This is a genomic window from Aeromonas sp. 102P, from assembly GCF_051920345.1.
GTDB lineage: Bacteria > Pseudomonadota > Gammaproteobacteria > Enterobacterales > Aeromonadaceae > Aeromonas > Aeromonas veronii.
The window spans coordinates 1,554,882-1,611,568 of record NZ_JBQBCZ010000001.1 but is presented as its reverse complement, the minus strand read 5'-3'; the positions used below and the strand labels follow the sequence as shown (position 1 = coordinate 1,611,568).

Below are 56,687 nucleotides of genomic sequence, written 5' to 3'. Positions count from 1 at the left end.
CATCAATACCCAAAAATCCCTGATGTATGTCTATATGGTCTCTTCGATCCTGTGCTGGGTGGCAGCCCTGATCATGATGGCCAAGTTTAACTCTGCCAAAGCAGGCTATGGCGAATCATACCTGCTAGTCGCCATCCTTGCCTCCGTACTGGGGGGGATCAATCCAGATGGGGGATTTGGTCGCATTATCGGCATCTGCCTGGCCTTGGCTGTATTACAGACTCTCGAGAGTGGTCTCAACCTGCTTGGGGTGTCCAGTTATCTGACCATGGCACTGTGGGGGGGCATCCTCATTCTTTTCATCGCCCTGCAAAAATACAAAGCATAGGAACCAATTATGAGCAGTTTTTTTATCGGTGTGGACGTCGGTAGCGGCAGTGCTCGGGCTGGAGTATTTGATATTTATGGCCGTAAGGTGGGTGAGGCTAAACGCAATATTCAGATCTTCAAACCCAAGGCTAATTTCGTTGAACAGTCGTCCGATGATATTTGGCAATGTGTCTGTATGGCAGTGCGTGACGCAGTCTCCCAAGCCAACATTGAACCTATTCAGGTCAAAGGAGTTGGTTTCGATGCCACTTGCTCCCTGGTAGTCCTGGACCAGCAAGGCCATCCACTGACAGTAAGTCCTACTGGTCGTCGCGAACAGAACATCATTATGTGGATGGATCATCGTGCCATCGCTCAAGCTGACCGAATCAACGCCGGTAAGCACTCGGTACTTGCCTTCGTCGGGAATACCATCTCCCCCGAAATGCAGACACCAAAGTTGTTGTGGCTGAAAGAAAATATGTCATCCACTTGGTCAAAGGCTGGCTATTTCTTCGATCTGCCCGATTTTCTCACTTGGAAGGCCACTGGCGATAATAGTCGCTCCTTATGCTCAACAGTATGCAAATGGACCTACAGAGGGCATGAAGGAAAATGGGATAAAGGATTCTTTGAATCTATCGGCCTAGCGGATTTGCTACAACATGACGCCCGTTCCATTGGCTCTGACATTCTTCCTATGGGACAGCCCGTGGGTAACGGCCTGACACGACAGGCGGCCCAAGAGTTGGGGCTGGTGATCGGCACCCGGGTTGGCACCTCCATCATTGATGCTCATGCTGGTGGTATCGGCGTTTTGGGGGCTGCTGGAATGACTGGGGAGGCTGCTGACTTTAATAAACGTCTGGCATTGATCGGGGGCACCTCTTCTTGCCACATGGCAGTATCTAAAACGGCACGTTTTATCGACGGTATTTGGGGTGCCTATTACAGTGCAATGATCCCGGGTTATTGGCTCAATGAGGGCGGTCAGTCTGCTACCGGTGCGCTCATCGACCACATGATTACCGCTCATCCCTATCATGAGCAGGCCCTCACACAAGCCGAAGCCGCAGGCCTAACTATCTATGAACTGTTGAATGACCAACTGCTTAGTCTTGCTGGCAACAAGGAGGACATTGCCTTCCTGACCAAGGACCGCCATGTCTTGCCCTATTTCCATGGAAACCGCTCACCCCGAGCTAACCCGCATCTGACGGGGTCCATGACGGGGTTAACTATGAACCGGACTCTCGAGGATATGGCACTGCAATATCTGGCCACCATTCAAGCCATTGCCTTAGGTACACGACACATCATTGAAGTCAAAAATGCAGCTGGGTACGAGATCGATACCATCATGGGTTGCGGTGGTGGCACCAAAAACCCGGTATTCATCCAAGAGCACGCAAATGCGACTGGCTGTGCCATGTTGCTACCTGAAGAAAGTGAAGCTGTATTGTTGGGCTCAGCCATGTTGGGGGCTGTTGCGGCAGGCTTTTATACCGATATCCTCAGAGATCCCCTCATTTTTAGAGACTCAAATAATTCCAAGTGTGCGGGTATATAAGCGGTGTTGCTTCAGGTAGTAGATAAATTTATCCATCAACAAGACCGCATTGGCTTCTTTCATTTTAGGTAGCAACTGGTAATAGATGACCCCTTGCCGAAAGAACGAATAGGTTCGGCTCTTGCTGGTATTGACCTTGATCGTTCTCTCTAGACCGACACTGTCTCCAGCCTTACCCAGCAGCGTCAGCAAGACGATGGCCAGGGCACTGAATAAAAACAGTCGGTCGCGCCGGACCGGATTACTGATGTGCACATCTCCCATACCCATGCCGAATTTGTAATCTTTGATATCACGAAAACTGGTCTCGATACCCCAGCGCTGGCCGTATAGTTGCAACGCCTTGGCGGCGCTCAGGTCGGTCCGGTTACTGGCCAGAAACCACGCGTCTTTCATGCCACTCTTATGACAACAATAGACCCGTTCGACAGGCTGTCGCTGCCCAGTTAGCTCCACCGCTTTGAGGGTTCGGGTGCGCCCGGTCGGCGTTAGCCAGTCCCGAGCTGGAACCTGCTCTACACCAGGGTAACCAACCAAAACATTTCCTTTAAATCTAATGAGATAAGCAAAGCCTAGCTCTTGCTCCAGGCGTTCGAACAGCTCCATGTAACCAAAGCCGCGGTCAGCTACTACCGTCACGAAGATACCCTCTGGCAACGTCTGCTTGAGCTTGGTGAGCAGCTCTTTCTCATGGGCATTGCGTTGCCCTTTGAGCAACGATTTCCGATGGGTTTTCCACAGCAGCGGAGTACTGCGACCGTGGTTGGTTTGCAGGCTGATAACCAAGGTACTGTGATCATCGGCATCGAATTCGGTCCAGTCCATGGAGACTACGATCTCGGTACGTTCACCGACCACATAGGGCACCCAATCGTCAAAGAGGCTCCAGACATTGAGCTTGGTGTTAGTGAGCAGGCGATCCACCTGTTTAACCGCATGTTTACGTTCGAGACCGTTGGCCAAGGAGAGGCCACTACCGATGGCGTGGATGGCCAGTGAACCTGACTCGATAACCCCGAGGGTAGCATTGGCGAGGGAAAGAACACGCTTAGCATGCATGTCCTGTCCAAATATATCGTCGATGTGGTTGAGGATTAGTTCGTGGTTAAACATGGGGATAGTCTGTTGGGTATTAGCTGGTCAAGGATGGCGATCATACCTCAGAAGCCGCGCCACGCCTCGCTCATATGAGGGGATGGTTAAGACCGATATCCCTGACGCTATGAATGGAATGAGCCGTATCGGCAAGACCGTTACGCCGCAGGCTACCAAGATCAAGCGTTATTACGATGCCAAGTACAGCGTGTTCCAGCAGATGTATGAAGATGATCGTCACTATAAATCGATGATGGCCGACTTCTGAGGAACACCCACGTAAAGCTAAGCAGCAAAGCGGTATCTGCCACTTTGCTGCTTTTATACTTTTATGCTGACAACCCTGTCATCTACAGTAGTTTTTACCACTTGCTATCTATATCGCCTTTACAACTGCGGGCATTAATGGATGCACGGCATCCGTAGCCGAGAGAGGCAACGATGAACCATTCTTGGTCAAATACAGTTTCGCAACCACATATTCAATGTAATAAACACGATATAGCTCACACTAATCAACTTTGGAATTTCATATTATTATTTATATTCAAAAACTTAATATAGCTTAATTTTTATTTATTTGGACAGGCCGTAGCCAAATTTTTAACTTGTAAAATGGTGTGCTTATGTATGCAAAATATGTCGAAAAACCGCTTTATTTGTTAATTGCCGATTGGATGATGGCTGAGAAACGCTGGATCACGGCAAAGGAGATTTCCCGTCATTTTGATATGGAGCACTGCAAAGCGATTAATACACTCTCCTATATTCTGTCAGAAGTGGGAGAAATTGTTTGTGAGGTTAAGATGATCCCCAATCAGATTGCAGGTCGGGGCTGTCAGTGCCAGCGGCTGGTGAAAGTTGTTAGTATTGATTCTCATTTATACAGCCGCTTGAATCATAAGTCTCAGGAACAAAAAGTAAATGTGGCAAAAACGCCACGACTATCTGCCGTCCCCCCAACAGAGCTAAACCGTGAGCAGAAATGGCAAATGATGCTCTCCAAGAGCATGCGACGATAACGTTGATTTGCCGGATAAGCGTAAGCGCCATCCGGCATAAATCACTATGCTGATTTTGGCTTTACGTCCGTCGTGCCTTTCTGACGCGGGCGATTTTCTTCGACCTGCGTTAAGGGCTGCGTTTCGTGTAGACCTGTCCGGCATCGGATTGCAAGCCCCTGATACTCTTTAGTGTTTAACCGTTTCCAGTGCAGTTCCAAGTCCGTGACTTCACGCAGTACGCGAGCTGGTGAGCCAACCAGCAACTGCCTTGCCTCTCCCTGAAATGCAGCTTTGACAAAGCTCATGGCGGCGACAATGCTCTCTTCGCCAATCACTGCACCATCCATAATGACGCTATTCATGCCAACCAGCGCATCCCTGCCAACCACGCAACCATGTAGGATTGCGCCATGCCCGATGTGTCCATTTTCGTGTACGATGGTGTCAGTATCGCAGTAGCCGTGCATTATACAGCCATCCTGCAGATTTGAACCCGCTTCCAGGATCAGGCGACCATAGTCACCGCGCAATGACGCGTGCGGACCAATATAAACACCGGCCCCCACAATGACATCGCCAATCAGCACGGCACTGGGATGGACATAGGCATCCGGATGTACCACCGGAATCAGGCCTTCAAAGGCGTAATAGCTCATGAGATATCAGCGTCCTTTCCACACTGGATCGCGTTTTTCGGCAAACGCCTGCGGACCTTCAAGCGCATCTTCCGAGTGCAGCACTGCCGGGTAATGTTTCAGCGCGCCGCTCCGGATGAAACGGTAACCTTCTTCTACCGGCATTTCGCTGGTTGCACGGTAAATCTCTTTCAGCGCAGCGATAGCCAGCGGGGCGCTATTCACCAACTGCTGCGCCAGTTCGTGGGCGCTGTCCATCAGTTCAGACTGGCTGACGACACGGTTCACAATCCCCCAGCGCAGCGCTTCTTCGGCGCTCATCCGTCTGCCGGTCATCACCATTTCGTTGACGATAGCAGGCGGCAACAGTTTGGGCAGGCGCAGTACGCCGCCGCTGTCTGGCACGATACCGAGTTTCGCTTCCGGTAACGCAAAGCTGGCGTTTTCCGCGCAGACGATAAAGTCTGCCGCCAGTGCCAGCTCGAATCCGCCGCCGAAAGCATAGCCGTTTACTGCCGCAATGACCGGCTTGTCGAGGTCGAAAATCTCGGTTAAACCGGCAAAGCCGCCGGGACCAAAGTCGGCATCCGGCGCTTCACCTTCTGCCGCCGCTTTTAAGTCCCAGCCTGCGGAAAAGAATTTCTCACCGCTGCCGGTGATGATCGCTACGCGCAAGTCCGGATCGTCACGAAAATTAAGAAAAGCCTCGCCCATGGCAAAACTGGTTTTGGCGTCAATGGCATTCGCTTTTGGGCGATCTAATGTAATTTCCAGAATCGGGCCGTTGCGGGTCAGATGTAATGATTCACTCATAGTTCATCTCCAAAAAAAAAATAGGTTTACCGGCAGGAGTAATTCCTGCAAGTGAGTTTATTTCAGATTTTTTTTGATTATTTTCCCTGAACAATTACGCGGCAGATCGGCTCTTATCTCCATAAAAGAGGGAACCTTAAATTTCGCCATATTGCATTCGCAGAAACTGAAGAATTCCATCTCGCTTAATGTTTCACCTTCATTCAGGACGATGAATGCTTTAATTGCTTCATCGCGGATAGCGTCTTTAATACCGACAATGACAATGTCCTGAATTTTAGGATGAGCAGAGATAATATTTTCCAGTTCGACACAGGAAACATTTTCCCCACCGCGTTTAATCATGTTGCAGCGGCGGTCGACAAAATAGAAAAAGCCCTCTTCATCTTGGTAACCGGAATCACCGGTATGTAACCACCCCTCAGGTTCCAGCGCTTTGGCGGTGGCTTGCGGCTGTGCGTAGTACTCTTTAAAAATCGTTTTTCCAGGTACACCTTTAATACAGATTTCGCCAATTTCTCCTGCAGGCAAAGGACGGTTTTGATCGTCGCGGATTTCGGCTTCATAGCTAAAGCCCACGCGACCAATGGAGGGCCAGCGCCGCTTGTCCCCTGGGCGATCGCCAATAATACCCACGATGGTTTCGGTCATACCGTAGGAGGTCAGCAGCCTGACGCCAAAGCGTGCGATAAAGTCGTCTTTTTCCTGTTCCGATAAATTGAGATAGAACATCACTTCGCGCAGATTGTGCTGTTTGTCCGTTGGGCTTGCGGGTTGCACCATCAGCGTGCGGATCATCATCGGAATGCACTCCGTCACCGTCGCCTGATATTTGCGCACCTGATCCCAAAATGCCCTGGCGCTGTACTTCTCTAACAGCACAAAAGTGCAGCCAGCGGAGAATGCGGGCATTGCAGCCGTACACTGACAGTCGATATGAAAAGCAGGCATCACCGTCATGTATACGTCATCATCACGCAGTGCGATTTGCCAAGCAGAGTAGTAGCCCGCAAAACGCAGGTTGTAGTGGGTAATAACCACCCCTTTAGGCCGTGAGGTAGTGCCCGAAGTAAACAGAATTTCCGCCGTATCGTCAGTGGATAACGCTGGCGTATAGCACAGCGTGGCCGACTGGCGAGCTTGCTGTTGGGTAAAGTGACTCACTCCGTCATCAACCGGAAGCTGCTCGCCAATCAGACAGATGTGATTAAGAGGTGTGGTATTTTCCTGTTTTATCTGGCGGTACATAGGATAAAACTGGGCGCTGGTAACCAGCAAGCTGACCTGACTGTTTTGCAAGATCCAGGCGCTTTCTTCCCCCAGCAAGCGGGCATTAATCGGTACCATCACGGCGCCAATTTTTGCCAGTCCAAACCAGCAAAAAATGAATTCTGGGCAGTTATCCAGATGCAATGCAACCTTATCGGCTTTGCATATACCCAATGAATGGAAAAGATTTGCCGTGCGGTTAATCTCTTCATTAAGTGAGGCATAGCTAAACTGTCGAACGTTTCCTTCGCAGGATTCGAAAATAAGCGCCGTTTTATCTCCGTACACCCCTGCCAAGTCGTCCCACATCTGACGTAAGTTTTGTCCGCCAACGATATCCATTTTATCTTATCCGCTTAAATCAGGCGTGAGCGCCAACCAGCAAAGCCGATCAGCGCATCGCGTTTATTCCTCAACTCTGGCCAGGCCTTTGCCGACCAGCTCATTTATGTCTGCTTCGCTATAACCAATATTTTTCAGAATGGCGGCGGTATCCATGCCGTGTGATGGCATGCCACGCCAGATTTTCCCCGGGTTGTTTTTAAATTTCGGCATGATGTTTGGCCCTTTGCAGGTGCGACCGTCCATCGTTTGCCACTGAGTGATAGATTCACGGGCAACGTACTGCGGGTTGCCTTCCAGTTCTGGAATCGTCAGAACTTTCGCGCAGGCGATATTCAACTCCGCAAAGCGCGCCTGGACTTCGACGATGGTGTGCGTTGCCAGCCAGGCATCCAGTTTCTCTTCGACTAACGGACCGTATGGACATTCAACGCGATGGATAAGCTGCGTGCCTTCCGGGACTTCAGGCGTACCGAGGATGTGCGCCAGACCAATATCCTTGAAGCATTCGTTGATTTGCGTAATACCGACCAACTCCATCACGATGTAACCGTCAGCGCATTTATACAGACCGCAACCGGCGTAGTAGGGGTCTTTGCCTTTGGTCATACGTGGGCAAATTTCACCGCCGTTGAAGTAATCCATCATGAAGTACTGGCCCATACGCAGCATCACTTCGTACATGGCAATATCAATACTTTCACCTTTACCTGTTTCGCGCACTTTATACAGTGCAGCCAGGGCCGAGGTGGTAGCGGTCATGCCTGAGAAGTAATCGGCGGTGTACGGGAAGGCTGGCATCGGCTGGTCAACGTCACCGTTTTGAATCAGATAGCCGCTGAACGCCTGGGCGATGGTGTTGTACGCCGGAAGATTGGTGTACTCCTCGGTACCAAACTGGCCGAAGCCGGAAAGGTGGGCGATAACCAATTTCGGATTATGTTCCCATAGTACTTCATCGGTGATACCTCGGCGGGCAAAGGCCGGGCCCTTACTTGCTTCAATAAAAATATCGGTGGTTTCCATTAGCTTCAGAAACGCTTCCCGGCCTTCATCTTTGAAAATATTGAGCGACAGGGCGTGCAGGTTGCGGCGTGAGAGCTGCGGGTAGTTGGGCTGCACGCGGATGGTATCGGCCCAGGCGACGTTTTCAATCCAGATAACCTCAGCGCCCCATTCGGCAAACATCTGCCCGGCGAACGGTCCGGCGATTTCGATCCCTGAAAAGACAACCCGAACCCCGGCAAGTGGCCCAAACGCAGGCATAGGTAAATGGTCCATAATTTAGCTCCTGGCAGTTAGTTGTAGGCCGGATAAGCGAAGCGTTATCCGGCATCCCACTTAGCGGTATTGCTTGAGTACCGCACGACCCAACGTCAGGATCTGCATTTCGTCAGAGCCACCGGAAACACGGTCAACGCGCAGGTCACGCCAGAAGCGCGTGATGCGATGATTGCCCGCGATGCCCACACCGCCTAGTACCTGCATGGCGGTGTCTACCACCTCAAACGCGGCATTAGCGCAGAAATATTTGCACATGGCCGCATCACCCGAGGTAATGGTGCCCTTATCTGCTTTCCACGCGGCTTCCAGCAGCATGTTTTTCATGGAGTTCAGTTTGATCGCCATATGCGCAAACTTCTCCTGAATCAACTGGAAACGGCCGATAGTTTCGCCAAACTGGACGCGCTGATTAGCGTAGCGCGCGGCGTCTTCAAAAGCGCACATTGCGGTACCGTAGTTGGTCAGAGCGACGAGGAAGCGTTCGTGGTCAAACTCTTCTTTCACGCGGTTGAAACCATTCCCTTCCCGACCGAACATGTCTTTTTCATCCAGCTCAACGTCATCAAAGGTGATTTCACAGCAGCTATCCATGCGCAGACCGAGTTTCTCCAGCTTATTGACCTTGATACCGGCCTTACTCATGTCAACAAACCACTCGGTATAAACAGGTTTATCCGGCGATGCACCATCTCGTGCCATGACCACGATATACGGGGTGTAGGCACTACTGGTGATAAAACACTTACTGCCATTAAGATAAACCTTACCATCTTTGCGTATATAAGTAGTTTTCAGACTGCCAACATCCGATCCTGCTCCCGGTTCGGTAATTGCGGAGTTCCACATCTGCTTACCGGTTCCCTGGAACGCCATGATTTTATCAATTTGTTCCTGGGTGCCTTCACGCAGGAAAGTGTTAAAACCGCCCGGTAACTGGTACAGCACATAAGTTGGGGCGCCCAGGCGACCTAACTCCATCCAGACGGCGGCAACGGTGACAAATCCCGCTTCCAGACCACCGTGTTCTTCCGGGATCAGCAGGCTATCGATACCCATATCCGCCAGCGCTTTCACAAAACGTTCTGGGTAGACGCTGTCACGATCGCACTCGGCAAAATAAGCTTCCCAGTTCTCACTGGCCATCAGTTCACGAATACCGGCGACAAACAGTTCCTGCTCGTCATTTAAGTTGAAATCCATCTTTCAGCCTCTTGATCAATTGAGTTAATGAGAATTACTTGTCCTTCCAGTGCACTTTGGCGTCTTTAATAAAGGACAGCGTGACCATGATGTTGACGAAGAACAGCGGGCATCCTCCGGCAATAATCGCCGTCTGGATGGGCTTCAACCCGCCCAGTGCCAGCAGAACAATACCGATGACGCCCACCAGTACCGACCAGCCGATACGTACCAGCAGCGGCGGTTCTTCACCGTCGCGAACTTCGCGGCAAGTGGACATCGCCAGGGTGTATGAACAGGCGTTAATCAGTGTGACGGTGGCAATAAAGCAGAGGATAAAGAATCCCCACATGGTGGCGGTGCTGAATGGCAAGGCGGCCCAGGTTTCGATAATGGCGCGCGCCACGCCGTGCTGCTCAATCAGTTGCGGGATGTTGAGAATATTTTTGTCCATCAACAGCAGCGTGTTGCTGCCAAGGACAGTCCAAAGGATCCAGGTAGAAGCCGTAAGGCCCAGCACCATACCGAAGCACAGTTCACGTACGGTACGACCGCGAGAAATACGGGCGAGGAAGATACTCATCTGGATGGCGTAAATTACCCACCATGCCCAGTAGAAGACGGTCCAGCCCTGCGGGAAGCCGCCTTTGCCGATAGCATCGGTATAGAACAGCATGCGCGGCAAATACATCATCAGCATCCCGACGGAGTCGGTGAAGTAGTTCATGATGAAGCTGGCGCCACTGACGATAAATACCCAGCCCAGCATCAGGAAGCTCAGGTAGCTACGAATGTCGCTGGCGATCTTCACCCCTTTTTGCAGACCGCAGGCTACGCATATGGCATTAAGAATGATCCAGCAGGTAATGATGATGGCATCTAATTGCAGCGTGTGCGGAATGCCGAACAGGTACTGGATACACTCGGTGACCAGAGGTGTAGCCAGACCGAGGCTGGTACCCATCGCGAAGATCAGCGCAACCAGGTAGAAGTTATCAACGATCGTACCAAATAACCCTTTTGCGTGTTTCTCGCCAACCAACGGCACCAGCGTGGAGCTGGGACGGATGACCTCCATCTTGCGTACAAAGAAGAAGTAGGCGAAGGCAACAGAAAGGAAACTATAGGTTGCCCACGGCAGCGGTCCCCAGTGGAAAAGGCTGTACGCCAGACCTAGCTCCTTCGCGCCTGTAGAGTTAGGGGCGAGAGCAAACGGCGGGGTAGAGATATAGTAGTAAATCTCGATAGAACCCCAGAAAAGCACGGCAGCCGATGTACAAGAGGCGAACATCATAAAAATCCAGCTGGCGGTGCTAAACTCCGGTTTTTCGTCACCTAATTTCTTTTTGGCGTACGGACCAAAGACCAGCCAGAACCAGCCGCCTAGCATGATGACCATGTACCATTCAAATGCCCAACCCCAGACATTGGTGACGTAACTGAATACCGCATTAATAACCACGTTAGCGGCATCAAGATCTCTTACTGTTAACCAGCAGAGTATTCCTACAATTATTAACGGAGGAAAAAAACCTTCGGTTCAATTCCTGATTTTCTCTTTTCATTTTTCATAAGTGAATTCCAGTGTAAAAATGAAATATATTTGTCACGTAGTGCGCACATTTTATTTTGTTAGTGATTTGTTGATAAAGCTCAACCTCTAGAAGCTCCTCAATTAGTAACTAATAATGGGTATTCACTTCCGATGATTCCGTTATCTAAGTCACACTTTCCAATGCTGAGCGCCCTAGCCAAAAAGAATAAAAATACCATTCATAATCAAACACTTAAAGCAAAACACCCCACTACCAGCGGTGACTAACGTTCAATATTGCTTGCTAGCTCAACAATATTGAAAAATCCCTTTTTTGACATATTTATTTCAGTATTGGTGACATGCGTAACATTATTGAAAGTTAAGGATATCTATGTGTGACATTTTCAACATTGGTGATTATTGTTTTATTTACTAATTAAAGTGCGTGTTATCTGTATTTAACACAGCCGACATAAATACGTTTCCTTCATGACTTCTGGAGATGCAATGAAGATAATTACTTGCTACAAATTCGTACCTGATGAACAGGATATTACGATTAATAAGGCTGATGGTTCCCTAGATTTCAGCAAAGCGGATGGAAAAATCAGCCAGTACGATCTGAATGCGATCGAGACTGCTTGTCAGTTAAAGCAGCTGTCAGGAGAGGCTCAGGTTGTCGCCATGAGTGTTGGCGGCAAAGCGCTGACTAATGCAAAAGGGCGCAAAGATGTACTCTCCCGTGGCCCTGATGCACTGATTGTTGTTATAGACGATCAATTTGAGCAGGCGTTGCCGCAACAGACTGCCGCCGCACTGACTGCCGCCGCGCAAAAATCAGGTTTCGATCTGCTTATCTGTGGTGACGGCTCTTCCGATCTTTATGCTCAGCAGGTTGGTCTGCTAGTGGGCGAAGCGCTTAACGTTCCAGCGATTAACGGCGTGAGCAAGATCCTCTCTCTTACTGACAGCACTCTGACGGTAGAACGTGAACTGGAAGATGAAGTCGAAACCCTTAGCATCCCGCTTCCGGCTGTGATCGCGGTCTCAACCGATATCAACACCCCACAAATACCTTCCATGAAAGCCATTCTTGGCGCAGCGAAAAAACCGGTTCAGGTCTGGTCACCTGCAGACATTGGGCTGAACAGCACGCCGGTGTATTCCGAACAACAGATTGCAGCACCGAAGCAGCGCGAACGTCAGCGCGTTGTTATTGAAGGTGATGGTGATGATCAGATTGCTGCATTTGTCGAGAATCTTCGCAAAATCATTTAATTATCAGGGGATGTTATGAACAAATTTTCCAGTATCTGGGTATTCAGCGATACCCCTTCTCGTCTGCCGGAACTGATGAATGGTGCGCAGGCTTTGGGTGAAAAAGTTAACACGTTTGTGCTGAGCGAAACGGACAGCGTGGCGGCATCTCATCTGGGGGCAGATCATGTCTGGTTGCTCAGCGGTAAACCAGAAGATCGTATGGTCGAAGACTACGCCGATGTGATGGCCGAGACCATTCGTCAGCACAGCGAGGGCGGCGCGGTGCTGCTGCCGAATACACGTCGGGGCAAATTGTTGGCTGCAAAGCTGGGCTTTCGCTTGTCGGCTGCGATCTCAAACGACGCTAGCGCAGTAGCGCTGCAGGACGAAAAAGCGGCGGTCAAACATATGGTCTACGGCGGCCTGGCGATGGGGGTAGAAACCATCGTTTCGCCGTTTGCCGTGATCACGCTCAGCTGCGGGACGTTTGATGCGCAACAACCGGATACCGCCCGCAGCGGCGAGATGCACACCGTGCAGTGGCAGGCTTCGGCCGTTGCCGTAACCCGTACGACAACTCAGGCACGCCAGAGCAATAGCATCAACCTTGACAAAGCCCGTCTGGTGGTCAGCGTGGGACGCGGTATCGGTAGCAAAGAAAATATCTCGCTGGCCGAAGCGCTGTGCCAGACGATTGGAGCCGAGCTGGCTTGCTCCCGTCCGGTGGCGGAAAACGAGAAGTGGATGGAGCACGAGCGCTACGTCGGCATCTCCAATCTGATGCTCAAGCCTGAACTGTATCTGGCCGTGGGGATCTCCGGGCAGATCCAACATATGGTCGGAGCCAATGGCGCTCAGACAATTTTCGCCATAAACAAAGATAAAAATGCTCCGATCTTCCAGTATGCGGATTTTGGCATCGTTGGCGATGCACTGAAGATCCTGCCGGCGCTGACAGCTGCCTTAGCTCGTTAAACCATTCCGGGCAGGATGCGAAGGTATCCTGCCGCTCACAGGAGTACGTATGTCCGAAGATATCTTTGATGCCATCATCGTGGGTGCAGGTCTGGCTGGTTCGGTTGCGGCACTGGTGCTGGCTCGGGAAGGAGCACAGGTGCTGGTTATTGAGCGAGGCAACTCTGCTGGCGCGAAGAATGTCACCGGTGGGCGCATGTATGCTCATAGCCTGGAGCGCCTTATTCCAGGTTTTGCTAAGCTGGCCCCCATTGAACGCATGATCACCCACGAAAAACTCGCCTTTATGACCGATACAGGGGCGATGACCATTGACTATTGCAATGGTGAAGACACTGCATCGTCGCAGGTTTCTTATTCCGTCTTACGCAGTAAATTTGACGCCTGGCTGATGGAGCAGGCGGAAGAGGCGGGAGCTCAGCTCATCACCGGTATTCGCGTGGATAACGTTGTGCAGCGCGATGGCAAAGTTGTGGGCGTGGAAGCCGATGGCGATATTCTGGAAGCCAAAGTGGTGATCCTCGCTGACGGGGTGAATTCTCTGTTAGCTGAAAAACTGGGCATGGCAAAGCGCATTGAGGCATCGCATGTTGCCGTCGGCGTGAAAGAGCTAATCGAATTGCCGAAATCGGTGATTGAAGATCGTTTCCAGTTACAGGGGAACGAAGGTGCTGCCTGTCTGTTTGCCGGTTCACCAACAGATGGTTTGATGGGCGGAGGCTTTCTCTATACGAATGAAACAACCCTTTCTCTAGGACTGGTCTGCGGTCTTCATCATTTGAAGGACGCTAAAAAGTCGATCCCGCAAATGCTGGAAGATTTCAAACAGCATCCGGCGGTAGCCCCGCTGATCGCCGGTGGCAAGCTGGTAGAATATGCCGCGCACGTCGTACCGGAAGCTGGTATCAACATGCAGCCAGAACTGGTGGGTAACGGCGTACTGGTTGCCGGTGACGCTGCCGGAATGTGTATGAACCTCGGCTTTACCATCCGTGGTATGGATCTCGCAATATCCGCAGGCGAAGCGGCGGCGAAAACGGTACTTTCCGCGATGAAGCGCGACGACTTTAGCAAGCTGTCGCTAGGTGAATACCGTCAGCATCTGGACGACGGTCCGATGCGCGATATGCGCATGTATCAGAAGTTACCTGCTTTTCTTGATAACCCACGCATGTTTACCGCCTATCCCGAAATGGCGGTCAGTATCGCGCGCGACCTGTTCACCGTGGATGGTTCCGCTCCAGTGCCAATGCGCAAAAAAATCCTGCGCCATGCGAAAAAAGTGGGCTTCATCAACCTGATGAAAGATGGCCTGAAAGGAGTGACCGTATTATGACATCTCCCGTCAATGTGGACGTCAAACTGGGCGTCAATAAGTTCAATGTGGATGAAGACTGCCCGCATATTATTCTCAAAACCGCTCCTGATAAACAGGCGCTAGCGATACTGATTAAAGCCTGCCCAGCTGGACTTTATAAAAAGCAGGATGACGGTAGCGTGCGTTTTGATTACGCCGGATGCCTTGAGTGCGGAACGTGCCGAATTCTCGGACTCGATACGGCGCTGGAAAAATGGGAATACCCGCGTGGGACGTTTGGTGTGGAGTTCCGCTACGGATAATAAGTACAAATTTGTGCACCCGTAGGCCGAGTAAGATGCTGTAGCGTCGCCATCCGGCAATCATGTGGCACCAATGCCGGATGACAGCATAAACGCCTTATCCGGCCTACATATGACGCTTTGCCCGTGTTGAAACAGGAAGTCGCTATGCAGCAGCCCAGGAACTTTGACGACATCAAATTTACCTCTATTCACCGCCGGATAATGCTGTGGGGAAGCGGTGGGCCGTTTCTGGATGGTTATGTGCTGGTGATGATTGGCGTGGCGCTGGAACAGCTCACGCCAGCGTTGAAACTGGATGCGGAGTGGATTGGTCTGCTGGGAGCCGGTACGCTCGCCGGTCTATTTGTAGGAACGTCGCTGTTTGGCTACATTTCCGATAAGGTCGGACGACGTAAAATGTTTATCGTCGATATTATCGCTATTGGCGTGATATCGGCGGTAACCATGTTTGTCTCCTCGCCCGTTGAGCTGTTGGTGATGCGCGTGCTGATCGGCATTGTGATTGGTGCCGATTACCCCATCGCTACCTCGATGATTACCGAGTTCTCCAATACCCGCCAGCGCGCTTTCTCCATCGGTTTTATCGCCGCTATGTGGTATGTCGGCGCCACCTGTGCCGATCTGGTCGGTTACTGGTTGTATGATGTTGAGGGCGGATGGCGCTGGATGTTGGGCAGCGCGGTGATCCCCTGCATTTTGATCCTGATTGGGCGTTTTGATCTTCCTGAATCACCGCGCTGGCTACTGCGTAAAGGCCGGGTGAAAGAGTGTGAAGCGATGATGATTAAACTGTTTGGCGAACCGGTGGTATTCGACGAAGAAGCGCCGCAGGAGACGCATTTCCTTCAGCTATTTAATCGCCGCCATTTCCCGTTTGTACTGTTTGTCGCCGCTATCTGGACCTGTCAGGTGATCCCGATGTTCGCTATTTATACCTTTGGTCCGCAGATTGTTGGGCTACTGGGGCTCGGTGCCGGAAAAAGCGCCGCGTTAGGCAACGTGGTAATAAGCTTGTGCTTTATGCTGGGGTGTATTCCTCCCATGTTCTGGCTCAATAGCGCGGGCCGGCGGCCGTTGTTGATTGGCAGCTTTACTATGATGACGCTGACACTGGCCGTGTTGGGGTTAATCCCTGATATGGGCGCGTGGCTGGTGGTGCTGGCCTTTGCTGTATACGCATTTTTCTCTGGTGGGCCAGGAAACCTGCAGTGGCTATACCCTAACGAACTGTTCCCCACCGATATTCGTGCGTCTGCCGTCGGGGTGATTATGTCGTTAAGCCGCATCGGCACCATTGTTTCAACCTGGGCACTGCCAGTGTTCATCACTAAATACGGGATCAGCAATGTGATGCTGATGGGGGCGGGAATTTCGCTAATTGGCCTGCTCGTGTCCATCGCTTTCGCACCGGAAACACGAGGACTAGCGCTGGCACAAACCAGTCAAATGACGATCAGCGTTAATACTTGCTGGACCAGCTAGATTGGCCCCTTGAAGATCCAGACACTTCGCCCCTCTTAACTTAAGAGGTAGTCTTGGAACTATGTTCAGTACTAGTCGCAACGAGAAGATGGTCGAAGTGTTAACAGGGGCTGAGCGCCGTCGACGCCGGACTCCGCAGGAAAAGATCTCCATCGTGCAGCAGACCTTTGAGCCCGGAATGACCGTCTCTCATGTCGCTCGCTTGCACGACGTCAACGCCAACCAGCTTTTCAAATGGCGTAAGCAATTCCAGGAAGGGTCTCTCACGGCGATCACCGCCGGTGAGGATGTTGTTCCAGCCTCCGAGTTGGCTGCTGCCATCAAGCAGATCCGAGAGCTCCAGCGTCTGCTCGGGAAGAAGACCATGGAGAACGAGATCCTCAAAGAAGCCGTGGAGTATGGTCGAGCAAAAAAATGGATTGCGCATGCGCCCTTGTTGCCGGGGGACGACGATTAAGTGCTGTGAGCCAGGCCCTTAATGTATCGCGTGCGCAGCTATCCGTTCGTGTTCATCGAAAACCAGGTTGGCAAGATGGTCGTCATCATCGCCAGCATGATGATGCTGCCTTACTTGGCCGGATCATGGAAGCGATGGCTGAGCTTCCCTCCTATGGGTATCGCCGAGTCTGGGCGCTGTTACGGCGTCAGTCAGAGGCAACACGACAGCCTGTGGTAAACGCCAAACGGGTATATCGCGTTATGCGCGATCATGGCCTGCTGCTGGAAAGAAAACCGGCGGCACCATTGGCCCAGCAGGCACATAAGGGGCGTGTTGCCGTCAAAGAGAGCAATCGACGTTGGTGCTCAGATGGCTTCGAGTTTCGCTGCGATAACGGTGAAAAACTACGAGTCACGTTCGCCATGGACTGCTGTGACAGGGAAACCTTGGACTGGGCTGCCAGTACCGGGGGTTACGACAGTGACACAGTGCAAGATGTCATGCTGAGGTCTGTCGAACGACGCTTCGGGGATGCGTTGCCGGCATCACCGGTGGAGTGGCTGACTGATAATGGCTCGGCGTATCGCGCCCATGAGACCCGCGCGTTTGCACGAGAAATCGGGTTGGAGCCCAGAACGACTGCGGTGAGAAGCCCACAGAGCAACGGTATAGCGGAGAGCTTCGTCAAGACGATGAAGCGAGACTATATCGAGATGATGCCGAAACCAGATAGCCGAACAGCGGTAGGCAACTTGGCCATCGCGTTTGAGCATTATAACGAACACCACCCGCACAGCGCCTTGGGATACCGTTCACCTCGGGAATTTCTGCGCAGTCGGGTATCACAACCCTAAGCGGGAAAAAGTGTCTGGATCTATGGGGTCAAATCCACCAGCAACCTCCGATTCCGATAATGGAGGCGTGGGCTCAATTTGCATCTGGCAATTTGCCAGCTGCATAAGAAGGGGGCGGCCTTGTTTGCCCAGACCTGTATCCACCTCCCACTCAACTTCGCTCACCGCAATCGCGATCCCCTATCACACTGTTACAGCACTCGCAGAAAAGTCCAGCAGGTGGTGAGGTAGTCTTGAGCTAGTCAGAAGCAGATCTGAACGGTTAAGCATCAGGATTCAATACCTCCCAACGCCCACTCTTGCGCGGCCCCACGAAGCGTAATCGTCCTTCTTTAACGAGAGCAGATGCGGAACGTTCTACCGTGCGTGCAGATTTACCTATGCGCTCGGCGACTTCCGCTAACGTTAGATGGGGCTCAAGCCTCTACACATTCACGATCAGCTCAGGCGTTTTCAACCGACATTTTTGCCGACACATTTACCGACATTCTTGTTTCGACATCTGGCTGGTCGCTAATGGCTTGCGCAAGAGCATCGCGCAGTGCTTCCAGTAGAAAGAGAATGAACTCGGTACAATCACTACGACTATCAGCCTGACTTAGCTGCTGATAGTAGTGCTCTTGCAGAGCCTTGATCACCGTCTGCCACAAACGTCCCATCCGACCATTTCCATCCACAAAGGGATGAATAAACTCCAACTCATAATGCAAAGCTCAGGACGCGATCAGCGAATGAGCCTCGGTCTCAGCCAGCCAAGTCAATAGTTGCCCCATCTGACGAGGGACCTAGCTCACAGAGCGGGATCCATATGCACCAACCGCTCACCTCGATAGATACCTACACCACTGCTACACCAGTGACCCGCATCATCACAGAGTCCACGTATCAGGAGTCCATGAGCACCGAGTAGATCATCAGCTGAAGCAGGATCCCAATCAGGCATTGCCTCATAAGCAGCAAACACATTACGGACCTCCTGGATCTAACGAGGAAGCCCAAGTACCGTCTTCCCCTCAATCACAGCAGGTGACTGCTGTTGTGTTCAATAGCAAGCGAAGCTTGGATGGTGCGGATCCGATTCTCTCGACGCAGCATCGGCACCTGGGAGCTCTAAGCAAACCGCTACTGCCCCACCAACTCGGCGATTTCCGCCACCCGGCTCAACAGGGCATGGGTCAAGGTGAAGGGAGGGGAATAGGCTGCCATGAATTACTCCAGCTGATGCAATAACAAATGAGGGATTAGCTTAACAGATCCGGGAGTAGAAACTCCCGATTTGAATTTGAATGGCCGAGCGTCCCCGCTAGGGCCAGTGAATTAAGTGTGAACATTACCTTATCAGTTGACTACGCCCGTAATTACGTTCACCTCGTACTTTTGAGCGTAACTTAAATAAATATGCTGTCCTCTCCAAGAATTTATAAAATTTCTCATTATGCAGGTCAGCATCTCGGCGATCAAATCGATACTCTGCATCATCAGGGAAATGCACCAAAGACGCATAATCAGGGTATGCGAGCCTCAATGCACTACACCAAGCTTTACGGATACGCGTAGCCATGTTATCTCCATCGAAATTAGAGTAATCCCCAAGATGACCGTAATCATCTCGGTTAAATAGTAGCACCACGTGATAATGAGGGTGCTGGCTCGTTACTTGCTCCTTCACCCAGATAAATCCAAAGAAGAATGGTTTACCCGTCTTACCCTTACGGTGACGTGCCGCCTGTATTTGGCTTTTTAGTGAAGCTATAAAGCGCTTAATAACCTTTTCCTCCTCTACCTCCGGTGGAAAACTTGTCGGCATGTCCGGATCATCCATAACTGGTATCTGGGGAAAGCGTAGGTCAACACGCACTGCAAACACTCGTGGGTGTTTATTCAAGAAGTTAGCGATTACCTCCACGGATGTTTTCAACTGTTCAAAAGATATTGAACCATACTTAGCCTCAGCCACAACTCGTAAGTTTTCTAGCTCGTCGGCTATTAAATGATACCCGACTTTTGATTTCATATAAGTTCCTATAGCACGCATGGAATACCTATACCCGTTGGTTAGATACTCAGGTGACTTCACTTATCGTAATTAATGAGGATTGCTACGTAAAACTTTACGGACAACTGATACTGTTCTCTCTTATCAAACCACTAGGTTGATATACCAACCTGCATTTAGCACTCTGTGCATTACATATACTTTGCTATGCAGATCTATAGAGCTAATGGCTTATATCTGATGTACAAGCCTGATGTGCATCTGATTGGTATACACGATGTGTATATATCACATGTTCTCGTTCACATACCCTTTGATACACTCTGATGGTGTATCACTCTCACCCTCGATATATCTCCTACCCCCTCTACCTTGTTATACACCTTGTGTGTATAGTAATACTATTACCGAACTGAGCGATATTCTAAATCGCCTAGAAAATCGTGGTTATTTTCTATAGGTTCTCGATAATATCGAGCATTAAGACAAAGAAGTTACTCTGAACTTAGCTCGATACCTCCTATCTAGCGGATACCCTCGAATCAATCCATTCTATTACGTCACTCTGCTTCCAAGCGACTGCACGAGCCCCTAAAGGAACGGCACTAGGAAATGCCCCCTTGCTCATCAAGCGATAAATTGTCGCTTTGGATAAGGTAGTCATTTCGATGACTTCTTTCAGCTTAATCAACTTCATGTTATCTCTCCGTTATGGCTTCATAACGAAGGACCTCATGTGAAAAATTACCATCCGAAGAAAACCACTATCTAACCGACCTAATCTCAACCTCATTAATTCACACAGTTAATTTACTCCCTCCCACAACTGAATAATGAAACCCAGCCTCCACTGAATTTTGCGATAAACTCATGAAGAAAAAAACTTTACTGACACACAGTAATTCATAGCACACCAAACAAGATCTGGAGCCAAACCACCAGATACATCGGGAGCTTAAAGCCAGACACCCCAGACACTGATTGACCCAGCCCGCACCAGGCCAAACATAAAAAACACGTGAAATGCATCACAAAATCCCACAAAAAAACACTCATAAAACACACAATAAAAACTACAATGTAGTTTTAAGTTATTGGGGTGAAAATATGGCGGTCTGGGCGGATGGAAAAGTTATCAGAACACAGTTACTCGACAGATACTTCGTTGATTACCTTTGGTATAGAACATGTGAAATAAATGCGTATTCAGTATACATAATTCCTACAACTGAGAATCTTGAAAACGAACTATCAAGAGCCAGCTTAGAACCTAACGCCCAAAAATTCATGTCTGAAAATAATATTAGAGACGATTCACCACTTAACCTCGACCGATTTATAGAAATACTCCACAAAGAATATTCCCAAAATTGCATTTCCAATAATGACCTCTCTTGGATAGATGATAAAAACACTCGATTGCTTTGTTACATTTGGCGAACCTTAAGTCATTTAATACTCGAAAGCACTCCTAATGGAATATTTAACTATAATTTAAAAATTAACCTGGGTAAAACTGTACAGCAAAATAATATTCAAAGAGTTGTGAGAGTAAACGAAATCACAAACAAAAATATAAGTGTATTTTTAATCGCCTGCTGTATAAATAGACTTAAAGTTGACAAGGTTAATAAATTGCAGATATTAGAAAACATAAAAGAATCGTCTTCATATGCTATAGATAATCAAGAAGTTACGCATTGGCTAAAAAAAGATGAAAAGCAAAAAATCCCTTGGATGTATGATTACTTGCGTGGTACTAGGTCAGATTATATTCCGCTAGTACCTCGTGGCTCAATTGGAGTTCGAGATGATATTATTTCATTTTTTGATGTGACGCGCACATTCAATGAGGATAGCTCAAAACTTATTGCGCTCACCATGAAAAAAACATGGAGCCAGAGAAAATACCGAGATAAAAACAAAGATAAGAAACAATACAGTATAAACATGAGCCAAGATATTGGCGATATTCTTGATAAACTTAGCTTAGCTAGAAATGAAAATAAAAATAAAATCGTTGAGGCGCTGATCAGGGCTGAGTACGAGAAAATTGCGAGAACTTGAATTCCACAATTGAATAGATATAAAAATTGAATTATCCACCAGTTTTTATTTAATTTAAACCATTGAGGGCAATTTAGAGATTATTAATGTTAATTCAGTGTAAATAAAATCAATATGGACTAAACTATTAAATAGTTTAGTCCATCACTCAGCATTATCATAGCCACTTATTTTCTATTAAAACTCACTTTCACAACGTTCTTGAATTCTGCTTCAGCAGCAGGATCTTGCATCACCTCATCGGCTACCAGTCGGCCCCAATTAATCCATACAAGGCGGGTTTTCTCGGTATGCCGTGAACGATGGTAAGTTCTAATCAGTTTATTAATAGGAGTGTGATTCAAGCAAAGCTCAATCACTCTTTCCTCAATATCTAGTCTTTCCGCCCAGTTAGTAGCCGCACTACGCCGTAAATCATGGACAGTAAATGGTTCCATATCAGCTAAACATCTGGCAATGAATCGTCTTAGCGCTCGTGTAATTGAGTCGACTAAAATTGGCTCTATTTCATCATTTTTTGGACGATCAGATTCGAATACGAAATCACCATTGGCATACTGCCCCTGTTCCTCAATTACTGATCTTGCTTGAGGAGAAATAAAGACTGTATGAGCTCTACCATTTTTTGTTTCTGGTATGGTCCATATATCATCCTTGATCTGTGAAAAACGCATATTGGCGACTTCACTACGCCGACATCCGGTCAGTATCAATAGCTTGATCGCATTCGCTGCAGGCAGAGAAATAGTGGCATGGCGAGAAACGCCCCGTCCCCCAGCAGCCAGGCTGCCGCCGCTCCCCAAGTCCTCATCAATGGCCTTCCATAACCTGCGCAATTCGGGGACAGTCAGCCAACGCTCTCTTGGAGCCCCTGCGCTGGCGCCAAAATCTTTTGGCCGTAATAGCCTTGCCGGGTTAGCTTCAATCAGGCAGTGAACCACCGCATAATCCAACATCTGATTCAACGTTCCCAACCCCTTACGGGTTTCGTCTTTTGTTGCGCGCCTAGTTATCTCTAACGCTTGTGCCAAGTGGGCACGAGTCAGATCGATTAAGCGAATATTGCCCAGGGTCTTCTTGAGATGACGATTCCAACGATCCTGATGACATTGGAGGGTTTTGGGTTTGACGACCTGAGCAACACGTTGCGCATCGAGCCATCGTCCGAGTAACTCATCCATCGTCAGAGCCGTTTCATTTTTAGCCTTTTCTTGTGCCGCAAACTTGGTGGGGTCAATGCCCCGCTTCACAAGCTGCACGGCTTTCCCATGCTCCTCTCTAGCTTTAGCCAGAGTCAGGGCAGGATAACTCCCCAGCAACAATTCGCCTTCACTACCACCAATCTTGAAGCGATATACAAAACGCTTGAGGCCACTTTCACGGATTTCTATCTTGAGCCCACCACCATGCTTCGATTGAATCGCATAGCGCTTAACTTTAACACCTTCAACTGGCTTGAGTGACGAGACCTCCAAGTCTTTACTTATCGCCATCCGTACCCCTCCTCGTACCCCTCCAACGCAGTGCATTGGAGTGAGACTTCATGAAACCACTGGATACAAACATATTAAGTAACATGCTGTTTTTAATCAAAATATAATCTCAGATAAAACCAACTGATTCTATATGAAACTAATAACATCTAGACTCCTAAGGGACAGGCCACTGGTTCGACTCCAGTCGGGAGCGCCATACAAAACAAGGGGTTGGCATCATCACGATGCCAACCCCTTGGTCGTTTTTGGCGACAATGAATCCGACCATCCAACCGTAATGACCCTCTCCTTTCTGCGTTCAGAGCATGCGCTCTCTGATAGACTGCTTCTCTTCGGCTTGTCTTTGAGGCCAAGCCCTGTTTCATCTTGCAAAGGAGTGTTGGATGTCCGGATGTTCCTGGTGGGATAGATCCACCGGTTTTGCACTGCTGACCATTGTGCTGTGGGCCTCGCTGGCGGCGCTGACGTCACGGGTCACCAGCGTGTCACCACTGGTGCTGGTCGGGCTGGTGCTGTTTTTCTGCGGGGTCGGGGCCTTGCCGTTCTGGCGCCAGTGGCGTGCTCGCCCTATTACCTGGCTGGTGACGGTTACGGCATTGCTGCTCTACCATCTGCTGCTCTTTATGAGCTTTCGCCATGCCCCGGTGCTGGAGGCCAACCTCATCAACTACCTCTGGCCGCTCTGCATCATTCTGTTCACCCCGCTGTTGTTGCCCGGCCATCCACTCCATGCCCGTCACCTGCTGGCTGGCGCCTTTGGTCTGGCGGGTTCCATGCTGGTGATGGTCAACGGCGAGCTACAACTGCAGCAGGCCTATCTGCCGGGATACCTGTTGGCGCTCGGTGCCGCTGTCGTCTGGGGGGCCTATTCAGTGCTGTCACGCCGTCTGCCACCGGCACCTGCAGTGGTCACTGCGGCAGCCTGTCTGCCCGCAGGTTTGCTGGCGCTGCTGCTTGCCCGTCTGCTGGAGGGGCCCCTGCCACTCGCGCAGATCCCCACCAGTGACTGGAGCCTCATCATCGGGCTGGCGCTGGGCCCGATGGGGGCGGCCTTTGTGACCTGGTATCTGGCACTGCGAGACGGCGATCCACGCCGGATCGGTGCCCTTGCCTACCTGACACCGCTGCTGAGTACTTTGCTGTTAGTGGCATTGAACGGAGAAGAGCTGACCTCGCGCCATCTGCTGGCCGGTGCACTTATCATGGGCGGCGCCCTGCTCGGTATGCTGGGCCAACGCAACAGAGCACTGGCATCCCCAGCCAGTTAAGTCGGTAAAATAGGGCCACCTGACCATGCTGTCATAAAAACGCCATCATCCCTGTTTAGGCTCGGGCCACGCTCCCCCATGGTCTGTGCTGACAGGAATTACCCCGTGAAAATCGCCCATTACGCCACCCTCTCCTCCCTTGTTTTGTTACTGGTCGCGGGAGGACAGACGCTGGCCCTCTACCACGGCTGGCAGCAGCTTGCCCGTACCAATCAGGCCCAGCATCAGCACGAGACGCTGCAACAACTGGTGACAGTGACCCTGCAAAACAGCCTGCGTGACTACCTCAACAGCGGCGATCCGCAACAACTGACAGCTGCGGAGAAGATCCGCCAGCAAGCGCTTTCCTCGCTGACCGCTCAGGATGATGCCGTGGCGGCCCCGCTCAGGCAGCAACTCGAGCAGATGGCGCAGCGCATCGCGCACGACTATCAGGCCGCAGGCAAGCTCTCGGGCAACAGCCAGCTGCTACTGCAAAATGCGGAGAGTGAGCTGGGCAGCCAGGCCATGGCGCTGATCCGCTATGGGGAGCAAGGCGCCAGCACGGAACAATCTGCCGCAGCACAGCAATATCGCCGCGGTGCAACCGAGATCCTGGCGAGCCTGCCGCGCCTCGCCCATTTGCGCCAAAGCTATATGGAGCAGGGCAATGAAAAGCTGCTCGAAGGGATCCGCTTCGAGCTGGAGGCACTGCAAAAACAGGCGCAAGCGCTGCAAGCCTTGCCGCTGCTCGGCCTGTATGAAGAGGCGCCCGCCGATGAATTCACGCTGGGGGAGCCGGTACGCAAGGAGCTGGGAGATCAACCGCGCAGCGAATTACGCTCGCTGCTGGGTCGCTATCCGCAGGAATTGGCCAACAGCCGCACGGCGCTTCAGCAACAACAGGCTGGCCGCCAGACCGTGCAGCAAGACATCATGGCGATGTTGCAAGCGACCAGACAGATGGGGGAACAACTTGCCCACGAACGGCAAGCCGTCAATCAGGAGCTGGCCACCATCCTCGGCACGCTGGCGCTCTGTCTGGTGATAGTCGCCCTGCTGTTTGCGCTGGTGCAACGACGCTGGCTGCTCGCCCCCTTGTTGCGACTGCGCGGAGCCTTTCTGCAGCTCGATCAGACAGGGCAGGCCGAGCCGTTGCCTACCGGGCGCGATCGCAACGAGCTGGCCGATATTGTTGCCAGCTACAATCGGCTGATCGGTCGTCTGCAACTGGACCAACAACAAAAAGAGGGGCAGCTATCAGCGGTATCCCTCAGTCTGCAAGGGATGGTCAGTCAGGTTGACGAGATCCACCACAGCACCCGCACCACCGAACAGGTGGTCGACGAGAGCGGCCAGATGATGGATGAGCTGAACCAGCTGGCCGGAGAGGTCCATCAGGTCGCCGCCAACATCGCCCAGCATGCCCACCATAACGAACAGGCGATGAGCCAGAGCGAAGATCTGGTGGGGAGCATGCTGCACGCCACTCATCAGACCGGACTGGCGATTGACGAGAGCGATGAGGCGCTGCAAGCCCTCACCCGCTCGGTTGCTGATGTGACGGCCATTGTCGATGTGATCGGTCATATCGCTCAGCAGACCAACTTGCTGGCCCTCAACGCCGCCATCGAAGCGGCCCGCGCAGGGGAACAGGGACGCGGTTTTGCGGTGGTCGCCGATGAAGTGCGCCACCTCTCGGCCAATACCCAGCAATCCCTCAACCAGATCACCGATATTCTGGGGCGCCTGACCCAATCCGGCGAACAACTTGGCACTGTACTGAACCGGATCACCAGCGAATCAAGCCGCCAGCGAGCGCAGGCGGAACAACTGCGCCAGACCACCCAGGCAGTGAGGGAGATCGCCCGCAACACCGCAGTGATCGCCCTGCAGGGGGCCGACAACGCCAAAAGTCAGGAACACAAGCTGGCCAGTTTTGCCGATCTGATCGCCCGTATCCATCAGCATGCCCGTCAGGTGAGTCAGCTCTCGGTGCAGGTCTCGTCCCATATCCACCATCAGGCGCAGCAGATCCCCCGCATCCTCGGCCAGCAAGGCTGACCCCTATTCGCCCCACATCTTTGCCAGATCACTTTCCCTCAACCAGAGGGAAAGTTTTTTTGTAGCACAAAATTATCTGTTATCGGCAGGTTAACTGACACCTCTTCCCCCGTACCGGATGAAAACCCGCACTGGCGCTGGCCGCAGCCTCAAGAAAACGCTCTCATCACCGTGATACCTGCCATGAGGCTGTTTACGACCTTGCCCATGATTATTTGCACTCGGTCATACTTTTGAAACGTTGAGGGAACTTTTCATTGATATTTCGCACCGCGAACGTACTCTTGGGGTTGTCCGATAGCCAAGAATCGGAACATAAAAAAACAACATGTGATGATCAGGACTGCCAACTACAGATGTGCCAAGACATCCGGGTTGCAGGTAGCCAAGACAAGATTTTTTGCCCTTCGGGGTGTTGATTGCAATACCGATAATCGAGCGGAAGGCACACAGCCAACTGCCGAAAAAAAAAGCTAAGTCCATAAAATCAGGAGCTATCTTATGTTCAATAAATCCGCACTGGCTGTTGTCATTGCTTCAGCTTTCGCACTGCCTGCTCATGCAGATATCAAGAATGTCGACATCTATGGCCAGATCGCAATCTCTGCCTGGACTGGTGCTGACTGGGCAACCGTTGATGCCAATGGCGGATACGAGAACCCCATCAAGATCGAAAATGAATCTCGCATCGGTTTCCGTGGCAGCAAGGATTTTGCCAACGGCCCCAAGTTTATCTGGCAAATCGAATCCGGCAACGTCGGTGAGTCTGGCGGTGACGGCAAGCTGGGGGTGCGCGATACCTTCGGTGGTTTCGAGTGGGAAGGGATAGGTAAAGTTCGCGCAGGCCGTATGCTAACACCGCTCTATGAAGTGCTTGACTGGCCGTACAGCAGTATCTCTACCGGTAAAGTGATGGACTGGCGCGGCGACATCATCGGTGGTGGTAACTACGATCGTCAATCCAACATGATCCGCTTTGACTCCGCCAACCATAGCGGCTTCAGCTACAACCTGGCGCTGGGCCGTGGTAACAATACCAATGATGCGAGCTCCAACTTCTATGGCTTGGGCGCCCACTACAATACCGGTCCGCTGACTCTGCACGCGACCTATGAAAAAGGTACTGACCGCAAAATCGGAGAGGGCGCGTTTCATGGAACGCAGAAGCTCGCTAAGATCGATGAAAATAATGAGAATACAGCTAATGCACTCCTGACGCATACTAGCGGAACAGGCGACTCAAATGCCTATCTGCTGGGCTTCGAGCTCAACTTTGACAATGGCCTCGGTTTCTACGGTGCCTATAAGCGCCTGACCGCCGATTATTCCGACATGGACCTGAATGTTATCGGTGTAGGCACCACGACGCTGAACGGTATGTCACAAGATAGCTACACCCTGGCCACTGTATACAATACCGGTCTGTGGCAGTTCAAACTCGCCTATGCCGCCAACCTGAAGCCTGAATTTGAAACAGCGGCTGGCGACTTTAAGGCGAGCGAGTTCAGCGACTCCATCATCTCCGGTCAAGCCATGTACTTCCTGGATGACTCGGCCGTTGCCTATGTTCGTCCTTACTATCTGCAGCGCCGTGGTCTGTCAGTGGTACAAGATGGTGATAAAGAGTTTGGTCTAGGCATGGGCGTAGAATACTACTTCTAAACCCTGGCTTGTGTTCCCTGTATTTAATGCCTACTTGGCGGGCCCTTACAGGGCCCGCCTTTTTAGTTGTGATGAAGACAAGAGGTAAACCAGAAATGAAAAAGACCATTATGGCAGCATTAATCGCCACACTACCCTCTGTCAGTCAGGCTGCAGTCAATCTGGAAATAGGCAGAGGGGTAGAACTCGTTGCGGTCAATGGTATTCCGGTTGACTCCCCGCTGTTTATTGGCAAGGTAGACAATCAATCTTTGCCCGACGGAGACAATCAAATTGCGATTAAAATCTCTCAATTAGTCAAAGATAAAAACAATACAAAAAAATATAACTCTCATGTACATGTATTGACATTTAATGCTGCAAACCAAGAGATATCGGTAGAAGCACCGAGGTTGCAAACATGGGAGCGAGGAGAGGCGTTTGACAAACAACCACAATGGAAACTCTCGTCATCCGGCAACACCGTTTCATACAAACTTGGTGAGCTGGTCTCTATGACCAATATGTCCGTGCTTCGTAATTTTGGCGAAGAGCTTGACGCATTTAACCGTAGCAACCAACCAGCAGCGCTACCTCAACTGGCAGGAGCAATGCAGGGTAATGTGAAAAACGTATATGACTTGCCGACACAAGGCAGCAACGTGATTCCTGCAGCAGTAGCCACAAAACCCATTCAGCCTTCCGATATCAGTGGCTCAGCTTCCCAACAAGCGCGATTCTGGTTTGACAAAATGACCCCAACCGAGAAACGCGATTTTATCTCTTGGGCAGCGCAAAACCTGTAAGAAGTACTGTTTATCACACTTAGCCCGCTTTTATGCGGGCTTTTGTTTCATGTATCCTCAAGCGATACATCGTATAGAGATTTCCCATCATGCCCCGTTTTGTTCTGATCACCGGTTGTTCCAGCGGTATTGGCCTCGCCGCCGCACAGGCGCTCGGGCAGCACGGTTTTACCGTGATCGCTTCGGCACGCAAGGCGGAAGATGTGGCCCGTCTGCAGCAACAGGGATTGCTGGCAGTACAACTGGATCTGGCGGACCCTGCTTCCATCGAACTGGGCGCCAGTGCGGCGCTCCATCTGGCAGGCGGGCGCCTCTATGGCTTGTTCAACAATGGCGCTTATGGCCAACCCGGGGCGCTGGAAGATCTGCCCACCGAGGCGCTCAGGGAACAGTTCAATACCAACCTGTTTGGCTGGCACCATCTGATCCGTCAGGTGCTGCCGCCGATGCTGGAGGCCAAAGAGGGGCGGATAGTGCAGAACAGCTCGGTTCTGGGGCTGGTTGCCATGAAGTATCGCGGCGCCTACAACGCCAGCAAGTTTGCGCTGGAAGGTTATAGCGACACTCTGCGCCTTGAACTGGCGGGTAGCGGGGTACATATCAGCCTGATTGAACCGGGCCCCATCGATACCCGTTTTCGTGCCAATGCCCGCAGCGCCTTCTTGCGGCACATCGATCCGGCCCAAAGCCGTCATCAGTCGGCCTACCGCCAGACCCTGACGCGGCTGGAAAAAGAGGGGGCCACCAGCGGCTTTACCCTCCCAAGCGAAGCCTGCATCCCGCCGCTGCTCCATGCGCTGACCCACGCCCATCCCAAGGCGCGCTATCCGGTGACCACTCCAACCCGGCTGTTTGCCTTCCTGCGACGGGTATTGCCCACTCGCTGGCTCGATAAACTGCTGGCCAAATCGGCCTGATCCCGTGATGGGCGACAAGCATCCTGCCGCCCAAGTGGCGTTAGCCGGGTAGCGGCGTCACCCGACCCGCCAACCTGGTTTGTCCCCCTCTTCAATAGTGCTCACCGTTGCTGTAGTAGGCGCTCTTGGCCAGAGGGATCACCTGCACCACCACATAGGTCTGCTCCCCCAGCACCCGTTTCAAATGGCGCGTGATAAGGCGCGCGGCAGCGTCCTGCATCTCCTGCGGCCGCTCGAACCAGTGCAGCTCAACAAACGGAAAACCCGTCTCTGGCTCGCCGTTGCGTATCCAGCAGCTATCAATCCGCTCCATGGTGACAAACTCCGGCTTGCCGCCGGTCAGCTCGCAAAGCTCGGCCAGCAGCGGGCCGCTCACCTGTTGCAGGGTCTCGAGCGCCACGGCGCGAAAACGAAGATGGGGCATGGCAAACCTCTTGGTTATCTGAAATGAGGACTTATCATAGGAGTTATTGTCAGCAAGAGAAGTCACCCGGCGCATATTAAGGATCCCCATGAGATTTCATCGCACCCTCTTTGCCTTCCTGCTCTGCCTGCTGCTACCGCTGCACGCCTTTGCCGATCCCGCCTTCTATCGGGTGAGCAAGGGCAACCAGCAACACTGGCTGCTGGGCTCCATCCATGCGGGCAAGCTTTCCCTATATCCTCTGCCCGAGCCGGTGGAACGGGCCTGGCTGCAGAGTCGCGCACTGGTGATGGAGGTGGACATGAACAGCATCACGCCGGATCAGTGGCAACAGACCGCCTCCCTCACCCGACTGGTGGATGGCAAACCGCTCAAGGATCATCTGCCTGCCGAGCTCTATCAGCGCACCCTGATGGCGGGGTCCCGCTATGGCATCGACGAGGCGACCCTCGCCACCCTGCGCCCCTGGTTTGCCGCCATTACCCTGACCCAGGCCGCCATGGCCCGTTCCGACTTCAAGAGTAAACTCGGGATAGACCAGCACTTTGCCACCCGGGCCGCCAAAGAGGGCAAACCGGTGGTGGGCTTTGAAACCCTGCTGGAACAGCTCGGTTATCTGGCCAGCGTGGGTGACAACCAGACCCTGATGCTCGCCAGCACCTTGGATGAGCTACCGATGCTGGAGAGTGGTTTCGCCGCCGTAATGAAGGCGTGGCAGCAGGGGGATGAGGCGACGCTGATCAATCTGCTCAAGGAGGAGATGGCCCCGCCCGCGCTACAGAGCTGGATGGAGCAGACCCTGCTGGCCGAGCGCAACCACAACTGGCTGAAGAAATGGTCCACCCTGCCCAACGAGAGCTTTATCGTGGTAGGCGCCCTGCACCTTTACGGCGAACAGGGGTTGCTGGCGTTGCTGGAGCAGCAGGGGTGGCGCATTACCCCGCTCACCACACCGGGCCCTGTGCAGGCTCGGTAGCAAGGAGTCCAGTGAGAACGATCACAGAACGCACTGGTTATTAAACAACCTGCAAGGGAGTTGATCGGGATCATCCCGGACGGGGCAAAGAGGTATTTATCATGCCTGTCATCAACCGGGTGACAGGAGCAATAAAATGGACTTTTGGCTGGACCTGATGTTTGGCAACAGCGTGGGATTGATGTCGATGCTGGTGATTATCGGCACCTTCTTGCTCATCAGCTCTTACGCGGCCTACTTCATCTACAAGGTGATGCACTCGCAACCGCCTCATTCACAGCAACCCCATTCTCAACAGCCCAAAGAGGGCAAGTAATCCTCTGACCACAGGCGGCAGCTCACACTGACCGCCTGTGCTGTTTTATGGTTCGCGACTGTGATTCCCGGGCCTGGCTGCACCAGTGTCCATGCCGGGAGCCCCTTATCCCCTCCCCCTTTCCCCGTTTTCTGTGCCGGTTACGACCGTTATAATGGCCCCCACTTTTTCTTATGGGGAGCCTGCCGTGTCTCATAACGACGAACTCTCGCTATTTATGAATGAAGTGGCCGACGTGCGGCCCATTCGCAGCGACAACATCCATCCCCATGCGGCCAAATCCGCCCCGACCGAGGCGCAGCTCGCTCGCCGTCAGGCTGCCACCGCCGAGCAACTCGCCCTCGACCACCTCACCATGGAGGCCATCGAGATGCGCGATCCGCACGAAATCATCGGCTTCAAGCGCGATGGGGTGCAGGAGGGGGTCTACAAGAAGCTGCGGCTCGGCAAATACGAGCTGCAGGCGAGCCTGGATTTGCACCAGAAAACCCTCAACGAAGCGCGCCAGACGCTGGTGCAGTTCATTGCGGATTGTGAAGTCCGGGATATCCGCTGCCTGCTGATCCTGCACGGCAAGGGGGAGCGCAGCACCCCGCGTGCCCTGCTGAAAAGCTATGTGAGCGCCTGGTTGCCGCAACTGCCCGCCGTCATGGCGATCCACAGTGCCGAGCGTCGCCACGGCGGCAGCGGTGCCCTCTATGTGCTGCTGCGCAAAAGCGAACGCAAAAAAGCGGAAAACCGCGAACGGCACCAGAAGCGGCTCGGCTAATCCGCGTTTCGCCCCCACGCCTTTGGCCCGCCTGCGTGAAGGTGGTCAACTATACAGCGGCGGTGTTAGCATCGATCGGCCCCGATCATGCCAGGTACGGGGCGGCATACCATCAGGGACGATAACAAGGACAATCCCATGTCATATCAAAAGCTTGAACAACATCAGCAGCAGATCCACCGCTTTAGCCACCTCGCCGCCATCTGCGGTTGGGATCAGGCGGCCATGATGCCGGAAGGGGGCAATGATGCCCGCGCCGAAGCGATGGCCGAACTCGGTCTGCTGATCCACCAGAAGCGCACCGCTCCCGAGCTGGGCGACTGGATTGCCAAGGCTGAGAGTGAGCCGCTGGATGAAGTGCAACGGGCCAACCTCGGCGAAATCAAGCGCCAGTGGCAAGATGCCAGCCTGCTGCCCGGTGAGCTGGTCGAAGCGCTGTCGCTGGCTGGCAGCAAGTGCGAGCACGCCTGGCGCAGCCAGCGCAAGAACAACGACTGGGCCGGCTTTGCTCCCAATCTCGAGGAGGTGGTGAAACTCTCCCGTGAAGTGGCGCAACTGCGGGCCGATGCGCTTGGCGTGCGCCCCTACGACGCCATGCTGGCCCTCTATGAGCCGGGCATGACCAGCGCGCGGCTCGATCAGATCTTCGGCGATCTCGCCAGCTGGCTGCCGGCTCTTATCCAGACCGTGAGTGAACAGCAGAAGGGCGATGCCCTGTTGCTGCCGCAAGGCCCCTTCCCCATACCGACCCAGCAAGCGCTCGGTCAGGAGGTAATGGGACTGCTCGGCTTTGATTTCGCCCACGGCCGGCTCGATGTGAGCAGCCACCCCTTCTGCGGCGGCGTGCCGACCGACGTGCGGATCACCACCCGCTATAACGAGCAGGAGTTTGTCTCCAGCCTGATGGGCATAGTGCACGAAACCGGTCACGCCCGTTACGAGCAGGGGCTGCCGCGTCATCTGCTGGGTCAGCCCGTAGCCGAAGCGCGCTCCATGGCGATCCACGAGAGCCAGAGCCTGTTTTGCGAGATGCAGCTGGGGCATCATCCGGCCTTCCTCGCGCTGCTGGCACCACGCATTCGTCACCACTTCGGCGAGCAGGCGGCGTTTGCGCCGGACAATCTGGCCAAGCTCTACAGCCGGGTCGAGCCGGGCTTTATCCGGGTCGATGCGGACGAGGTGACCTATCCGGCCCACGTTATTCTGCGCTACGAGCTGGAGCGCGATCTGGTGGAAGGAAAGATCGAGGTGGCCGACATCCCCGAGCTGTGGGATGCCAAGATGCAGCAGTGGCTGGGACTCTCCACCAAGGGCAACTACCGCAATGGCTGCATGCAGGATATTCACTGGACCGACGGCTCGTTCGGCTACTTCCCGAGCTACACCCTGGGTGCCATGTATGCCGCCCAGCTGCGCTTTGCCCTCGAAAAAGAGCTGGGCAGCATGGGGGAGGTGATCGCGGCGGGCCGCCTGCCGGAGATCTTCGGCTGGCTCGGGCGCAACATCTGGTCACAGGGGAGCCTGCACAGCACCGACGAGCTGGTGCGCCGTGCCACCGGTGAAGCGCTCAATCCACACTGGCTGCGCCAGCATCTGGAACAGCGCTACCTGAAGTAATGAGCGCAGTAAGCTAACAGCAGAACGGGGCCCTTTTTAGTTGACCACTACAGGGCCCCGTTTTTATGGCGGTTCATTTTTATGGCGGTGCATGGCACAGCACACCGTCACAGCAATGCTGCACAAAGAGAGGATTCAGAGAGGATCAGGGGAACCCAGCAACTCGCGCAGTTGCAGGATATTGCCCTCCGGGTCGAAGGCGTTGCGCACCACAAAGCCGGGCCCCGTCCACTGCTGTGGCAGCAAACCGCCGCCGAGATCCGCCGCCTTCGCTTCTGCCCAGGCGAGGCTGGAGACGGTGAAGAACAGCTTGATGGCCCCCTCTTCCCGCAGTTCCGGCGGCCGCTTGATAACGACCTGCCCGGCATAAGGCTCTGGAATGGCGTGGATCAGCAGCTGGATATCGCTGTTTTCCAGCACCACCAACTGCTCATCCTGACAGCAGACCACCATCTGCAGCAAGGTACGATAAAAGTGGGTCAGCAGGCCCGGATCCTTGGCATAGATCAGGGCACCGGCGCGAGCGGGGCCTGGCATGGAGCTCTCCTCAACAGTGAACGGCTGGGTGGACAGATCTCCACCTTCTCACAGTTGCGCGCCCCGTTCGATCCTTTTTAGCGGCTCGCCAGCCTCACTGCACAAAGTGCCACTGCCGCAGTGCCAATCTCGGAGGCGGCCCCTGATCGTCCCCCAGATCTGCCATGCCCAGCGCCTCGTCGTAGTGCACACCGCCAGCGCCGCTCTCGGTCAGATGCTTGGCACGCACCGCCCCGTACAGACCGCCACTTCCGCTGATCTTCATCTCGGTCAACGGGGCATAGAGGGCGGCATAGAGCGGGGTATTGCCCGACAGCTTGACCCCATCCTTGCCACTATACGCGGAATAGATGGAGATAGCGGGCGTACCGCCAGCGGTCAACCCCTGTTTGGCTGCCGTCACCTCGGCACCGGCCCCGAGATCAACCTTGCCGCTGACGATCAGGGTCAGACTGCTCCCCTCGCTCACCGTCAACTGGTTGCTGCCAGTCATGGTGAAATCATTGTCGATCAGCAGCACCACATCCCCCTTGATGGTGAGACTGGCATCGGCCCTCATATTGAGGCTGTCGAGCTGATAAATGGTCTGCTCCTTGCCAAACAACTCCCCCTTGCCGGGGAGCGGTAGCTCGGGCTTGTGCTGATTGCTGCTGGTGACCGAGCCAGTGGCAGGATCCGTGGTCAGCACCATCTGCTGGGTGGCGCCCAGAGTCAGCGGGCCATTGATGGGCAGTGTGGCAGGGGGGAATGATTTGGGCAGCGCGACCACATTGAGCGGGTCACACACCTGCCCGGCCACCGGCGGCAACCTGGGATCGTTGCGATACTCGGGATCCAGATACTTCTGGTTCTCCTGATCTTTAAAAAAACCAGCACCACCATAACTGAGTTTGCCGCTGTCGATGCTGGTACCCCAGTCCATGGAAACATTGCCATTGACCGCCACCTGACCACCGATGCGCCCCCCTTTCAGGGTCAAACTACCGCCACCTTTCACATTGCCGGAGACCCGGACAATCTTGTCCGAAGAGGGGGAGATAATGACGTCGCTCCCGGCATTCACGTTGCCGGAGATGGGAGAAGATCCGTTCAGGGTCACGGAGCCGGTCGCCCGTACATCGCCCCAAATTGGCGAATTGCCGTCGAGCACTACATTGGCCTTGTCACTGACGGTCGCCACCTTGGCATTCTGGTTAATGTTGGTGCCGCCATATTTGCCCTTGCGCGAGTCATAGCTGTCGATAAAACCGCTACCGGAAAGGCTTAGCCCTTCACACGCCACCACCGAATCCTGAAAGATGAGATTGCCGGGCTCGCGCTTGAGAGCAAACAGCGCGTTGAGGCTGGCATTGCCCTCCAGATAGCGGCCATGGCTCTGCAACGCCAGCTTGCTGCCTGTGGAGGCATCCAGCTGATCGATGCTGAAGCGGCTGCCCGCCATGGCTCCTTCGCCATTGCTTGGCACCTTCTGCACCAGTTGAGCCCACTCTATCCGCGGTTCGGCGCCAAGCGCCTGATGCAGGGCTCGATAACTCTCGTTCATCCCCTGCTCGGCACTGAGCTGCGCATTGATCTTCTTGTGAAAATTGCCGCTCAGGCGAGCCTGCAACTGGTTCTCCTGAATGCTGGTAAACACCAGCAGACTCGACAGCAGGCTCACCACCAGCACCACCAGCAGTACGGCTCCCCGCTGCCCCTGCAATCCCTTGTTCATCCCGCTCCCCCTGCTGTGGCGTTGGCACCGGATGTGGCCAACGCTGCTGCCCAGACCGCCTTGCGGCGGGCCACCTGCACCTCTACTCCCGGTGCCAGATAGCTCGGCAGCCCTTCGGGAAAGATGCGGATATTGACCAACGCACCCTGCTGGCCGAATTCAAGATCCTGAAGATGGGCCAGCAACAGGCGCGGACCATCTCCGTCATCGCAACTGAGCACCGGCGGTGTGAAGCGGTACTGCTCGGTAAAATCGGCGGTTTTCTGGTTGCCAAGGCAGGAGAGCACCTGACTGCCCCCCTCTACCTTGAAGGCCAGCGTCAGGCGATCAGGGGTGACCGCTATCAGCTGATCCGCCTGCTTGATGCTGTTGGTAAAGGTGAGAGTGGCAAAGCGCAACACCTCGTTCGCCTGCTCCAGCGCCTTGCTCTGCTCGACCGTGCTCTTGATCGGGGCGTAACCGGCAAAAATCGCCAGCATCAGCATCAGACCGAGCACCATGGAGATCATCAGCTCGACGAGACTGACGCCTCGTTGCCGTGAGGGGACGCTCAGCATAAAGGCGGAAATCCTGCGTTCAACTCCACCCGCTTGGCGCCGGAGACCCGCTCATCCTGCCACTCGATAGCGACCACAAAGTTGTCGCTATAACGGTTCGGCAGCACCAGCCGGTGGCCATCCTGCAGGATGAAGCGGGCAAGAAAATCGGCCTGGGTGAACCGCTCGGGCTTGCGCTGCACTTCACACAGCGAGCTCCAGATCTGCTCCACGCTGTTGCTCGCCTCGATCGTGGCCAGCGTGCTCTGCAAGCTGTAATGCGCCTGCTGCAACGAGACCACCTGCCCCTTGGCGAGACCGAGAAACACCATCACCGCCAACACCATGGAAACCATGATCTCCACCAGATTGAAGCCCTGCTGGCGGGCAAGTGCGGCGTGTCTCATGAGCAGCTCCCTTGCAGCAGCTGGCCGCTCGGGGCAACGCAGAGCACCCGCTGCTCACCGAGGCGATTGGCCAGAATGATCTCGGCGTGGCTGCTGCTGCCGGTTGGCGCGATCTGGATGGGGTCAAACGGCTTGATCACTATTCCGCCAGCAGGTGCTGCCGCCTGACGCAGCAACTTGCTGTCAGCCATCACCTCCCAGCCACCGTTCTCGGTGCCCTGCAGTACCACCGGCAGGGTCAGCTTGACCGCTTCGCTGCGGGCAAAGCGGTAGGCTGAAGCGAGTTCGGTCGCACTACGATCGAGCCGTTCGGCCGCGAGGCGCTGACTCATGGAGGGCAACCCGACCAATAGCAAGATGGCGGCGATGCCGACCGTGATCATCAACTCAATCAGAGTAAATCCGCGCACATTCATCTTATGATCCCCAGCAGTCATGGCGATTGGCCGCGCGATAACCGGTCTGATCGAGGGTCAGTGTGCCGCACTCATCCTGTTGACGCGTCGTTGGAATGGCTTTGAGCAGGTAGTCGCCAGCATCTTGCTGGCTATAGCTGAACTGGTAGAAATCCGTGTTGGAAGGGGTGGCAAACGTGTCGGGATAACGGCCCTGTTGGGTATAGATACGTTCGAGGGCGAGCGCCTGCTCCAGCAATTGCTGCTGCGCTTCGTAACGACGTCCCTGTTGCAGATAACCCTGATACGCTGGCAACGCGATGGCCGCGAGAATGCTGACAACCGTCATGGCGATCAACAACTCGATCAGACTAAACCCACGGCAATGGGGCCATGCCTTACAGTCGTTCACTTATCATCCTTGGCAAGTGTTGTTATTGGTCGGCCCTGGGCCGCAAATGCGATGACTTAATAATCATAAAAAATTAACTGACTCGATTGAACAACACAAAATCGCCACACTCAATGTAAAAAAGATAGTTATGTGATCTGTTATTAATTTTTAAGCAGTTTTCGCCGCCACTAATCTCGCTAAGCAAATAAAGCTAGGCCAATCGTGCCTACGACCCGTCCGTTATGCCCCCTTCTGTCGAGCCGCGACATATGAATAACAGCGTGACGAAGAGTGAAACCCGGCCGTGCAATGAAAGAGCAAAAAAACCTTTGGCCAATTTTTGCTATCCCTGTCCGTTTCTGGCTAGTTGTGTAAACCCACCAGGTTGTTCACAGATTGAAGACGACTGATGGGGGGCTGGTAGCCCAGACTGGCATGAGGACGATGCCAGTTGTACTCATGCAACCACGGTTGCAAGTGCTCTGCCCGTTGCTCTGACGAGTCATAGCTCCGTGCATAAGCCCACTCACGCAGGGCGGTCTGAATGAAGCGCTCTGCTTTGCCATTGGTTTGTGGTGTGTAAGGCTTGGTGCGCAGATGCTTGAGCCCCAGCCGACGACACAGCTTCTGGAAGCGTTTCGACCGGTAACAGGCTCCATTGTCCGTGAGTAGCCGACTGAAACAAATGCCGAGCCCGGCGTAGTAGCGAAGTGCCTGTAACAGCGCCAGGCAGGCACTGCGTCCCGTTTCATCAGGATGCAGAGCGCTGAACGCCACACGGGAGTGGTCATCAATCGCCACATGAACACACTCCCACCCTGCGCCGCGTGAGTCCTTGCTGCGGTCGCCGGTGATACGATGGCCGGGACGGTGGAAACGCCCCAACTTTTTGATGTCCAGATGCAGCAAGTCACCCGGTTTCTCATGTTCATAGCGTTGTACTGGAACAGCTGGGGCCAGATTGGCCAATCGATGAAGTCCCATGCGCTGCAAGATGCGGGCGACAGTACTGTGCCCTATGCCCAGATATTGGCTGATGTGCCGATAGGTCCGTCGCTGCTTGCGCAGTTCGATAATCCTCTGCTGGCGCTGGTCATCAATGGCATGAGGGCAAGATGCGGGTCGAGAAGAGCGATTGTACAAACCATCAGGTCCCTCCTGGCGATATCGAGTGAGCCACTTGTAAGCGGTGCGGATACTGACCCCGGCAGCGTGAGCGGCCTCTTCAACGCGCAGGCCCTGCTCAAGGATACGCTGGACAAGAAGCTGTCGACCAAAGACGGTTAATCGGGCATTTTTATGATTGTTCACTCGGGCACCTCGGATGATTGGTTTGGTTGGTGCCTCCAATTCTCCGGGAATGCCCCGAGTGAACAACCTACAGAGAGATCACAGCTAGTCACAGCCCCCGAGCCCCCTTACTCTCTTGCCATCTATTCCAGCAAAGCCGCCAACACCATGAGTGCAAAGCCCAGCCCAGAGTCGTCACCGGATGAGGTGATCAACACCCTCAGCCGCGAGCAGTGTCACGCCGCACGGCTCGCCCGCGATGCTCGCTTCGATGGCCGCTTCTTTACCGGCGTGCTCTCGACCGGCATCTACTGCCGGCCTGTCTGCCCGGCACGGCCACCGCACGAGCACAATGTGCGCTACTTCCAAAGCGCCGCGGCCGCCGAGCAGTATGGGCTGCGACCCTGCCTGAGCTGGCCCCCGCCGCCCGTGGCGATCTGCCGGTTGAACTGGCACGTCTGCTGGCGCGCATCGATCGCGGCGAGCTGGCTGAGGGCACGCTCGCCAAACTGGCCGCTGAGGCCGGGATCAGCGAACGCACCCTGCGCCGCCAGTTCGAGCAGCACCTCGGCGCCTCGCCAAAACAGGTGGAGCAGACGCGCCGCCTGCTACTCGCTAAACGGCTGCTAACTGAAACTGGGCTGCCCATTACCGACATCGCGTTTGCCGCCGGCTTTGCCAGCATCCGCCGCTTCAACGACGCCTGGCTGAACGCCTACGGGCTGGCCCCACGCACCCTGCGCCAACAAGAGGATCATGCGCCAGAGCACATGAGTGCGCAGCCGCGCGGCGCAACCCTGACGCTGCAACTGCCCTACCGCCCCCCGTATGACGTGGCGGCCATGCTGGCGTTCTACCGGCTGCGGGCAATCCCGGGGCTGGAGCGGGTAGATGGCGAGGTGTATGAGCGGCGCTATCGGGTCGGCGATCAGGTCGCGCTGGTGCGTATCGCGCAAGGCAAGGGGCACAGCCTGCAGCTTACTGTCCATGACCTGCCGCTCGCGGCGCTGCCCGATCTGCTCTATCGGGTGCGCCGGATGTGGGATCTCGATGCCGACATGCAGCGGATCGGTGATCTGCTCGGTCAGGATCCGCTGCTCGCCCGCTTGCAGGCGCGCTGGCCCGGTGTACGGCTGCCGGGTGGCTGGGACGAATACGAGGTGATGCTGCGCGCCATCGTCGGCCAGCAGGTCTCGGTCAAGGGGGCCATCACCATACTCGGGCGACTGGTGGCCCGCACCGAGGCGCAATTCGGGGTGGCGCAACTGCCGCCCCCCATCCAGTTGTGCGAACTCGCTCTCGACGGCATCGGCATGCCCGGCAGCCGTATTCGAACCCTGCGGGGCGTGGCACAGGTGCTGGCCAGCGGCGAGCTGACCCTCACGACAGCCAGTGACGAGCAGTTGCTGGCGCTGCCGGGCATAGGCCCCTGGACTGTCTCTTACTGGCGGCTGCGCTGCGGGCTAGATACCGATGCCTTCCCCGCTTCCGATCTGGTGCTGCAAAAGGCACTCGGCGGCGGCACCAAGCTGCCGGTAAAAGAGGTGTTGGCGCAAAGCGCAGCATGGCAGCCGTGGCGCAGCTATGCGGCCAGCTGGCTGTGGCATGCCATGAGTGAAGCGCCCGATTTGCTACTCCGTGCCACTGGCAACGAACAACAGCCAGATACCCAACAACAGGAGATAACACCATGATCCGCTACGATATTCTGCCGACCCGCTGCGGCGATCTGCTGGTCGCCATCAATGAATCCGGTCTGGTGCACGTGGACTTTGTGGCGGGCCTGCGGGCACTGCCCGATATGAGTGGCTGGCAACAAGATCACGAAGCGCTGGCTCCCTTCCTCGCCGAATTTGACGCCTATTTTGCCGGTCGCTTGCAGCGCTTCTCCCTGCCCCTTGCCGCCCGTGGCACCGCCTTTCAGCAGGCGGTATGGCAAGCATTGTGCGACATCCCATACGGCGAGACCCGCAGCTACAGCGATATCGCTCGCACCATCGGCAAACCCGATGCGGTGCGGGCCGTGGGCGCGGCGAATGGCCGCAATCCGCTCTCGATCATCGTCCCCTGCCATCGGGTGATCGGCCAAAACGGCAGCCTGACCGGCTATGCGGGGGGATTGGAGATCAAAAAAGCGCTGCTGGCGCTGGAGAGGGGCAATTAAAGGAGGGTAGGCAGAGAACCTGCGATAAAAAACTGCCCCTTTCCGGATGGAGAAAGGGGCTCATTGATCAGCGTTTCAGGCTGCCCATCACATGCATTTCGCAGCGGTTGCAGTCAAAACGCAGGCGGAAGGTGTCTTTGCCCATTTTGAGTTCCAGCGGCTCGGCCTTGAGACCTGGCACCTCGTTCGGGCAGAGGTTCTGGCTATAGCGGATGCAATGCTTGGTGATCATCAGCACCACTTCCCGCTCCTCCTTGTTCGCCTCATAGGCGGGAGCAATCCGCTCCACCCCGTGTTCGCGGAAGAACTGCTCGGCCGCGCTGTTCAGCACATTGCCAAGGTAGGAGAGACGGTGCTGGGGATAGCTGATATCCCGCAGGGCGATGCGTCGCTCGGGGCGCTGGTAGCTGGCCACGCGAGCCGCCTCCAGCGCGGCGATGCCGTCCCGGCGCAAGCCGTTGAGCTGTGATGCGGCGATAAATAGCGGGTGAGTGAATGCCAACTCAATCTTGCGCGCCACAAACAGGGTATTGCCGAGCTTGCCAAGTTGATCCCGCGCCTGTTGCAGCGCCCGCTCCGGATTGTCGGCAGGTTGTTTGTCACAGGGAAGCGTCACCACGGCACTGATGCCCTGCTCGTCGGTGAGCGTGAGGCTCACGCCCTCATCGCACTCTGCCAGCACCATATCGACCCGGATACGGCGATCCGCGCTCGCCTTCTCCAGCATCTTGCTGAACGCCTGATCGTGGTTGCGGTAGATTTCTGTCCCCACCTTCAGCCCCGGCATGCGTTCTGACAGGAGTAACTGCTTACCTTCGACTTTGTTGAGACGCATCCCCACCAGCTCGTTATTCGGCTTGAAGAAGCCCAGACCGTCGCCGTTGTTGAGGGTGACCTGTTTGCCGTCAATCTCGATACCGTCACGGGTCACCTTGGTGACACGCCCCAGCGGTTCGCCCACATATTTCGGGCTTTTGGTGGAGTCGATACCCTGCTGGCGACCATGGAGGAAGTAGTCTGTGCTGCCGCGGTTGAAACTTTTCTTGGGGTCAGGCGTGAAGCTGTAGCTGCAACGACCCGCCGAGGCGGCGACCAGATCGGAGCGGCTATCCAGAATGGCGTCCAGCTTCTGGCGATACCAGGCGGTGACGTTCTTGACGTAGTCGAGCCCCTTGAGGCGCCCTTCAATCTTGAAGGAGCGGATCCCCGCCTCGATCAAGGCCTCCAGGTTGTCAGTCTGATCCATATCCTTGAGTGACAACAGGTGGCTGTCGGCCACCAGCACTTCGCCATCCGGCTTTTGCAGCGAGCAGGGCAGACGGCAGAGCTGGGCACACTCGCCACGGTTGGCACTGCGGCCGGTACGGGCATGGCTGATGTTGCACTGGCCGCTGTAGGAGACACAGAGCGCGCCGTGGATAAAGAACTCCAGCTGCACATTGGTCGCCGCGCTGATCTCGCGGATCTGCGCAAGAGACAGTTCGCGCGCCAGCACCACCTGAGAGAAACCCACATCCTGCAGAAACTTCACCTTCTCCGGCGTGCGGTTGTCGGTCTGGGTACTGGCATGGAGCGCGATGGGAGGCAAATCCAGCGCCAGCAGCCCCATATCCTGGACGATGAGCGCATCGGCACCGGCTTCATAAATTTGGTGGGTCAGGCGCCGGGCCTGCTCCAGCTCGTGATCGTGCAGCAGGGTGTTGAAGGCGACAAAGACCTGGGCTCCGAAGCGATGGGCGTGGCGCGCCAGCGCTTCGATATCCTCAATGGTGTTGCCCGCAGCGCTGCGGGCGCCAAAGGCAGGGCCGCCCATGTAGACGGCATCGGCGCCATGGTTGATGGCTTCGATGCCGTAGGCGAGGTTCTTGGCCGGAGCCAGCAGCTCCAACCGGTTGTTATGGCTTAACGGGTGCTTGTTCTGGTGCATGGTCTCGGGATCAGGGCGGACAGCAAATGGGCGCTACTCTAGCCCATTTGCTGTCCGCATGCCTTGATCCCGCTTAAGGTATCCGCAAAATGCAGGATTAGATAACCACCTTGAGTGCCAGTCCCAGCAGCACCAAGCCACTCACTTTATCGATCACAAAGGATTTGGCTTTAAGCCACGCCAGTACAGGCCCGCGCGAGAGTACCAGCGCCACCAGCACGTACCAGACTGCGTCGATCCCGCCAGCGGTGAGCATCATGATGCCCCCTTCGCTCCAGCCGGTATCGGCCCGCACAAACTGGCTGAACAGTGCGATGAAGAAAACCGCCAGCTGGGGGTTGAGGAAGGCCACCATAAAACCTTCAAAGGCCCCTTGCCGACCACGCAGCTGGTGAACTTCTTCACTCGCATCACCACTGGCTGGTTTTGCCAGCAGGGCTTTCACCCCAAGCCAGGCAAGAAATGCGGCGCCACCGTAGCGGATCAGATCAAACAGGATCGGAGTCTGGGTGATCAAAATGGAGAGGCCAAGTGCGGTGACCAGCGCATAGATACCAACCCCGAAGCCGTGGCCGAGCGCGGTGGCGACGCCGTGCCCTTGCCCGCCCAGCACCGTGTTGCGGATGATCAGCGCCAGACTCGGCCCCGGGCTGATGGCGCCCATCACGCAGATTGCGGCCAGTGCCAGCCAACTCGTCAGTTCCATGCTTTTCCTCTTTTGTGTTCGATATGATGACCTGCACTCAGGGTACGGGCTGAGCCATTATGCCAGTAGTGAAAGTTATGAATAGAACCCATAACCCATGGCTATAGCGCGACATAACTGACTGGGGCTAACCACCGAAATCGAGCAGCTTGCGACTCTCGCCGACGGTGCGTTGCAGGTGATCCCGCAGGAAGGGGTAGGCCAGCTCGCGAAACCAGCGGTGGGCCGGATCCTGATGGTGGCGCTGATGCCACAGCAGATGATACTGCTGGTCGCGGGTAGCAAAGGGCAGATCGACAAAGGTGAGCTCATGGCCGCAGGAAAGCTGCCAGGCGATATGGGCCGGGGTGGTCATCAGGCAATCGGTGCGCAGCAACACCTCCACTGCCGCCTGAAAGAAGGGGACTCTGGCAAACCAGCGCCGACTCAGTCCCTGCGGCGCCAATACCTGCTCCACCGGGCTGTCCTTGTCGCCACCGCCACTCACCTGCAGGTGAGGCCAGGCGAGATAGTCATCGAGACTCAGCGTCTTGCCTGCCAACGGGTGATGACGTCCTATCAGCACCGCCAGCCGATCTTCCCCCTGATGCAGACCTCGGATCTGCTCCGGTACCTGCTCGGTGATGGTAGAGACCAGATCCAGCTCGGACTGCCACAACTGCGGCAGCTGACGCTTGTCCCACAGGCTGTACTCCAGCGCCGCCAACGGCGCCTCTTTGGCGAGCGCGGCACAGATATCGGGCAGGATATGCTGGGCCACATAATCGGAGGAGGCGAGCCGAAATACCCGCTCGCAGCGGCTAGGGTCAAACCCGGGGGCCTCGTAGAGCCGCTCCAGCGCACCGAGAGAATCCGCCAGCTGGGCGGCCAGCGCTTCGGCACGCGGCGTCAGCAGCCAGCGTTGCCCCTCCCGCACCAGCAACTCGTCATCAAACTCGTTGCGCAACTGGGCAAGCTGCTTGCTGATGGAGGGCTGACTCAGGTGCAGCAGCTCGGCGGCGCGGCTGATATTACGGGTCTCCAGCAGCACCTTGAGGGTCGGCAACAAGTTGAGATTGGCTCTGAGCAAGGAGATCCCCTCATCGGTGGTGAAACACTTATCTTAGGGCAGAGGAGTCCCGCGTTTTAAGCAAAATTTCCAGCCATGCTCAGCACGTTGCAGCCCTTTGCGACCAGATGGCACAGCTGAGCCCCCCGCACATAACCATGACCACAAGATGACAGTGGTTGTCTCGTACGGCATAATTGCACGATTTTCCGCCCGCGGGCGATCCACTTTGAGAAGCGGTAACAAGATGAAATACGCCAATATCACCGGCTGGGGCAAATGCCTGCCTCCCTCTGTGCTGACCAACGACGACCTCAGCACCATCATGGATACGTCAGACGAGTGGATCTATCCGCGCACCGGCATCAAGGCCCGCCGGATCTCCCATGTCAGCACCTCGGATCTCGCCACCCTGGCCGGTCGCCGCGCGCTGGCTTGTGCCGGTCTGGAAGCCAGCGATCTCGATGGCATCATCCTGGCCACCGCCACCCCGGACAACCTGCTGCCAAGTGCCGCCTCTGCGGTGCAGAAGAAACTGGGTGCCGTCAATGCAGCCGTGTTTGACCTCAATGCTGCCTGCACCGGTTTTGTCTACTCCCTCTCCGTCGCAACCTCGCTGGTGCAGACCGGCATGATGAAGAAGGTGCTGGTGATTGGTGCCGAGCGCCTCACCTACCTGCTGGACTGGGCGCGCCGCGATACTGCCGTGCTGTTTGGCGATGGTGCCGGTGCCGTGGTAATCGAGGCGAGTGAGCTGGAGTGTGGCCTGATCGCCAACAAGCTCGGCTGTGACAGCGAAGCGCGGGAGATCCTGCATGTGCCGAACTTCGGTACCGATCGGGTGCGTTTTGCCGACATCGATGGTCTGTTCACCTTCAACTTCGAAGGGCCGGAGATCTTCAAACGCGCCGTGCGCGGCATGGGGGAAGCCACCAGCACAGTGCTGGCGCAGGCCGGTATTGCGCCGGAGCAGGTCGACCTGATCGTCCCCCATCAGGCCAATATCCGCATCATCGAGACCCTCGCCAAGCGGATGAATGCGCCGATGGAGAAGGTGATGGTCAACATCGAAAACTACGGCAACACCTCCGCCGCCACTGTGCCCATCGCCCTGTGTGAAGCGCTGGAGCAGGGCCGTGTCCAGCCGAACTCCTATCTGCTGACCGCCGCTTTCGGTGCCGGCCTGACCTGGGGGGCCGCCATCATCAAGTGGGGCGATCGCGTCACCCCCATCAAGGCGTGCGATGCCGAACTGCCCCCGTGCGACAAGAGCGCACTGGAGCTCATCGCCCACGCCGTGGAAGGTTGCCAGAAGGCTCACGCCAACGAGGCGTGAGCCTCATCAGGAGCCTGAATCCTCAGGCTCCCTCTCTCCTTTTCATCCCCACCAAGCTTTGCCCCCCACTTCGCAAGCCGCTTGATACGGCAATCGCTGATACAAACAACTCCGATTTGCAGCCAATTAATTTTTTTCCGCTAACCTTATTGTGCCAACTATAAATAAAGAAAAGAGCGTCAAGGGGCACCATGACTGTTTCGGTCCTGCGCCTTTACCTCTTACCAAATAATTGCACAGGGATAAGCTACGTATGGCACAACACAAAAGTGGCGTGAACACACCGCTTTGGGAACCGGTTTGCTGGATTTGCTGCATCGGGCTTGCTCTGCTCAGCTGCCTGTTGCTGCAGCTCGCCGATGCGCTGTCACCTCTCTACCTGCTGCTCAATGTGCTGGTTGGTATTGCCGCCGCGCTCTGGACATCGAGTCACTTCCACCAGCACACACACCGACATCGTGCAGGAGAGGAACAAACCGTCGCGACCGGTCCTCTCGCCCACTCCATCATCGGGCTCGAACAGGTGTGTGAGAAGGCTCTACCAATCTGGTCCCAGCAAATTGAAAGCTCTCGTCAACAAACCGAAGCCGCGATGATTGACCTGACTCAACGCTTCAGCGGCTTGGCCAACAAGCTGGAAGAAGCAGTCAATGCTTCTCATCTGGCAGCCGGAGAACTGGGTGATGCCAATTCCCGTGGCATGGCAGGAGTTTTGAGCGAGAGCCAACAGCAGCTCAATGAGGTAGTGGCAATCCTGCACTCCGCCCAGGCCAATCGGGACGCAATGCTGGGTGAGATAAAAAGCCTGACCACCTACACCATAGAGCTCAACACCATGGCCATGGATGTGGCCAAAATCGCCTCCCAGACCAACCTGCTGGCCCTCAACGCCGCCATTGAAGCAGCTCGTGCAGGGGAAGCAGGCCGTGGCTTTGCTGTGGTCGCTGATGAAGTGCGCAACCTCTCCCGCCTCTCCAGCGAAACCGCCCAGAAGATGACCGACAAGGTAGACACCATCAATACTGCTATCGGCCGCGCCTTCCAGATTGCCGAAAATGCTGCCGCACGGGATCACGCCTCGGCGCTCAATTCGGAGCAAACAATCGAACAGGTACTGCCGTTTTCGCCATGCCACTGACAGCCTGGCGGAATCCGCCTCCCTGCTGCAAAACGAGAGCACCGATATCCATCGCGAAATCTCCAGCGTCATTGTCTCGCTGCAATTTCAAGACAGAGTCAGCCAGATCCTCAGCCACGTCAGACAAAACATGGAGAGCCTCTCCAGCCATCTGGTTGCTTCGGAGCAGAGCAGCAATGCGACAGGGCCAATCCAGATCGATGCCAATCGCTGGCTGGCAGAGATGGAGCTCTCATACGCCACCGACGAACAGCGCAATATTCACCATGGTCGCACCACCCGTACAGTCAACGCGCAACCAAGCAGCGCCGACATCACATTTTTCTAGGAGAGAGATATGGGCAAAACGATCCTGATCGTGGATGACTCGGCAACTATTCGCCAAGTCGTGGGCATGACCCTCAAGGGAGCCGGTTATGAGGTCATGGAAGCCTCTGACGGCAAAGATGCGCTCAACAAACTAGATGGCAAGAAGATCAACCTGATCATCAGTGACGTCAACATGCCGAACATGGATGGCATCACCTTCGTCAAAGAGGCCAAAAAGCTGGCCAACTACAAATTTACCCCTGTCATCATGCTGACCACCGAGTCTCAGGACAGCAAGAAGCAGGAGGGACAAGCCGCAGGAGCCAAAGCTTGGGTGGTCAAACCCTTCCAGCCCGAACAGATGCTGGCCGCAGTCGCCAAGCTCATCATGCCGTGATCCGGAGCGCATCATGCAACTACAGAGTGAGCTACTCGACAACAAGGTAGTGGTGACCATGCCGGACGAGATCACCATTTATACAGTCAGCGAGCTGAAAGATGCTCTCTCACCCTTATTGCATCAGGGGAACGAACTGGAGCTGAATCTGGCAGCGGTATCCGAGATAGACAGCGCCGGGCTGCAATTGCTGCTGGCAGCGAAGAAAACCGCTCTGCAGCAAGGCTCCTCCCTGGCACTGGTCTGGCACAGCCATGTTGTGCTTGAACTGCTGGAGCTCTGCCAGCTCTCGGCCTTTTTTGGCGACCCCACCCTCATCACCCATGGCGAACGGCCCTGAGCCACCATGACAAGGAGTCACCGTGAGCATCGATCTTGATCAGGCTTTACAAACCTATATCGCCGAGGCACGCGAGTTGCTTGAAGAGATGGAGTCAGCCCTTCTATCACTGGAATCTGACCCTGACAATAGCGAGCTGATTGGTGCCATCTTCCGTGCTGCTCATACCATCAAGGGGTCAGCTGGCCTGTTTGGTCTGCAACCAATCGTCGGGTTTACCCATATCGTCGAGGATCTGCTCGACCAGATCCGCAATCAGCAGCTCACCGTCACCTCTCCTCTGATCAAGGATCTGCTGGAGAGCTGTGACCACATCCAGACGCTCATCAGTGTCGTTGCAGAACAGGGCAGCACGTTAAGCGATAGCGATGCCAACCAGGATGAACGGCTGAGGCTCACCCTCACCCGTCATCAGTGCGTCCCCCATGCCACGCTGCCAGATACTGTACATACGCCGGAACCCAAGATCGAAAAAGAGGGAGGAATTACCAGCTCCGCCTCCCTGTGGCATATCTCCCTGCGTTTTGGCCCCGATGTGCTGCGCAATGGCATGGATCCGGCCGCATTTCTGCGCTATCTCGGCACCCTCGGAACCATATGTTCAGTGGAGACAATCCATCAGGCGCTACCGGATTGGGAACAGTTCGATCCGGAGAATTGCTACCTCGGCTACGAGATAGACTTCGACTCGCAGGCAGACAAGGCGGCCATCAGCGATGTCTTTGAATTTGTCAGAGATGACTGCCAGATCACCATCTTGCCACCCCACAGCAAGATCGCCGAGTTCATCAACCTGATCGAGTCGCTGCCGGAAGATAGCGCCATGCTGGGGCAGTTGTTGGTCAACACCGGCGCCCTCACCGCAGAGGAGTTAGCCAGCGGTCTGCAGGCACAACAAGCGACCCCGGCAGAACAAGCGCCCAAACTCGGGGAGATCCTGATTGCGCAGGGTGCTGTCAACGAAGCCGTCGTCGATGCCGCCCTGAAAAAACAGAACCAGACCAAGGAGAGCAAGAGCAAAGAGGGCCGTTACGTCAGGGTGCATGCCGACAAGCTGGACGATCTAATCAATCTGGTCGGGGAGTTGGTAGTCGCCAGTTCAGGAGCCAATCTGCTGGCCCAACGCACCCGCGAAAGCCAACTGCAGGAAGCCACCTCGGTCATTGCCATGCTGGTGGAAGAGATCCGCGACAGTGCACTGCGCCTGCGCATGGTGCCTATCGGCGATACCTTCAACCGCTTCCAGCGGGTGGTGCGCGATGTCAGTCAGGAACTGAACAAGGATATCACTCTGGTGATCTCCGGAGCCGAGACTGAACTGGACAAGTCGGTGGTAGAGAAGATCGGCGATCCGCTGATGCATCTGGTCAGAAACTCGATGGATCATGGCATTGAATCGGCAGAGCAACGGCTGCTGGCAGGAAAACCCCCCCGTGGCACCCTGAATCTCAATGCCTATCACGACTCCAACAGTATCGTCATCGAAATTCGGGATGACGGTGCAGGTCTCAACAAAGCCAGGATCCAGCAAAAAGCCATCGAGCGCGGTCTGATCAACCCAACCACCACGCTGACGGATCAGGAGATATACAACCTGATCTTCGAGCCGGGGTTCTCTACCGCCGAGGCGATAACCAACCTCTCCGGTCGCGGGGTTGGCATGGATGTCGTCAAACGCAACATCACTGCCCTACGTGGCACGGTCGATCTGGACAGCATCCCGGGAAAAGGAACCCGTGTGCAGATCCGCCTGCCGCTTACCCTTGCCATCATCGACGGCTTCCTGGTGCGAGTCTGCGATACCCACTACGTCATTCCCCTCGATATGGTGATCGAGTGCGTTGAATTGACCCAGAGTGCACTGTCCGACACCCAGGGTCGCAATTACATCAATTTGCGTGGCGAGGTGCTGCCCTTTATCCGCCTGCAACACTACTTCGATACCAATGGCAGCAAGGGGCGGCGCGAGAACATTGTCGTGGTCAGCCACGCAGGCAAAAAATCCGGACTGGTGGTGGATGAACTGCTGGGAGAATTCCAGACCGTCATCAAACCGTTGGGAAAATTGTTCCAGCGCCTGCAGGGCATCAGTGGCTCAACCATTCTGGGGGGGGGAGAGGTCGCCCTGATCCTCGACATTCCTTCGCTGATCCAGCACGCAATAACTCAGGAATCCTGTCAGCTCAACAGGTTGACAGTGTCGCGCAACCTGCCTCAATCCAGCATCAACTGAGGGGACCATCATGTTAAAAAATTCCACCATCAAATTGCGTCTTATTGTACTGCTCTGCATGCTCTGCCTACTGCTGCTGGCCGTTGGCAGCCTCGGGTTATACAACATGCAGAGCAGCAATACCGGGTTGCAGCGCGTTTACAACGACAGGGTGGTTCCCCTCAAGCAGCTGAAGACCATCTCCGACAGCTATGCCGTCTCGATCATCGACAACCTCAACAAGGCCAATGCGGGGCTGATCCCGGCAGAAGAGGCTTTGAAGCAGATACAACAGGCCCAGCAGACAATCAAAAACGAGTGGCATCACTACCAGTCCACCACTCTCACACCAGATGAACAGCGTTTGTCAGCCGAGGCGACAACCCTGTTCAACGCGGCCGATACCGATATTGGCAAGCTGGAGAAATACCTCGCCACCCAGCACGGCATGATTACTGGCATGCTGAACAATTTTGACGGTGCCCTCTATGGCTCCATCGACCCTATAGGCAACAAAATCACCGAGCTGGTCAACCTGCAGCTCAATGTGGCCAAGTCGGAATATACCGCAGCGCAATCTTGGTATGACGTGATGCTGATAACCATGGCGGTGGTTATCGCGGTCGGCATCGCACTCGCAGCCTGGTTTGGCACCCTGCTAATCAAAAGCATCATCACCCCCATCGAACAGGCTCTGCGCGTGGCCAATAGTCTGGCCGATGGCAATCTAGATGTATCGATCCAGATAGAGTCCAACGATGAAGCGGGTCAGCTCTTGAGGGCGATGGATAACATGGTCAAGAAACTGGGAGCCTTGATCACGGATATCGAAACGCTGGTCACCGCCGCTGTCGAACAGGGCGACTTCAGCCACAAGATTGCGCTGGAGGATCGTCAAGGATATATCAAGCGGGTATCCGAGCTGCTGAATCGCCTCTCCCATGTGACAGATACCAGCCTGGAAGATGTGATGCGCATCGCCACCGCGCTCTCCAAAGGGGATCTGACCCAACGGATCGATGAGCCCTACCCAGGTATTTTTGGCCAGACCAAAGACGGCCTCAACCGGACCATCACTGCGCTGACCAATATCATCGAAGAGGTACGCAACGCCGCCGACAACCTGACCAATGCCTCCAATCAGGTGAGCAATACGGCGCAGGCATTGAGCCAGGCCACCAGCGAGCAAGCAGCCAGCGTTGAAGAGACCAGCGCCTCTATCGAGCAGATGAGCGCCAGCATCAATCAGAACACCGAGAACGCCAAGATCACCGACAGCATGGCCAGCAACTCGGTGCTGGAGGCAACCGAAGGGGGCCAATCCGTTCAACAGACGGTGACCGCCATGCAGCAAATCGCCAAGAAAGTCAGCATCATCGACGACATTGCCTACCAGACCAACCTGCTTGCCCTAAACGCCGCCATCGAGGCGGCTCGCGCCGGAGAGCATGGCAAAGGCTTCGCGGTGGTTGCTGCCGAGGTAAGAAAACTGGCAGAGCGCAGCCAGATCGCAGCGCAGGAGATTGGTGAACTCTCTTCCGACAGCGTCAGCAAGGCAGAGCGGGCTGGCAACCTGCTGGAGAGGATCGTCCCCTCCATTCGCAAAACCTCTGATCTGGTACAAGAGATCAATGCTGCCTCAGGCGAGCAGGCCAGTGCTGCCAACCAGATCAGTCTGGCCATGAACCAGCTTAACCAGGTGACACAGCAGAATGCGGCCAGCAGCGAGGAGCTGGCAGCCACAGCCGAAGAGATGAGCTCGCAAGCCAGCGAACTGCAGCAAACCATGGCCTTTTTTGCTCTGGAGAAAAGTGCGCAGCTCAACATCAGGCCCCATGAAACCGGCCACAAGGGCATGCCTCCCAGAGGCAGTTTCATCGCCCCCCCACAACGGGCCAGCCAGCCCAATCAACCATCATCCCATTCCATTGATGACGCGGATTTTGTCCGCTTTTAACCGGAGGCGACCATGCATACATCCACCGACATCACGGTGCCATCAGCGGCCGCTGACGAGAGCAGTGGCGATGCCCAGTACCTGACATTTCTGATCAACAACGAGATGTTCGCCATCAATATTCTGGGGGTCAAAGAGATCATCGAATACGGCAATATCACTCCGGTTCCGATGATGCCGGGTTTTATTCGCGGCGTAATCAACCTCAGAGGAGCGGTAGTGTCGGTCGTAGACTTGAATGCCCGCTTTGGCAATGCACCTTCGGTCATCACTCGCCGCAGTTGCATCGTCATTATTGAGGGGGTGGCCCCGCAGGGCGATGAACCTTTAGGTCAGGATATTGGCGTTGTGGTGGATTCCGTATCGGAAGTACTGGGTATCCCACAAGCAGATATCGAGCCCCCACCCAGTTTTGGTGCCCGCATCCGGGCCGATTTCATCAGCGGCATGGGCAAGGTCAACGGCAAATTCGTCATCCTCATCGATACCGGGAAAGTGTTGTCACTCGATGAGATGGCTCAACTCAACGAACTGGCCCAGCCACAGGCAAGGTTGCCACAAGGCAACCTGCAACCCTCCTGAAAAGGCCTCCATACTCCACGACATGCAGCATAAGGAAACGCTCATGACCCAATCACTCTTAGGAAAACTCTTCGGGGACAATGCCACCGAAGTGAGGCAGCGGACCCAGTTACTCGACGCAATCGGCCAGCTGCAACACGCAGTCTTGGCAGAGCAGGTTCCAGCACCACTCGATCTTTCCGGTATGGACAGTCCCTTTCGTGAAGTAGGACATGCCATCAACGAGGTGGTCACCTTGCTCAGTGACAAGCTGGAACAGAGCCGCAACGACATTAAAAAGAACCAGGTACTGCTCCATGAGAACCAATTGGTTCGCAAAGCCCTCGACTGCGCCAGTACCAACGTGATGATTGCCGATACCAACCTCGACATTATCTATATGAACGAGGCAGTGACCGGCATGCTCAATCAGGCTGAGACCGACATCAAGAAAGAGCTCTACAGCTTCAACGCCAATCAGCTGATGGGCGCCAACATCGACAGCTTTCATAAAAATCCCGGCCATCAGCGCGCCATGCTGGCCAAACTCAACAGCACCTACCGCACCCAGATACAGCTGGGGGGGCGCACCTTCTCCCTGATCGCCAATCCGGTCTTCAACGATACCGGAGAACGGTTGGGATCCGTGGTCGAATGGGCCGACAGAACCAAGGAAGTGATGATAGAGAAAGAGATGTCCGACATTGTGCAGGCCGTGATTAATGGCGAGCTGCACCGCAGGATGGAACTTGCTGGCAAGAGCGGCTTCTTTCAGGCGATGGGAGAAGGGATCAACCAGATTGCAGAAGTGATCGACAGCACCCTCAACGACGTCATCCGGGTCGTGCAATGTTTGGCAAAAGGGGATCTGACCCAACAGATTGAGGCGGACTACCCCGGTGTGTTTGGCACCACCAAGGATGCGCTCAACAAGACCATCGCTTCGCTCACCAACATCGTCACCGAAGTGCGCGGCGCCTCTGACAACCTCTCCAGTGCCGCCGAGCAGGTAAGCGCGACCGCCCAGTCGATCAGCCAATCTAGCAGTGAACAGGCCTCCAGCATGGAGGAGACCAGCGCCTCCATCGAACAGATGAGCGCCAGCATCAACCAGAATACCGACAATGCCCAGGTCACCGATGGCATGGCCAGCAAGGCAGCCAAAGAGGCCGTAGAGGGAGGAGAAGCGGTCAAACTGACTGTGGATGCCATGAAGCAGATCGCCAGACGGATTGGCATCATCGATGACATCGCCTACCAAACCAATCTGTTGGCTCTCAACGCAGCTATCGAAGCGGCGCGGGCAGGCGATCACGGCAAAGGCTTTGCCGTAGTGGCGGCGGAGGTGCGCAAACTGGCCGAACGCAGCCAGGTTGCAGCACAGGAGATTGGCGAGCTGGCCTCCAGCAGTGTCGAGATGGCGGAAAAAGCAGGTCGTTTGTTGGATCAGATGGTTCCTTCAATCAACAAGACCTCGGATCTGGTGCAGGAGATCAGTGCCGCTTCGGTTGAGCAATCCACCGGTGTCAGCCAGATCAACCAGGCCATGAACCAGCTGAGTCAGGTTACCCAGCAGAACGCTTCTTGCAGCGAAGAGCTGGCTGCCACAGCAGAAGAGATGAGCAGCCAGGCTGAACAGCTGCAACTGGCCATGGAGTTCTTTACCTTGGAGGCCCACGCCAAAGAAGGTAAAGCAGCCAGCTCGCATCTTCACCCCAATACCCGAGGTCGCTTTATGAACGAGAGCACTGCCAACAGTCGGGAACGAGCCGCCACAGTGCAACGCCCCATCGGCGATGGCGATTTTGTCCGGTTCTAGTCACGGGAGAGGCGTTGCCTCTCCCATCTCCGACAACACAGGTAGAGGAACAGTTTTTTGTATCAAACCCAGCTGCATGATGATGAGTTCTCCCGTTTCCAACGCTGGCTTCATCAAACGGCGGGGATAGAGCTGTCTCCGGCCAAGAAGGCGCTGGTAGCCAGCCGCCTGGCGAAGCGACTCTGCCACTATGAGCTGGATAGTTATGACGACTACTTCCAGCTCATCATGAACGATCGCAGCAGCGAACTGCAGCTGGCGCTCGATCTCCTTACCACCAACGAAACCTACTTTTTCAGGGAGCCCAAACACTTCGAGTTTCTGACACGGGAGATAGTCTCAGCGCTCCCGCCCGAGCAACCATTGCGGGTCTGGAGCGCTGCCAGCTCATCCGGCGAGGAGCCCTACAGTCTGGCCATGACCCTCGCGGAAAAACGCAGTACCTTCAACTGGGAGATCCTGGCCTCCGATATCTCGTCCCGGGTGCTGGAACAGGCGATGAGCGGTCGCTACCCCATCGAGCGGGCGCAAAATATTCCACTGCCCTTTTTGATGAAATATTGCCTCAAGGGTGTGGGCCTGCAGGAGGGCATCTTCATCATCGATCGCAAGTTGCGGGACAAGGTGCAGTTCATGCAGATCAACCTCAATCAGGATCTGCCGGACATCGGCATGTTTGACGTCATCTTCATCAGAAACGTGATGATCTACTTCAACAAGGAGACCAAAGGGCAAGTATTGCAGCGGCTGGTACCCAGACTCAAACCCGGTGGCTACCTGCTGGTGAGCCACGCCGAGAGCCTGCATGGCCTGCACCACGGCCTGCAGCTTGTCTCGCCTTCCATCTATCAGAAGAGATAAGTCATGACTCGGGAGGTGATCCTGCAACCGGGAGAGCTCTTTTTTGGCAAGGAGGATGTGGTGGTCAGAACCGTACTGGGCTCCTGTATTGCCATCACCTTGTGGCATCCGGAGCAGAAACAGGGAGGAATGTGTCACTACATGCTGCCAAGTCGGCGCAATCCCTCTACCAAGCTGGATGGGCGCTATGCCGATGAGGCCCTCGCCTTGCTGCTGCAAGCGGCCAGTCACTATCCCGCCCCTATCCATGAATATGAGGCCAAGTTGTTCGGGGGTGGCAACATGTTTACCGAGCCTCAATACGCACAGAGCGACAACAATGTCGCCGCCAAAAATATTCAGGCAGCCTGGCAGCTGACCCGACACCTTGGCCTTGATATCAAGGCTCATCATCTTGGCCATAGCGGCCACCGAAGCTTGCTCTTTGAGCTCAGCAACGGCAGTGTCTGGCTCCGCCATCATCGTCTGCCACATCAACGGGAGTCGCGAGAATGAAGCAGATCCGGGTCATGCTGGTGGATGATTCCGCCGTGGTCAGACAGGTATTGCAAGCGGTGCTGGAGCAGGAGCCCGATATCCGGGTGATCGCCACAGCATCGGATCCCCTGTTTGCCCAGGAAAAACTGAAGAAAG

At 54.8% G+C, this 56,687-nt stretch carries 55 protein-coding genes and 2 pseudogenes (2 of these 57 cut by a window edge); 34 read left to right on the top strand and 23 right to left on the bottom strand.

Annotated features, from left to right (window positions below; translation table 11 throughout):
• Both ACTG1K_RS07805 and ACTG1K_RS07800 read left to right on the top strand, forming a co-directional pair.
• Positions 1-328 carry the 3' end of an ABC transporter permease gene (locus ACTG1K_RS07805; RefSeq protein WP_139437192.1) on the top strand. 632 nt of this gene lie to the left of the window's left edge, so the window shows 328 of its 960 coding nt (coding positions 633-960); its start codon lies beyond the left edge, outside the window; it ends in the stop codon at positions 326-328.
• Positions 329-337: 9 nt separating this feature from the next.
• Positions 338-1,879, top strand: a complete 1,542-nt coding sequence (locus ACTG1K_RS07800) for an FGGY-family carbohydrate kinase (RefSeq protein ID WP_440005048.1) — start codon at positions 338-340, stop codon at positions 1,877-1,879.
• Here ACTG1K_RS07800 and ACTG1K_RS07795 read toward each other — a convergent pair.
• Complete coding sequence (locus ACTG1K_RS07795; protein ID WP_041204923.1) at positions 1,850-2,992, bottom strand: IS4-like element ISAs18 family transposase; 1,143 nt, start codon at positions 2,990-2,992, stop codon at positions 1,850-1,852. The genes ACTG1K_RS07800 and ACTG1K_RS07795 overlap by 30 nt on opposite strands.
• Positions 2,993-3,074: 82 nt before the next feature.
• Here ACTG1K_RS07795 and ACTG1K_RS07790 point away from each other — a divergent pair, with 82 nt between their 5' ends.
• Positions 3,075-3,242: a hypothetical protein gene (locus tag ACTG1K_RS07790; protein ID WP_440005047.1), complete on the top strand. Its 168-nt coding sequence runs from the start codon at positions 3,075-3,077 to the stop codon at positions 3,240-3,242.
• 358 nt (positions 3,243-3,600) lie between these two features.
• The gene (gene caiF / locus ACTG1K_RS07785) at positions 3,601-3,996 is read left to right on the top strand and encodes a carnitine metabolism transcriptional regulator CaiF (protein WP_201952398.1); all 396 of its coding nucleotides are present in this window, start codon (positions 3,601-3,603) and stop codon (positions 3,994-3,996) included.
• A 44-nt stretch (positions 3,997-4,040) separates the two neighbouring features.
• Here caiF and caiE read toward each other — a convergent pair whose 3' ends face one another.
• The 6 genes and pseudogenes from caiE to caiT all read right to left on the bottom strand — a co-directional run.
• On the bottom strand, positions 4,041-4,634 hold the full coding sequence (caiE, locus tag ACTG1K_RS07780; RefSeq protein WP_201952400.1) for a carnitine operon protein CaiE: 594 nt from the start codon (positions 4,632-4,634) through the stop codon (positions 4,041-4,043).
• Positions 4,635-4,640: 6 nt separating this feature from the next.
• Entirely contained in the window at positions 4,641-5,426 is a 786-nt protein-coding gene (caiD, locus tag ACTG1K_RS07775; protein WP_201952403.1) for a crotonobetainyl-CoA hydratase, read from the bottom strand.
• A gap of 57 nt (positions 5,427-5,483) precedes the next feature.
• Positions 5,484-7,037, bottom strand: a complete 1,554-nt coding sequence (gene caiC, locus ACTG1K_RS07770) for a crotonobetaine/carnitine-CoA ligase (protein WP_440005046.1) — start codon at positions 7,035-7,037, stop codon at positions 5,484-5,486.
• A gap of 63 nt (positions 7,038-7,100) precedes the next feature.
• Positions 7,101-8,318, bottom strand: coding sequence for an L-carnitine CoA-transferase (gene caiB, locus ACTG1K_RS07765; protein WP_201952408.1), 1,218 nt, complete (start codon positions 8,316-8,318; stop codon positions 7,101-7,103).
• A gap of 60 nt (positions 8,319-8,378) precedes the next feature.
• Positions 8,379-9,521 carry a crotonobetainyl-CoA dehydrogenase gene (gene caiA / locus ACTG1K_RS07760; protein WP_201952411.1) on the bottom strand — a complete coding sequence of 381 codons (1,143 nt, stop codon included), beginning with the start codon at positions 9,519-9,521 and terminating at the stop codon, positions 8,379-8,381.
• Between the two features lie 34 nt (positions 9,522-9,555).
• Positions 9,556-11,019, bottom strand: a pseudogene (gene caiT, locus ACTG1K_RS07755) (L-carnitine/gamma-butyrobetaine antiporter); the annotation flags it as partial.
• A 525-nt stretch (positions 11,020-11,544) separates the two neighbouring features.
• On the opposite strand from caiT, the gene ACTG1K_RS07750 reads away from it, so the two are divergent.
• The 6 genes from ACTG1K_RS07750 (at position 11,545) to ACTG1K_RS07725 (ending at position 17,670) form a co-directional block, all read left to right on the top strand.
• Positions 11,545-12,315 carry an electron transfer flavoprotein FixA gene (locus ACTG1K_RS07750; RefSeq protein WP_201952413.1) on the top strand — a complete coding sequence of 257 codons (771 nt, stop codon included), beginning with the start codon at positions 11,545-11,547 and terminating at the stop codon, positions 12,313-12,315.
• 15 nt (positions 12,316-12,330) lie between these two features.
• A complete protein-coding gene (locus ACTG1K_RS07745; RefSeq protein WP_201952416.1) occupies positions 12,331-13,272 on the top strand; it encodes an electron transfer flavoprotein subunit alpha/FixB family protein in 942 nt (313 codons plus the stop codon).
• A 49-nt stretch (positions 13,273-13,321) separates the two neighbouring features.
• Positions 13,322-14,608, top strand: a complete 1,287-nt coding sequence (locus tag ACTG1K_RS07740) for an FAD-dependent oxidoreductase (protein WP_201952418.1) — start codon at positions 13,322-13,324, stop codon at positions 14,606-14,608.
• Positions 14,605-14,892: a ferredoxin-like protein FixX gene (fixX, locus tag ACTG1K_RS07735; protein WP_201952421.1), complete on the top strand. Its 288-nt coding sequence runs from the start codon at positions 14,605-14,607 to the stop codon at positions 14,890-14,892. Before ACTG1K_RS07740 ends, fixX begins: the two co-directional genes overlap by 4 nt.
• Positions 14,893-15,039: 147 nt before the next feature.
• Positions 15,040-16,377: an MFS transporter gene (locus tag ACTG1K_RS07730; protein ID WP_440005045.1), complete on the top strand. Its 1,338-nt coding sequence runs from the start codon at positions 15,040-15,042 to the stop codon at positions 16,375-16,377.
• Between the two features lie 88 nt (positions 16,378-16,465).
• Positions 16,466-17,670, top strand: a protein-coding gene (locus tag ACTG1K_RS07725) for an IS3 family transposase (protein ID WP_139731354.1) whose coding sequence is annotated in 2 segments (ribosomal slippage) — positions 16,466-16,784 and positions 16,784-17,670 — 1,206 coding nt in all. Because the reading frame shifts where the segments join, the coding sequence is not laid out codon by codon here.
• A 262-nt stretch (positions 17,671-17,932) separates the two neighbouring features.
• Here the strand turns inward: ACTG1K_RS07725 and ACTG1K_RS07720 are convergent.
• The 4 genes from ACTG1K_RS07720 to ACTG1K_RS07705 all read right to left on the bottom strand — a co-directional run bounded on the left by ACTG1K_RS07720 (position 17,933) and on the right by ACTG1K_RS07705 (position 20,363).
• On the bottom strand, positions 17,933-18,052 hold the full coding sequence (locus ACTG1K_RS07720) for a hypothetical protein (protein WP_320653617.1): 120 nt from the start codon (positions 18,050-18,052) through the stop codon (positions 17,933-17,935).
• Between the two features lie 61 nt (positions 18,053-18,113).
• A complete protein-coding gene (locus ACTG1K_RS07715; protein WP_234922492.1) occupies positions 18,114-18,329 on the bottom strand; it encodes a hypothetical protein in 216 nt (71 codons plus the stop codon).
• A gap of 671 nt (positions 18,330-19,000) precedes the next feature.
• Positions 19,001-19,684, bottom strand: coding sequence for an inovirus Gp2 family protein (locus tag ACTG1K_RS07710; protein ID WP_201952426.1), 684 nt, complete (start codon positions 19,682-19,684; stop codon positions 19,001-19,003).
• Positions 19,685-20,186: 502 nt separating this feature from the next.
• Positions 20,187-20,363 (bottom strand): helix-turn-helix transcriptional regulator, encoded by a 177-nt coding sequence (locus ACTG1K_RS07705; RefSeq protein WP_440005044.1) that lies wholly within the window; start codon positions 20,361-20,363, stop codon positions 20,187-20,189.
• A gap of 326 nt (positions 20,364-20,689) precedes the next feature.
• Here ACTG1K_RS07705 and ACTG1K_RS07700 point away from each other — a divergent pair, with 326 nt between their 5' ends.
• Complete coding sequence (locus ACTG1K_RS07700; protein WP_440005043.1) at positions 20,690-21,733, top strand: hypothetical protein; 1,044 nt, start codon at positions 20,690-20,692, stop codon at positions 21,731-21,733.
• Between the two features lie 167 nt (positions 21,734-21,900).
• Here the strand turns inward: ACTG1K_RS07700 and ACTG1K_RS07695 are convergent, their stop codons facing one another.
• Positions 21,901-23,226, bottom strand: coding sequence for a tyrosine-type recombinase/integrase (locus ACTG1K_RS07695; protein WP_201952434.1), 1,326 nt, complete (start codon positions 23,224-23,226; stop codon positions 21,901-21,903).
• 386 nt (positions 23,227-23,612) lie between these two features.
• Here ACTG1K_RS07695 and ACTG1K_RS07690 point away from each other — a divergent pair, with 386 nt between their 5' ends.
• The 5 genes from ACTG1K_RS07690 to ACTG1K_RS07670 all read left to right on the top strand — a co-directional run bounded on the left by ACTG1K_RS07690 (position 23,613) and on the right by ACTG1K_RS07670 (position 29,904).
• Positions 23,613-24,497: a DMT family transporter gene (locus tag ACTG1K_RS07690; RefSeq protein WP_440005042.1), complete on the top strand. Its 885-nt coding sequence runs from the start codon at positions 23,613-23,615 to the stop codon at positions 24,495-24,497.
• Between the two features lie 105 nt (positions 24,498-24,602).
• Positions 24,603-26,540: a methyl-accepting chemotaxis protein gene (locus ACTG1K_RS07685; RefSeq protein ID WP_440005041.1), complete on the top strand. Its 1,938-nt coding sequence runs from the start codon at positions 24,603-24,605 to the stop codon at positions 26,538-26,540.
• 501 nt (positions 26,541-27,041) lie between these two features.
• Positions 27,042-28,202 (top strand): porin, encoded by a 1,161-nt coding sequence (locus ACTG1K_RS07680; protein ID WP_440005040.1) that lies wholly within the window; start codon positions 27,042-27,044, stop codon positions 28,200-28,202.
• Between the two features lie 95 nt (positions 28,203-28,297).
• The gene (locus tag ACTG1K_RS07675; RefSeq protein WP_376890163.1) at positions 28,298-28,987 is read left to right on the top strand and encodes a YccT family protein; all 690 of its coding nucleotides are present in this window, start codon (positions 28,298-28,300) and stop codon (positions 28,985-28,987) included.
• A gap of 89 nt (positions 28,988-29,076) precedes the next feature.
• The gene (locus ACTG1K_RS07670; protein ID WP_042054211.1) at positions 29,077-29,904 is read left to right on the top strand and encodes an SDR family oxidoreductase; all 828 of its coding nucleotides are present in this window, start codon (positions 29,077-29,079) and stop codon (positions 29,902-29,904) included.
• Positions 29,905-29,995: 91 nt separating this feature from the next.
• Here the strand turns inward: ACTG1K_RS07670 and ACTG1K_RS07665 are convergent, their stop codons facing one another.
• On the bottom strand, positions 29,996-30,328 hold the full coding sequence (locus ACTG1K_RS07665) for a DUF1904 family protein (protein ID WP_440005039.1): 333 nt from the start codon (positions 30,326-30,328) through the stop codon (positions 29,996-29,998).
• Positions 30,329-30,416: 88 nt separating this feature from the next.
• Here ACTG1K_RS07665 and ACTG1K_RS07660 point away from each other — a divergent pair, with 88 nt between their 5' ends.
• From ACTG1K_RS07660 to ACTG1K_RS07645, 4 genes are all read left to right on the top strand, one after another.
• The gene (locus ACTG1K_RS07660; RefSeq protein WP_440005038.1) at positions 30,417-31,304 is read left to right on the top strand and encodes a TraB/GumN family protein; all 888 of its coding nucleotides are present in this window, start codon (positions 30,417-30,419) and stop codon (positions 31,302-31,304) included.
• 136 nt (positions 31,305-31,440) lie between these two features.
• Positions 31,441-31,620 (top strand): DUF3149 domain-containing protein, encoded by a 180-nt coding sequence (locus tag ACTG1K_RS07655; RefSeq protein ID WP_005338733.1) that lies wholly within the window; start codon positions 31,441-31,443, stop codon positions 31,618-31,620.
• 187 nt (positions 31,621-31,807) lie between these two features.
• Complete coding sequence (gene smrA, locus ACTG1K_RS07650) at positions 31,808-32,389, top strand: DNA endonuclease SmrA (protein WP_040068561.1); 582 nt, start codon at positions 31,808-31,810, stop codon at positions 32,387-32,389.
• Positions 32,390-32,527: 138 nt separating this feature from the next.
• Complete coding sequence (locus ACTG1K_RS07645) at positions 32,528-34,006, top strand: carboxypeptidase M32 (protein WP_088870002.1); 1,479 nt, start codon at positions 32,528-32,530, stop codon at positions 34,004-34,006.
• A 135-nt stretch (positions 34,007-34,141) separates the two neighbouring features.
• On the opposite strand, the gene ACTG1K_RS07640 is transcribed toward ACTG1K_RS07645, so the two are convergent.
• The 7 genes from ACTG1K_RS07640 to ACTG1K_RS07610 form a co-directional block, all read right to left on the bottom strand.
• Positions 34,142-34,543, bottom strand: a complete 402-nt coding sequence (locus tag ACTG1K_RS07640) for a glyoxalase/bleomycin resistance/dioxygenase family protein (protein ID WP_440005037.1) — start codon at positions 34,541-34,543, stop codon at positions 34,142-34,144.
• Between the two features lie 94 nt (positions 34,544-34,637).
• The gene (locus ACTG1K_RS07635; RefSeq protein ID WP_440005036.1) at positions 34,638-36,257 is read right to left on the bottom strand and encodes a DUF7305 domain-containing protein; all 1,620 of its coding nucleotides are present in this window, start codon (positions 36,255-36,257) and stop codon (positions 34,638-34,640) included.
• A complete protein-coding gene (locus ACTG1K_RS07630) occupies positions 36,254-36,814 on the bottom strand; it encodes a PilW family protein (protein WP_425854046.1) in 561 nt (186 codons plus the stop codon). The genes ACTG1K_RS07635 and ACTG1K_RS07630 overlap by 4 nt, the downstream gene beginning before the upstream one ends.
• Positions 36,808-37,200 (bottom strand): type IV pilus modification PilV family protein, encoded by a 393-nt coding sequence (locus tag ACTG1K_RS07625; protein WP_088870005.1) that lies wholly within the window; start codon positions 37,198-37,200, stop codon positions 36,808-36,810. Before ACTG1K_RS07625 ends, ACTG1K_RS07630 begins: the two co-directional genes overlap by 7 nt.
• On the bottom strand, positions 37,197-37,616 hold the full coding sequence (locus ACTG1K_RS07620) for a GspH/FimT family pseudopilin (protein WP_219595205.1): 420 nt from the start codon (positions 37,614-37,616) through the stop codon (positions 37,197-37,199). The genes ACTG1K_RS07625 and ACTG1K_RS07620 overlap by 4 nt, the downstream gene beginning before the upstream one ends.
• 1 nt (position 37,617) lies before the next feature.
• Entirely contained in the window at positions 37,618-38,007 is a 390-nt protein-coding gene (locus ACTG1K_RS07615) for a type IV pilin protein (protein WP_005343572.1), read from the bottom strand.
• 345 nt (positions 38,008-38,352) lie between these two features.
• Positions 38,353-39,300 (bottom strand): IS481 family transposase, encoded by a 948-nt coding sequence (locus tag ACTG1K_RS07610; RefSeq protein WP_440004854.1) that lies wholly within the window; start codon positions 39,298-39,300, stop codon positions 38,353-38,355.
• A 147-nt stretch (positions 39,301-39,447) separates the two neighbouring features.
• Here ACTG1K_RS07610 and ACTG1K_RS07605 point away from each other — a divergent pair.
• Positions 39,448-40,973, top strand: a pseudogene (locus tag ACTG1K_RS07605) (AlkA N-terminal domain-containing protein).
• Positions 40,970-41,443, top strand: coding sequence for a methylated-DNA--[protein]-cysteine S-methyltransferase (locus tag ACTG1K_RS07600; protein ID WP_139461154.1), 474 nt, complete (start codon positions 40,970-40,972; stop codon positions 41,441-41,443). The pseudogene ACTG1K_RS07605 and the gene ACTG1K_RS07600 overlap by 4 nt, the downstream one beginning before the upstream one ends.
• Positions 41,444-41,510: 67 nt before the next feature.
• Here the strand turns inward: ACTG1K_RS07600 and ACTG1K_RS07595 are convergent, their stop codons facing one another.
• From ACTG1K_RS07595 to ACTG1K_RS07585, 3 genes are all read right to left on the bottom strand, one after another.
• Positions 41,511-43,370, bottom strand: coding sequence for a peptidase U32 family protein (locus ACTG1K_RS07595; RefSeq protein ID WP_440005035.1), 1,860 nt, complete (start codon positions 43,368-43,370; stop codon positions 41,511-41,513).
• A gap of 97 nt (positions 43,371-43,467) precedes the next feature.
• Positions 43,468-44,076: a LysE family translocator gene (locus tag ACTG1K_RS07590; RefSeq protein ID WP_429221115.1), complete on the bottom strand. Its 609-nt coding sequence runs from the start codon at positions 44,074-44,076 to the stop codon at positions 43,468-43,470.
• 127 nt (positions 44,077-44,203) lie between these two features.
• A complete protein-coding gene (locus ACTG1K_RS07585) occupies positions 44,204-45,145 on the bottom strand; it encodes a LysR family transcriptional regulator (protein ID WP_425854038.1) in 942 nt (313 codons plus the stop codon).
• Positions 45,146-45,371: 226 nt separating this feature from the next.
• On the opposite strand from ACTG1K_RS07585, the gene ACTG1K_RS07580 reads away from it, so the two are divergent.
• The 12 genes from ACTG1K_RS07580 to ACTG1K_RS07525 form a co-directional block, all read left to right on the top strand.
• Entirely contained in the window at positions 45,372-46,460 is a 1,089-nt protein-coding gene (locus ACTG1K_RS07580) for a ketoacyl-ACP synthase III (protein WP_005338768.1), read from the top strand.
• A 253-nt stretch (positions 46,461-46,713) separates the two neighbouring features.
• Positions 46,714-47,598 (top strand): methyl-accepting chemotaxis protein, encoded by an 885-nt coding sequence (locus ACTG1K_RS07575; protein ID WP_440005034.1) that lies wholly within the window; start codon positions 46,714-46,716, stop codon positions 47,596-47,598.
• Between the two features lie 130 nt (positions 47,599-47,728).
• Entirely contained in the window at positions 47,729-47,926 is a 198-nt protein-coding gene (locus tag ACTG1K_RS07570) for a hypothetical protein (protein WP_440005033.1), read from the top strand.
• A 9-nt stretch (positions 47,927-47,935) separates the two neighbouring features.
• Positions 47,936-48,304 carry a response regulator gene (locus tag ACTG1K_RS07565; RefSeq protein ID WP_005338778.1) on the top strand — a complete coding sequence of 123 codons (369 nt, stop codon included), beginning with the start codon at positions 47,936-47,938 and terminating at the stop codon, positions 48,302-48,304.
• A 13-nt stretch (positions 48,305-48,317) separates the two neighbouring features.
• Positions 48,318-48,644 carry an STAS domain-containing protein gene (locus ACTG1K_RS07560; protein ID WP_005358513.1) on the top strand — a complete coding sequence of 109 codons (327 nt, stop codon included), beginning with the start codon at positions 48,318-48,320 and terminating at the stop codon, positions 48,642-48,644.
• Positions 48,645-48,666: 22 nt separating this feature from the next.
• Positions 48,667-50,877, top strand: coding sequence for a chemotaxis protein CheA (locus ACTG1K_RS07555; RefSeq protein ID WP_270820827.1), 2,211 nt, complete (start codon positions 48,667-48,669; stop codon positions 50,875-50,877).
• A gap of 10 nt (positions 50,878-50,887) precedes the next feature.
• Positions 50,888-52,813: a HAMP domain-containing methyl-accepting chemotaxis protein gene (locus tag ACTG1K_RS07550; protein ID WP_440005032.1), complete on the top strand. Its 1,926-nt coding sequence runs from the start codon at positions 50,888-50,890 to the stop codon at positions 52,811-52,813.
• A 12-nt stretch (positions 52,814-52,825) separates the two neighbouring features.
• A complete protein-coding gene (locus tag ACTG1K_RS07545; RefSeq protein WP_110303373.1) occupies positions 52,826-53,395 on the top strand; it encodes a chemotaxis protein CheW in 570 nt (189 codons plus the stop codon).
• A gap of 43 nt (positions 53,396-53,438) precedes the next feature.
• Positions 53,439-55,193: a methyl-accepting chemotaxis protein gene (locus ACTG1K_RS07540; protein ID WP_425857370.1), complete on the top strand. Its 1,755-nt coding sequence runs from the start codon at positions 53,439-53,441 to the stop codon at positions 55,191-55,193.
• Positions 55,194-55,250: 57 nt separating this feature from the next.
• The gene (locus ACTG1K_RS07535) at positions 55,251-56,054 is read left to right on the top strand and encodes a CheR family methyltransferase (protein WP_040068586.1); all 804 of its coding nucleotides are present in this window, start codon (positions 55,251-55,253) and stop codon (positions 56,052-56,054) included.
• 3 nt (positions 56,055-56,057) lie between these two features.
• On the top strand, positions 56,058-56,549 hold the full coding sequence (gene cheD, locus ACTG1K_RS07530) for a chemoreceptor glutamine deamidase CheD (protein ID WP_005349556.1): 492 nt from the start codon (positions 56,058-56,060) through the stop codon (positions 56,547-56,549).
• Positions 56,546-56,687: the start of a protein-glutamate methylesterase/protein-glutamine glutaminase gene (locus ACTG1K_RS07525; protein ID WP_101531219.1), read on the top strand. The gene runs 926 nt beyond the window's last position; only the first 142 of its 1,068 coding nucleotides appear in the window; it begins with the start codon at positions 56,546-56,548; its stop codon lies off the right edge, out of view. The genes cheD and ACTG1K_RS07525 overlap by 4 nt, the downstream gene beginning before the upstream one ends.

What these genes read in the sequence shown, in the direction of transcription:
- ACTG1K_RS07750 (WP_201952413.1), top strand. Translation starts at nt 11,545, where the DNA reads ATGAAGATAATTACTTGCTACAAATTCGTACCTGATGAACAGGATATT.
- ACTG1K_RS07790 (WP_440005047.1), top strand. Translation starts at nt 3,075, where the DNA reads ATGGTTAAGACCGATATCCCTGACGCTATGAATGGAATGAGCCGTATC.
- ACTG1K_RS07550 (WP_440005032.1), top strand. Translation starts at nt 50,888, where the DNA reads ATGTTAAAAAATTCCACCATCAAATTGCGTCTTATTGTACTGCTCTGC.
- ACTG1K_RS07625 (WP_088870005.1), bottom strand. Translation starts at nt 37,200, where the DNA reads ATGAGACACGCCGCACTTGCCCGCCAGCAGGGCTTCAATCTGGTGGAG.
- ACTG1K_RS07690 (WP_440005042.1), top strand. Translation starts at nt 23,613, where the DNA reads ATGTCCGGATGTTCCTGGTGGGATAGATCCACCGGTTTTGCACTGCTG.
- ACTG1K_RS07590 (WP_429221115.1), bottom strand. Translation starts at nt 44,076, where the DNA reads ATGGAACTGACGAGTTGGCTGGCACTGGCCGCAATCTGCGTGATGGGC.
- ACTG1K_RS07545 (WP_110303373.1), top strand. Translation starts at nt 52,826, where the DNA reads ATGCATACATCCACCGACATCACGGTGCCATCAGCGGCCGCTGACGAG.
- ACTG1K_RS07680 (WP_440005040.1), top strand. Translation starts at nt 27,042, where the DNA reads ATGTTCAATAAATCCGCACTGGCTGTTGTCATTGCTTCAGCTTTCGCA.
- caiC (WP_440005046.1), bottom strand. Translation starts at nt 7,037, where the DNA reads ATGGATATCGTTGGCGGACAAAACTTACGTCAGATGTGGGACGACTTG.
- ACTG1K_RS07595 (WP_440005035.1), bottom strand. Translation starts at nt 43,370, where the DNA reads ATGCACCAGAACAAGCACCCGTTAAGCCATAACAACCGGTTGGAGCTG.
- cheD (WP_005349556.1), top strand. Translation starts at nt 56,058, where the DNA reads ATGACTCGGGAGGTGATCCTGCAACCGGGAGAGCTCTTTTTTGGCAAG.
- ACTG1K_RS07645 (WP_088870002.1), top strand. Translation starts at nt 32,528, where the DNA reads ATGTCATATCAAAAGCTTGAACAACATCAGCAGCAGATCCACCGCTTT.
- fixX (WP_201952421.1), top strand. Translation starts at nt 14,605, where the DNA reads ATGACATCTCCCGTCAATGTGGACGTCAAACTGGGCGTCAATAAGTTC.
- ACTG1K_RS07560 (WP_005358513.1), top strand. Translation starts at nt 48,318, where the DNA reads ATGCAACTACAGAGTGAGCTACTCGACAACAAGGTAGTGGTGACCATG.
- caiD (WP_201952403.1), bottom strand. Translation starts at nt 5,426, where the DNA reads ATGAGTGAATCATTACATCTGACCCGCAACGGCCCGATTCTGGAAATT.
- ACTG1K_RS07705 (WP_440005044.1), bottom strand. Translation starts at nt 20,363, where the DNA reads ATGAAGTTGATTAAGCTGAAAGAAGTCATCGAAATGACTACCTTATCC.
- ACTG1K_RS07630 (WP_425854046.1), bottom strand. Translation starts at nt 36,814, where the DNA reads ATGCTGAGCGTCCCCTCACGGCAACGAGGCGTCAGTCTCGTCGAGCTG.
- ACTG1K_RS07635 (WP_440005036.1), bottom strand. Translation starts at nt 36,257, where the DNA reads ATGAACAAGGGATTGCAGGGGCAGCGGGGAGCCGTACTGCTGGTGGTG.
- caiA (WP_201952411.1), bottom strand. Translation starts at nt 9,521, where the DNA reads ATGGATTTCAACTTAAATGACGAGCAGGAACTGTTTGTCGCCGGTATT.
- ACTG1K_RS07740 (WP_201952418.1), top strand. Translation starts at nt 13,322, where the DNA reads ATGTCCGAAGATATCTTTGATGCCATCATCGTGGGTGCAGGTCTGGCT.
- ACTG1K_RS07540 (WP_425857370.1), top strand. Translation starts at nt 53,439, where the DNA reads ATGACCCAATCACTCTTAGGAAAACTCTTCGGGGACAATGCCACCGAA.
- ACTG1K_RS07565 (WP_005338778.1), top strand. Translation starts at nt 47,936, where the DNA reads ATGGGCAAAACGATCCTGATCGTGGATGACTCGGCAACTATTCGCCAA.
- ACTG1K_RS07675 (WP_376890163.1), top strand. Translation starts at nt 28,298, where the DNA reads ATGAAAAAGACCATTATGGCAGCATTAATCGCCACACTACCCTCTGTC.
- ACTG1K_RS07570 (WP_440005033.1), top strand. Translation starts at nt 47,729, where the DNA reads ATGGAGAGCCTCTCCAGCCATCTGGTTGCTTCGGAGCAGAGCAGCAAT.
- ACTG1K_RS07660 (WP_440005038.1), top strand. Translation starts at nt 30,417, where the DNA reads ATGAGATTTCATCGCACCCTCTTTGCCTTCCTGCTCTGCCTGCTGCTA.
- ACTG1K_RS07575 (WP_440005034.1), top strand. Translation starts at nt 46,714, where the DNA reads ATGGCACAACACAAAAGTGGCGTGAACACACCGCTTTGGGAACCGGTT.
- ACTG1K_RS07795 (WP_041204923.1), bottom strand. Translation starts at nt 2,992, where the DNA reads ATGTTTAACCACGAACTAATCCTCAACCACATCGACGATATATTTGGA.
- caiB (WP_201952408.1), bottom strand. Translation starts at nt 8,318, where the DNA reads ATGGACCATTTACCTATGCCTGCGTTTGGGCCACTTGCCGGGGTTCGG.
- ACTG1K_RS07665 (WP_440005039.1), bottom strand. Translation starts at nt 30,328, where the DNA reads ATGCCCCATCTTCGTTTTCGCGCCGTGGCGCTCGAGACCCTGCAACAG.
- ACTG1K_RS07745 (WP_201952416.1), top strand. Translation starts at nt 12,331, where the DNA reads ATGAACAAATTTTCCAGTATCTGGGTATTCAGCGATACCCCTTCTCGT.
- ACTG1K_RS07600 (WP_139461154.1), top strand. Translation starts at nt 40,970, where the DNA reads ATGATCCGCTACGATATTCTGCCGACCCGCTGCGGCGATCTGCTGGTC.
- ACTG1K_RS07730 (WP_440005045.1), top strand. Translation starts at nt 15,040, where the DNA reads ATGCAGCAGCCCAGGAACTTTGACGACATCAAATTTACCTCTATTCAC.
- ACTG1K_RS07655 (WP_005338733.1), top strand. Translation starts at nt 31,441, where the DNA reads ATGGACTTTTGGCTGGACCTGATGTTTGGCAACAGCGTGGGATTGATG.
- ACTG1K_RS07620 (WP_219595205.1), bottom strand. Translation starts at nt 37,616, where the DNA reads ATGAATGTGCGCGGATTTACTCTGATTGAGTTGATGATCACGGTCGGC.
- caiF (WP_201952398.1), top strand. Translation starts at nt 3,601, where the DNA reads ATGTATGCAAAATATGTCGAAAAACCGCTTTATTTGTTAATTGCCGAT.
- ACTG1K_RS07715 (WP_234922492.1), bottom strand. Translation starts at nt 18,329, where the DNA reads ATGGGACGTTTGTGGCAGACGGTGATCAAGGCTCTGCAAGAGCACTAC.
- ACTG1K_RS07710 (WP_201952426.1), bottom strand. Translation starts at nt 19,684, where the DNA reads ATGAAATCAAAAGTCGGGTATCATTTAATAGCCGACGAGCTAGAAAAC.
- ACTG1K_RS07580 (WP_005338768.1), top strand. Translation starts at nt 45,372, where the DNA reads ATGAAATACGCCAATATCACCGGCTGGGGCAAATGCCTGCCTCCCTCT.
- ACTG1K_RS07700 (WP_440005043.1), top strand. Translation starts at nt 20,690, where the DNA reads ATGCATCACAAAATCCCACAAAAAAACACTCATAAAACACACAATAAA.
- caiE (WP_201952400.1), bottom strand. Translation starts at nt 4,634, where the DNA reads ATGAGCTATTACGCCTTTGAAGGCCTGATTCCGGTGGTACATCCGGAT.
- ACTG1K_RS07640 (WP_440005037.1), bottom strand. Translation starts at nt 34,543, where the DNA reads ATGCCAGGCCCCGCTCGCGCCGGTGCCCTGATCTATGCCAAGGATCCG.
- ACTG1K_RS07695 (WP_201952434.1), bottom strand. Translation starts at nt 23,226, where the DNA reads ATGGCGATAAGTAAAGACTTGGAGGTCTCGTCACTCAAGCCAGTTGAA.
- ACTG1K_RS07800 (WP_440005048.1), top strand. Translation starts at nt 338, where the DNA reads ATGAGCAGTTTTTTTATCGGTGTGGACGTCGGTAGCGGCAGTGCTCGG.
- ACTG1K_RS07670 (WP_042054211.1), top strand. Translation starts at nt 29,077, where the DNA reads ATGCCCCGTTTTGTTCTGATCACCGGTTGTTCCAGCGGTATTGGCCTC.